Consider the following 57,671-nt stretch of genomic DNA (forward strand, 5'->3'; position numbering starts at 1 on the left):
AAGTGGTCGCCGTTCTCGCGCCTGAGGCCGCCGTTCTCCTCGAACCAGCCGACGCTCTCGGCGTCGAGCACCTCGCTCCAGATGTAGGAGTAGTAGCCGGCGCTGTAGCCGCCCACCCCGCTGGAGAAGATGTGCGCGAAGTAGGAGGTCCGGTAGCGGGAGCGGACCAGGTCGAAGGCGATCCCGGCGCGCTCCAGGGCGGCGGTCTCGAACGCCTCGGCGTCCTCGACGGTCTCGCCCGCGGCCAGCTTGTGCCAGGCCCAGTCGAGCAGCGTGGCCGCGAGGTACTCCACCGTGGCGAAGCCCTGGTTGAACTTCTCGGCCGCCCGCATCTTCTCCAGCAGCTCCGCGGGCACCGGTTCGCCGGTCTCGTGGTGCCGGGCGAAGTTGGCCAGGATCGACGGCCAGGTGGCCCACATCTCGTTGACCTGCGAGGGGTACTCCACGAAGTCGCGCGGCACCTCGGTACCGGAGACCCGGGGGAAGCGCACGTCCGAGAACAGGCCGTGCAGGGCGTGGCCGAACTCGTGGAAGGCGGTGTTGACCTCGTCGAAGGTCAGCAGGGTGGGGCCCTCGGCCGGCTTGGTGATGTTGAGGTTGTTGATCACCACGGGCAGCTCGTCGAACAGGTGCGACTGGTTCACCAGGCTGTTCATCCAGGCGCCGCCGCGCTTGGAGGGCCGGGCGTACGGGTCGAGCAGGAACAGGCCCATCGGCGAGCCGTCGGCGTCGAACACCTCGTGGACCCGCACGTCCGGGTGGTAGCCGGCCAGGTCCTCGCGGAGGGTGAAGGTGATGCCGTACAGCTCACCGGCCGCGTGGAAGATCCCGTCGCGCAGCACCCGGTCCAGCTCGAAGTAGGGCCGCAGGTCGCCGCCGTCGAAGTCGTACCTGGCCTTGCGCACCCGCTCGGCGTAGAAGGACCAGTCCCACGGCTCCAGCGGGAGACCGGCCTCCCGGCCCAGCTCCTCGGCCTCCCTGCGGGCGTTGGCCACCGCCGGGCCCACCAGCCTGCCGAGCATCTCCTCGACGGCGCCGGTGGTCTTGGCCGTCTGGTCGGCGACCGTGTAGGCGGCGTGGCTGGGATAGCCCAGCAGGGCGGCCCGCTCGGCGCGCAGCTCGGCCATCCTGGCCGCCAGGGGCAGGTTCTCCGGGGCCCGGCCGACCGACAGCTCGTACAGCCTCCTGCGGGTCTCCCGGTCGGTCAGCTCGGCCAGCGCGGGCTGGTTGGTGTGGTTGAACAGCGGCAGCACGTAGCGGCCGTCCTTCTCCAGGGCCTTGATCGTGCTCTCCGGGAGCCCGTCCAGCAGCGCGGGGTCCCGGACGACCAGCGCGGAGGCGGTGGAGGCCGCCAGCAGGTTCTGGGTGAAGGAGGTGGAGAGCCGGGTCAGCTCCTCGTTCAGCCGCCTGAGCCGCTCCTGCTCGGGCTCGGACAGGTCGGCCCCGGCCCTGACGAAGTCGACGCGGTACTTCTCCAGCAGCCACGCCTCCTCGGGGTCGTCGGTGGTGACCCGCCTGATCCGGTCGTACAGGGTGCGGTTCAGCCTGATGGCGTCACCGTGCCGGGTCAGCCTGGGCAGGATCTCGGTCTCGATCCGCCGGATGCCGTCGGTGGTGTCGGAGGCGGCGATCGTCATGAAGACGATCGAGGTACGCCGCAGGATCCGCCCGGAACGCTCCAGCGCCTCGATCGTGTTGGCGAACGTCGGCGGCTCCGGGTCGTCCGTGATCTCACGCACCTCGCGCAGCTGGTCGGCCATGCCGCGCTCGAAGGCCGGGAGGTAGTGCTCCTCCCTCACCTGGGCGAACGGCGGGAGCCTGTACGGCAGCTCACTGAGGGCGAAGAACGGGTTCTCGACCAAGACGGAAACTCCTCACGGGTGGACGGATCTCTCCAGCAGCGTCGCACAGCCGGCCTTCGCGGCGGCAGCCCGGTGATACCGCGATCCGGCCGCGGGTAATCGTTTTGGTCTTGACCCCCAACCTGGGCTATTCTTTCGGAGTCGCCAGCGAGCCCCGCAAGGGGTCCGGTGCGGTGGGGTATGGTGTAATTGGCAACACGGCTGATTCTGGTTCAGTTGTTCTAGGTTCGAGTCCTGGTACCCCAGCTGTATCTTCTTTTTTTGAAGATGCCGCAGATTCGGTCCCCTCCGAATCTGATGACAGTGTGTAGGGTCCCGTCGTCTAGTGGCCCAGGACGCCGCCCTCTCAAGGCGGTAGCGCCGGTTCGAATCCGGTCGGGACTACCACTGTCTCTCGCATGGCTCCGTCGTCTAGTGGCCTAGGACGCCGCCCTCTCAAGGCGGTAGCGCCGGTTCGAATCCGGTCGGGGCTACATCGCGAACCCCCGGAAGCAATGGCTTCCGGGGGTTTTTCGTGTTCCCGGCGTGCGCGTTTCCTCTTCTGAGCCGGGCGTGAGCGCAGGGCGGTTCCTTCACGATCATGGTCGCGTCGCGCTCCCGTGACCCTCGGTGTCCGTCACCGTCCTTTTCCGCGACCCCTCTTGCTTGGATAGCATTACTGTCCAATAATTGGAGAGCGCCGCTATCCAATGGGGGAAGAAATGATCACTTTGCTGGCGGACGGACGCGAGGAGCGGATCGCCGGGCCGATCGTCCCGCACGGGGAGCCCGTCCTCGGCTGGGAGCGCAAGCCGCACGGCTGGTGCCGGGGCGACGCGTGCGTCCCCGCCTTCCGCGCCGCCGCGGCCGAGACCGGCGAGGGCGTCGACCTCGTCGCCTTCGCCGGGCTGCTCGGCAGGCAGGCGGTCGCCGACCCGGACGAGGGGCTGATCGCCGTCGGCGAGCCCGCCGACCTCCCGCCGGGCAGGGCACCGGAGTTCGAGGCGCTGACCGCGCTGCGCGGCACCAGGGTCGCCGTGGTCTTCTGGGCCTCGTGGTGCGGCTGCCGCTACGACCTGCCCGCCTGGGAGGCCCTGCACCGGGAGCTGGGCGGCCACGGCTTCAGCGTGCTCAGCGTCTCCCTCGACCGCGACCCCGAGGCCGCCCGCGAGTGGCTCGCCGAGGTCACCCACCCGGCGGTGATCGACACCGACGGCCGCATCGCCGAGCTCTACAACGTGATCAATGTGCCGACCGTGGTCTGGGTCGACGCCGAGGGCCGGATCGCCCGTCCCCAGGACACCATGACCGCCACCGACACCTTCCGCTCGATGAACGGCCTGTCCTGTGAGCGGGCCGCCGCGGCCCTGCGCCGATGGGTGATCGACGGCGACGCCGGGACGACCTCCCGCGAGCTACGCGCCCCCACCGGCGAGGAGCGGCGGGCCCGGCTGCACGCGCGCCTGGCCACCTGGCTGTTCCGCGCCGGGCGCACGGCCGCCGCCGAGCGTCACCTCGCGCGGGCCGCCGCCCTCGCCCCGCACGACCTCGCCATCCGCCGGGGGCTCATGCCGCTCAACGGCGTCGACCCGTTCGGCGAGCGCTACTTCGCGCTCCGCGAGGAGCTGGAGGCCGCGGGGATCGCGATCTACCGGCCGCTTCCCGACTGGCAGGGCGACGAGGAGCCCGCCGCCGGGGCCACGGCACCCTCCTGAAGCGCCGGGCCCCGGGAGCCGTACAAGCGAGGGGACCGGCCCCCGTCCGGAGCCGGTCCTTCGCGTCCGGGGCTAGTTCTGGCCGGACCGGGCCTTGAACAGGGCCCGCTTGGCGGCCTTGCCCACCTGCTTGTCGGGGTGGGCCTTGCCGATCGCCTCCAGGAGCTCCTCCAGGTGCGGGTGCGGCACCTTCCAGATCACGTCCAGCAGGTTGACCAGGTTCGGCACGTTGCCGATGTCGTCCAGGCTGCTGACGAACTCCGGGCGGCCCAGGCCGGCGGAGATGGTCAGCATGTCGAGGATCAGCCAGTGGGTGTCGGCCTGGGTGGGCGGGGGAGCGTCCTCGACGCCGAGCTGGGCCAGGTGGGTGGCGGCGTACGGGCGCAGGGAGGGCTCGTCCAGGGCCTCCCGCCACGCGGGCGCGGCCACCTCGCCGAGCGAGCCGACCATGCTGGCCGCCTGCACCCGGATCAGCGCGTCCGCGTCGTCCTCGGCCGCGGCCTCCAGCAGGTCCCTGGCGGCCTGCTCGGGGGCGCGCAGCTCCATCCAGGCGGCGAACTCGGCGTCGGCCTCCTCCTCGGGCAGCTCGGCGCCGAAGGAGAGCAGGTCCAGGGCGGTCATCGCGTCGATGGCGGGCCGGGCGTCCAGCTCGATGTCGGCCTCGTCGGCCAGGTGGACCACGCCCTCCATGCCGAGCGGCGTCAGCCGGACCTGGTCGTGCTCGACCTCGACCATGCCGTAGCCGGTCAGCCAGTCGAGCACCGGGTTGAGCGGGTCGCCGTAGCGCTCGCCGGCCGTGGCCCAGGCCTCGGCGCCCAGGTCGTCGTACTCGGCGGCGGCCTCGGCAAGCTCGGCGCGGAGCTCGGCCAGCGGCTTGGAGCCGGTCGCCAGCAGCACCCGGATGAGCAGCGCCCTGGTCAGCCCGGACAGGGCGATCGTGGCCTCCTCGTCGTCCAGCTCGGGGTCGCCGTAGTCGATGGAGTGCAGGCCGGCCATCCACGCGTCGAGGGCGTCGTCGTCCTCCTCGAAGGGCCACTCGGCGGTGTCGGGGTCGACGCTGACGGTGTCCTCCCCCTCGGGCTGGAGGAAGTCCAGGTCGATCGCGAGGTTCCAGACGTTCCACAGGGCCGGGACGGAGTCGGCCAGCGTGGCGCCGCCCGTCTGCGGGACCGGGAAGCCGAGGACCCCCAGGGCCTCGGTGATCTCGTCGTCGCTCAGCAGGCTGGTCTCGCCGACCCTGCGCTCGGTCCCGACCCAGACCGCGAGGTCGCGGGCCTTGGCGATCAGGACCGTCGCGCGGGTGGCGGCGGCCAGCTCGGAGTCGGGGCGCAGCCTGATCGTCGGCAGCTCGGCGAGCTCGTCGGCGAACGGCTCGAAGTCGCCGAGCCCCTCGGCCTCCTCCTCGTCGTAGTCCTCCTCCTCGTCCTCCTCGACGACGAGCTCCTCCATGGCGTCGACGAAGTCGTCCTCGAGGGCGTCGAGCTCGGTGAGCAGGTCCTCCAGGGAGGAGGAGCCCCTGGTCAGGTGGCCGGAGTCGGCCAGGAAGGTCAGGTAGGCGCGGACCGCGGGCACCAGGCCGTCGGCCGCCGCGTCGGGATCCTCGACGACCTGGGGCATCCGGTCGAGCAGGACCGTGCGCAGATCGGACCGCTTCCACCGGCCCACGTCGTCGGAGGCGATCAGCCGGTGCCACAGCGCGACAGAGCCCACCAGGCCGGAGTCGCTGCCGGGCGCGTTCTCACGCGCCCAGAGGATGAAGTTCTGGAGCAGGGGACGCAGTTCAGCCGCGGCTGCCTCGATGCGATCTGTCACCTTCCCAGCCTAGGGGGCGGCAGGGGTGCTCGCCTCCTCATATCGCCCCCTGGAGGGGCCGTATCGGCGTCGGTTCGGCGTCAGTTCGCCCGGCGCATCGACTCGGTGATCCTTTCGGCGGCGGTGACCACCGGGGCGGCGTGCAGGCGGCCCGGGGTCCGGGTCAGGCGCTCGATCGGGCCGGAGACCGAGACCGCGGCCACGACCTTGCCCCCGGCTCCCCTGATCGGTGCCGAGACGCTGGCCACGCCCTGCTCGCGCTCGCCGACGCTGTGCGCCCAGCCCCTGCGCCGCACGCTCGCCAGGGTGGCGGCGGTGAACTTGGCCCCGCGCAGGCCCCGGTGCAGGCGGTCCGGCTCCTCCCAGGCGAGCAGGATCTGCGCCGCGGACCCGGCGAGCATCGGCAGTGCCGAGCCGACCGGCACGGTGTCGCGCAGCCCGCTGGCCCGCTCCGCGGCGGCCACGCAGACCCGCTCGTCCCCCTGGCGCCGGTACAGCTGGGCGCTCTCCCCGGTCAGGTCCCGCAGCTGGGTCAGGACGGGGGAGGCGACGGCCAGCAGGCGGTCCTCGCCGGCGGCCGTGGACAGCTCCGACAGGCGCGGTCCCAGCACGAACCGGCCCTGTGTGTCGCGGGAGACGATGCGGTGGTGCTCCAGCGCCACGGCCAGGCGGTGGGCGGTGGGCCGGGCCAGGCCGGTGGCCTGGACGAGCTGTGCGAGGGAGGCAGGTCCCGCTTCGAGGGCGTTGAGCACGAGGACGGCCTTGTCGAGTACGCCGACTCCGCTAGAGTTGTCCATACACCGATACTGCCGTCTCGACATATGAGAAAGCAAGTGGGTGTGGGACAGCCGATCGCAAGGAGGCGACATGGGCCGCACGCTCGCGGAGAAGGTCTGGGAGCAGCACGTCGTTCGACGTGCGGAAGGAGAACCCGACCTGCTCTACATCGACCTGCACCTCGTCCACGAGGTGACCAGCCCGCAGGCGTTCGACGGCCTGCGGATGGCCGGCCGGCCCGTCAGGCGGCCCGACCTCACGATCGCCACCGAGGACCACAACGTCCCGACCGTACGCGGTCCCATCAGCGACCCGGTCTCCCGGGTGCAGGTGGAGACGTTGCGCAAGAACTGCGCCGAGTTCGGCGTCCGGCTGCACCCCATGGGCGACGCCGGCCAGGGCGTGGTGCACATCATCGGCCCGCAGTTCGGCCTGACCCAGCCCGGCATGACGATCGTGTGTGGCGATTCTCACACCTCCACCCACGGCGCCTTCGGCGGCATCGCGTTCGGCATCGGCACCTCCGAGGTGGAGCACGTGCTGGCCACCCAGACGCTGCCGGCCTACCGGCCCAAGACGATGGCCATCGAGGTCTCCGGCCGGCTGCCCCCCGGCGTCACCGCCAAGGACCTCATCCTGGCGATCATCGCCAAGATCGGCACCGGCGGCGGCCAGGGCTACATCGTGGAGTACCGCGGCGAGGCCGTCCGCGCGCTCTCCATGGAGGGCCGGATGACCGTCTGCAACATGTCCATCGAGGCCGGTGCCCGCGCGGGCCTGATCGCCCCGGACGAGACCACCTTCGCCTACCTCGAGGGACGCCCGCACGCGCCCACGGGCGCCGACTGGGACGCCGCGGTCGAGTACTGGCGGTCGCTGGTCACCGACGAGGACGCCGTCTTCGACACCGTCGTGGAGATCGACGCCACCACGCTGACCCCGTTCGTCACCTGGGGCACCAACCCCGGCCAGGGGGCGCCCCTGGGGGCGGCCGTGCCGAGGCCCGAGGACACCGACGACCCGGCCGCGGCCGCGCGGGCCCTGGAGTACATGGGCCTGACCGCGGGCACCCCGCTCCGCGACGTCGCGGTGGACACGGTCTTCGTGGGCTCGTGCACCAACGGCCGGCTGGAGGACCTGCGGGCCGTGGCCGACGTGCTGCGCGGGCGGCAGGTCGTGACCCGCACGCTGATCGTGCCCGGCTCGATGCTGGTCAAGCTCCAGGCCGAGCAGGAGGGGCTGCACGAGGTCTTCACGGCCGCCGGTGCCGAGTGGCGCGAGGCGGGCTGCTCCATGTGCCTGGGCATGAACCCCGACACCCTCGCCCCCGGCGAGCGCAGCGCCTCGACCTCCAACCGCAACTTCGAGGGCCGCCAGGGCAAGGGCGGCCGTACCCACCTCGTGTCCCCGCAGGTCGCCGCGGCGACCGCCGTCACCGGCCGGCTCACCGCCCCCGCCGACCTGTAAGGAGCCCTCCGATGCAAGCGTTCGTCACCCACACCGGCCGGGCCGTGCCGCTGCGCCGCAGCAACGTGGACACCGACCAGATCATCCCCGCCGTCTGGCTCAAGCAGGTCAGCCGGACCGGGTTCGAGAAGGGCCTGTTCTCCGCCTGGCGCGAGGACCCGGACTTCGTCCTGAACGACCCCGCCCACCAGGGCGCCACGATCCTGCTCGCCGGGCCCGACTTCGGCACCGGCTCCTCCCGCGAGCACGCGGTCTGGGCCCTGCAGCAGTACGGTTTCCGCGTCGTGATCGCGGCCAGGTTCGGGGACATCTTCCGTAATAACTCCACCAAGATGGGCCTGCTCCCGGTCGTCCTCCCGGGGCCGGTCGTCGAGGACCTGCAGTCCGCGGTGGAGGCCGACCCCACCCTGGAGATCACCGTCGACCTGGCGGAACGCCAGGTCCGGTGGGGCGCCCAGACGGTCGCGTTCGAGATCGACGACTACACGCGCTGGCGGCTGACGGAGGGCCTGGACGACATCGGGCTGACCCTGCGCAACGCCGACGCCATAGGCGCATACGAGAATGGTCGGCAGCCATGGCTGCCGACGACCGTCTGACGGGTCCAGAGGACGAGCTGGCGTGGCGGTTGCGCGAGGCGCACCGCCACGTCAGGTCCCTGCCCGTCCCCGCGAAGGAGCGCGAACGCCTCGCGCGACGCCTGCTGACCATCTGCGACCTGTCCAAGCGGGACGTCGAACACGCCGCAGCGCGTCTTGATTTGTTCCTTCTCAGTATTGATGTCCGGGTTTCAGATACGCCAAGCACTGGAAACATTGCGGAAGGTGATTGAGTCATACGGCTCCGTCCCCTAATTTCAAGCGGGCAGGGGGTTTCTCATCGTGATCGTCGATGAGAGATCTGTGATGAGACCCCTCGCCGTGACAAATCGGGTGAGACGGGTTTTCTGCCTCATGACCCACTCCCGGACATCGGTAAGCAGGGGGAGCAACCTTATGAACAAGAAGGAACTCGTCGACGCCATAGCGGATCGGGTGGGCGACAAGAGAACGGCCACCGAGGCCGTGAACGCGGTGCTCGACGCCATCCAGACCGCCGTCGCCAGTGGCGACAAGGTATCGATCACGGGGTTCGGCGCGTTCGAAATGGTGCACAAGCCGGCCCGTACCGCCCGTAACCCTTCGACGGGTGCCGAGATCAGGGTCGCCGAGAGCTGGGGGCCCAAATTCCGGCCGGGTTCGGACTTCAAGGAGCTCGTCAACAGCGGGGGCAAGAAGGCCTCGAAGAAGAAGTAGAGCTCCGTCCGGACGCCCGGTCTCCCGAGGTGGGGGCCGGGCTTCCGGCTTTTCCGCGGGCGCGCGACCGGCCGGTGCCCGGCGCTTTCCCGGGCCGCCCGCGGGAGCTTTCCAGGCCGCCGGGGCTTTCCCGGGCCGCCGGAGTTTTCCCGGACCGTCCGTCCGGGCTTTCCCGCACCGTCCGGGCTCTCCCGGGCGGGAACGGCTATTCGGGCACTCCCGGGACCCCGGGAACGGGGAAGGTCGACAGGGTGATGAAGGAGACGGCCTCGCCGTCCATGACGATGTTCACCCGCTGGCCGGACCGCAGCAGCCGCAGCGGCCCGGCGTCGAACGCCGCCGCCCCGAACGTGACCTCGCTGCCGTCGTCGAGGAAGACCGACCCCGACCGGGTCTCCGGATCGAACGCGCGCACCGTCGCCTGCACGTGCCCAGCCTAACCCTCCGCACCCCCGGTCGCCGAGATCCTCCCGGCCACGGCCAGCGTGCGGGGGCCGACGCCCAGGACGAGCGCCCGGCGCAGGTCGTCCGGGGTGTCCACGTCGTGGCGGACCGACTCCACACCCTCCACCGAGAGCTCGGCCGCACCGCGCCGCAGGTGACGGGCCCGCGACTCGCCCCCGAACCCCGGCGTGAACGGCACGCCCGCGCGCACGCCGTAGAAGGTCGTGCCGACCTCGGCGCCGTCGGGCAGGAACGCCTGGTCGAACGCGGACGCGGCGGCCAGCACGCGGGCCAGCTCGGCCGGGCGCAGGGCGGGCAGGTCGGCCTGGAGGGCACCCACGGCACCGCCCGGCTCCAGCCGCACCGCCTCGGCCGCGCCGTGCCGCAGGGCGGCGTTCAGGCCCGCCCCCGGGTCGCCGACCACGTGGGCGCCGACCCCGGCGAGCGCCTCGGCCGGCACCGGGTCCGCGGTCACCACGACCACCCGCGCGACGAGCGCGCAGCGCAGCGCGGCCTCCACGGTGTCGCAGGCGATCGCCACGGCCAGCGCGGCCCGGTGCGGGCCCGCCGCGGCCGCCAGGCGGGTCTTGGCGGCGATCAGCGTCTTGACCGGGACGACGAGCGTCCAGGCGGGGTTCTCCGGAGCAGGCATGACGCCAAGCATCCCGCCTCGGCCTCACCGATGATGAACGGGGAGGGTTACCATGCCACGGGACGCCCGCCCCGTCGCCGTGGAGGTGCCCATGAGACGCCCCGGATGGCCCTCCCCGTTCTGGGTCGCCTTCGCCGTGGTGATCGTCAAGCCGATCTCGTGGCTCCTGATCCGCAAGGACTGGCGCCGCGGCGACCGGCTGCCCCGCGAGGGCGGCATCATCATGGTCACCAACCACCTGTCCTGGCTGGACCCCATCCTGATCGCGCACTTCCTCTACAACCACGGCCGCTGGCCGGTGATCCTCGCCAAGTCCGGGCTGTTCTCGGTACCGGTGATCGGCCACCTGGTCAGGGCGATGCAGGCCATCCCGGTCTACCGGGGCAGCGTGGACGCGGCCCGCTCCCTGGAGGAGTCGCGGCGGCGGCTCGCCGCGGGGGCGTGCGTGATGTTCTACCCCGAGGGCACCTGCACCCGGGACCCGGACTTCTGGCCCATGGAGGGCAAGACCGGAGCCGCCCGGCTGGCGCTGGCCACCGGCGCCACCGTGATCCCCGTCGCCCACTGGGGCGTCCAGGAGATCCTGCCGTACGGCGCCAGAAGACCCCGGCTGCTGCCCCGCAGGACCTTCAGCGTGCAGACGGGACCGCCGGTGGACCTGTCGAGGTACGCGGGAGAGCCGCCCGGCGCGGAGGTGCTGCGCGCGGCGACCGCCGACATCATGGCGGCCATCACGGCCCAGCTGGCCGAACTCCGGGGCGAGAAGCCCCCTCCCGCGCCGATGGCGCGTCCTGCGGGCCACTGACTTCGGCGTACGGTGATGAAATGACCAAGGCGGCTGTATTCGGCACGGGCTCGTGGGGAACCACCTTCGGGATGATCCTCGCCCAGGCGGGCACCCGGACGACGATCTGGGGCCGCAGGGCGGAGGTCGTCGAGGCGATCGACCTGCGTCACGAGAACCCCGACTACCTGCCGGGCTCGGTGCTGCCCGAGACGCTGCGCGCCACCACCGACCCCGCCGAGGCCCTCGACGGCGCCGACTTCGTGGTGCTCGCCGTGCCCTCCCAGACGCTGCGGGGGAACCTGCTCGGCTGGAAGCCGCACCTGCCGCCGGAGGCGGTGCTGGTCAGCCTGATGAAGGGCATCGAGCTGGGCACCACCAAGCGGATGAGCGAGGTGATCTGCGAGGTCGCCGAGGTGCCCAGGGAACGGGTCGCCGTGGTCTCCGGGCCCAACCTGGCAAGGGAGATCGTCCGGGGGCAGCCGGCCGCGACCGTGGTCGCCTGCACCGACGAGCGGGCGATGGAACGGCTCCAGGAGGCGTGCCACGTGCCGCCCTGGTTCCGTCCCTACACCAACGCGGACGTCGTGGGGGTCGAGCTCGGCGGCGCCGTGAAGAACGTGATCGCCCTGGCGGTCGGCGTCTCGGTGGGGATGGGGCTCGGTGACAACGTCGGGGCGATGCTGATGACCCGCGGGCTGGCCGAGATCTCCCGGCTGGGCGCGGCGCTCGGCGCCGACCCGCACACGTTCGCGGGCCTGGCGGGCATGGGCGACCTGGTCGCCACCTGCATGTCCCCGCTGTCGCGCAACCGCACCTTCGGCGAGAACCTCGGGCGGGGCATGACCCTGACCGAGGTCGTCGCCGCCACCCGGCAGACCGCCGAGGGGGTGAAGTCCTGCGAGTCCGTGCTCGAACTGGCCAGGAAGCACGACGTGGAGATGCCGATCACCGAGGTGGTGGTGGCCGTGGTCCACGACGCGATGCCCCCGAGCGAGGCCGCGGTGCTCCTGATGTCGCGCACGCCCAAGCCCGAACGCTACGGGGTGTGATCGGGACGGCGGAACGGGTAGGTCTGGTTTCGTCACGGACGGGGTTCCGCGCGGGACCGCGGGCCCTTTCCCCGGGGATCCGCCCGCGGGACGGCGAACCTCCCCGCCGGGCGGGGGTCCCTTTTCGGGACGCGTGTTCCCCGATGTGCCCAAGGCCGCCGAGGAGCCCGGCGTGGACACGGCCAAGAGGGCGGGCTCCCTACCCGCATCGAGTAGATAGGCGCGTCTAACAGCTGGATTGCCCCCTAACAGGGGGTACATTCGGTCATCATGAGCGAGCAGCACGAACCCCTGCCGAGGGTGGCCGTCCTCTTCGGCGGTCGCAATTCCGAGCACGCCGTCTCCATCATGGGAGCGGGAAGCGTGCTGGAGGTCATCGACCGGTCCAGGTACGAGGTCGTCCCCATCGGGATCGCGCGGGACGGCCGGTGGGTGCTCGCCTCGGGGGAGCAGCGCTACGCGATCGAGGGCGGCGAGCTGCCCGTGGTGGACGCGCAGAGCGCGACGCTGGCCCTGACCTCGGGCGGCGGCTCGCTGGTGGCCTACGACCCCGGCAGCATCCCCGTCGAGCTCGGTCACGTCGACGTCGTCTTCCCCGTGATGCACGGGCCCTTCGCCGAGGACGGCACGATCCAGGGACTGCTGGAGATGGCCGGGGTCCGCTACGTCGGCTCCGGGGTGCTGGCCAGCTCGGTCGGCATGGACAAGGCGTACATGAAGACGATCCTCGCCGCCGCGGGGCTGCCCGTGGGGCCGTACGTGGCGATCCGCGACCGCGACTGGCGGACCGAGCGCGAGCGGGTGCTCAAGGAGGTCCAGGAGCTCGGCTGGCCGGTCTTCGTCAAGCCCGCCCGCGCCGGGTCCAGCCAGGGCATCTCCAAGGCGGCCGACCTGGAGGAGCTGGAGCGGGCCATCGAGTTCGCCCGCGAGCACGACCCCAAGGTGCTGGTGGAGGCGGCCGTCGTCGGCCGCGAGATCGAGTGCGCGGTGCTGGAGTCACCGGGCGACGAGGCCCCCCGGGCCAGCCTGCCCGGTGAGGTGCTGGTCCACGGCGACCACGAGTTCTTCGACTTCGAGGCCAAGTACATCGGGAACGACATGTCGCTCTCGGTGCCCGCGGACGTCCCGCAGGAGACGGCCGAGGAGCTGCGGGCGATGGCCGTGCGCGCCTTCGAGGCACTGGGCTGCGAGGGCCTGTCGCGGGTCGACTTCTTCTACACCCCCGACGGACGGCTGATCGTCAACGAGATCAACACCATGCCGGGCTTCACCGCGATGTCGGTCGCGCCGCAGCTGTGGGCCGCCACCGGGGTGCCGTACGCCGAGCTGGTCGACCGGCTGATCCGGCTCGCGCTGGCCCGCCCGGCCGGACTGCGCTAGACGGGCTCCTGGACGGGCTCACGGAGGTCGGGCGGGCCCTGTGAGCCGCGCGGCGCGGGAGGACGCCGGCGGCGTCAGGGCAGGGCCGCCTTGATCGGTGCGGCGAGGTCGATGAGCACGTTCTGCGGGGTGTGCTCCCGCGCGATCGTCACCTCGACGTAGGCCTGCCTGCCGATCGCGGTGAAGAGCGTCGGCCTGGCCGGGTCGGCGTACCAGGCCACCCCGTCGAGCTCGGGCACCTGGTCGGTGGCCGACATCGTCACCGGGCGCGGCACCCCGCAGCGCAGCGCGATGCGGCCCTGCCCCCACACCGCGACGTAGGGCGAGACGGGGTCGGACTCCGCCCGTTCCTCCCCGTCGAGCGCGCGCGGGAGCCGCTCGGCCAGCGACCGGCACCCCGCGACGGCGGGACCCTCGGGAACGGGCGGTTCGATCCGGACGGCACCGCCGCACCCGGCCAGCATCAGCAGGGCGCAGACGTACCCGGCCCGGCGGGCGAACCGGCGTGCCACCTCGGACCTCTCAGATCAGATGTGGACGATCGGGCACGTGAGGGTACGCGTGATGCCCTCGACGCCCTGGATCTGCGCCACCACGAGCTTGCCCAGCTCGTCGACGTTGTTCGCCTCCGCCCGCACGATCACGTCGTACGGACCGGTGACGTCCTCGGCCTGGGTGACCCCGGAGATCACGGAGATCTCCCGAGCCACGTTCGCGGCCTTGCCGACCTCGGTCTGAATAAGGATGTAGGCCTGCACCATCACGACCTCCCGGGCGATTGGATCAGTGCCGAAGGGCCACCGTACCCTGTGATGAACGGGAGGTGTGTCATCACAGTAGGAGATCTCGGCGAATTCGGGGTTGTTGCACGTATTGCCGGACGCCTGTCCCAGGGCGGGACGGTACTTCTGGGCCCCGGGGACGACGCCGCGGTGGTGAGAGCCCCCGACGGGCGGGTCGTCGTCACGACGGACCTCCTGCTCGAGGGTAGGCACTTCCGCCTCGATTGGTCCAGTGGCTACGACATCGGCCGCAAGGCCGCGGCGCAGAACCTGTCCGACGTGGTGGCCATGGGGGCCGACCCCACCGGCATCGTGGTCGGCCTGGGGCTGCCCGCCGACGCGGCCGTCGGCTGGCTGGACGACCTCACCGACGGCTTCCGCGACGAGTGCGACCTGGTCGGCGCCAGCGTGGCGGGGGGCGACATCACCCGCTCCGAGCTCGTCGTCATCTCCGTCACCGCCCTGGGGGACCTGGGCGGGCGGGCACCGGTCACCCGCTCGGGGGCCCGGCCGGGGGACGTGGTCGCGATCACGGGCCGCCTCGGGTACGCCGCGGCCGGGCTGGCCCTGCTCGGCGCGGGACCGGCCGGGTCGTCCGGACCGATCGAGCCGTCCGAGCCGTCCGAGCTGGTCGGGCTGGCCGAGTTGGTCGATGCCCACCGCCGCCCGGAACCGCCCTACGCGCGCGGCCCGCAGGCCGCGGTGCTCGGCGCCACCGCCATGCTCGACGTCAGCGACGGGCTGCTCCAGGACCTCGGTCACGTGGCCACCGCGTCCGGGATCGCGCTGCTGCTCGACCCCGGGGCGTTCACCGTCCCCGCGGTGATGCGCGAGGCCGCCCGGCTGACCGGTACCGACCCGCTGGAGTGGGTGCTCTCCGGCGGGGACGACCACGCGCTCGCCGCGACCTTCCCGGCCGGGGTGCGCCTGCCCGAGGGGTGGACCGTGGTGGGCCGGGCCGCCGAGGGGACGGGAGTGCAGGTCAGCGGCATGACCCCGGCCCGTGGCGGGTGGGACCACTTCCGGGAGTGACGTTCCTCACCTGGTGTGATGTTTGTGAAAATTGCGACAAACGGTTACCGAACTGGTATGAAGATGGGCGGTTGTGATTCCTCCGAGAAAGGGGCTGTATGGGCCGCCACGGTGCAAACGGGGAAGAGACATCCCCGGACCGGGGTAACCGCGGGCCGGAGTCCCCTCCGGAGCAGGACCGGTGGGACGAGCCGGTCGGGCGCAGGCTCCGTCCCGAGGAGTCCGTGGTCACCGAGCCCCGGACGGGTTTCCTGGGATCGGGCTGGACCTCCGAGTCCGAGCCGTCCGGCTCTGCCGACCCCTGGCCCGAGGACGAGAAGAGGTCCGGCGGACGGGTCGGCAAGACGCTGCTCGCCGTCGCCGCGGTGGCCGTGCTGCTCGGCGGGACCGTGGCCGGGGTCCGCGGGCTGACCGGTTCGGAGAGGCCCGCCGACTGCCCGGCCACCGGATGCGTCACGGCGGCGTCGAACCGGCCCGTCCCGGCCGAGGAGACCACCGATCCCGGTGAGCCCGGCGACGACACCGGTGACATCGGCGACACCGCGCCGTCCGAGGAGCCCTCGGAGGCGGGCGACGAGGCCACCGCCGCCCCGACCCCGGCCGTCACCCGCAGGGGTGGCGGGGTCACCGCGGCCCCCCGGCCCACCGCGACGCGCAGGGCCACCCGCGCTCCCCGGAACGACGAGGACGGGTCGCGCACCCGCAGGCCGTCGTCCACCGATGAGCCCGACCCCAGGGTCACCACCGCCGAACCACTGGTCAACGAGGCCCCCAGCCAGGAGCCCACCGGGGTGCCCACGCAGGTGCCGAGCACCACCGCGCCCGCCCCGGACCCCGTTTCCAGCACCGGCGGGGTCGCGGAGCGCCCCGCGCCGCTCGCGGGGGGCGCCGCGATCACGGTCGGCGCCGACCTGATGGACGAGGAGGCCCGTACCTACACCGTCCAGCTCGTGGTGGCCGCCGACGCGAACGTCGGCGACCTCACGGTGAGCGTGCCGGTCAGCGGCCGGGTGTCCGTGCTGGAAGGCGCCGGGTGGCGGCAGGTCGGCGACGACCTGGTGATCGAGTCCCCGGCCGGCCTGGAGGCCGGAGAGCCGCTCGTGGTCACCTTCACCGCGCACGGGGACGCGAAGATCCCGCGGACCTGCCGGAGCGACCAGGGGGAGTGCTCCGTCGACTGAGCCGGTGCCCTCGGAACCGAACTGGTTGGATGGGGACATGACCGATTCGACCCCCCCTCGCGTCCTGACCGTCGCCGGTTCCGACTCCGGAGGCGGCGCGGGCATCCAGGCCGACCTGAAGACCATGCTGGCCCTCGGGGTGCACGGCATGAGCGTGATCGCCGCCGTGACCGCCCAGAACTCGCTGGGGGTCCAGGGTTACTGGGAGCTGCCCGCCGAGGCGGTCCGCGCTCAGCTCGACTCGGTGCTCGGCGACATCGGCGCCCAGGCGGTCAAGACCGGCATGCTCGCCTCGCCCGTGCTGGTGGAGACGGTCGCCGGGCTGCTGGCGGGGCTGGACGTGCCCGTGGTGGTCGACCCGGTCGGCGTCTCCAAGCACGGCGACTCCCTGCTGGCCCCCGAGGCGGTGGAGACGATGAGGTCACGGCTGCTGCCCGTCGCCACCGTGGTCACCCCCAACCTGTGGGAGGTGCTCCAGCTCACCGGCGTGAAGGTCGAGGACGAGTCCGACCTGCGCCGTGCCGCCGACGCGGTGCTGGAGCTCGGCCCGGCGTGGGCGCTGGTCAAGGGCGGCCACCTGCCGGGAGCCCCGGTGGACCTGCTGACCGACGGGAGGCGGGAGTTCCGCTTCACCGCCGAACGCCACGACAACCGGCACACCCACGGCACCGGCTGCACCCTGGCCTCGGCGATCGCCTCCCACCTGGCGCTGGGCGAGGACGTGCCCGGCGCGGTGGAGAAGGCCAAGGCGTACGTCACCGGCGCGATCGCGCACGGCTTCGCCCTGGGGTCGGGCATCGGCCCGGTGGACCACGCCTGGCGGCTGCGTCCCGCCTGACGTCCCCGCGGCCCGGAGCCCGGGTGAAGGGCTCCGCGGGCCGGGTGAAGGGCTCCGGGCCCCGGACGTCACGGCCGGCCCGCGGCCCGGTCCCGCCGCCGTCCCGTGGTCCGGTCTCACCGGCCCGCGGAGCACAGGGAACGACGAAGCCCGCCGTCCCGGTGCGGGACGGCGGGCTTCGTGAAGGTCCGGCTAGCGGGTGACCTTGCCCGCCTTGATGCAGGAGGTGCAAACGTTCAGCCGCTTCGGCGTGCCGTTCACCACTGCGCGCACGGGCTGGATGTTCGGGTTCCAGCGGCGGCGGGTGCGGCGGTGCGAGTGGGAGACGTTGTTGCCGAAAGTCGGCTTCTTAGCGCAAACGTCGCAAACGGAAGCCACGGTTCGCTCCTTAGATCAGTCGAGAGGCTCGATCCGCCGCACTGCCGGGCGGTCATCGGGCATGCCGGGACGACCGGCTGGCCATACGAGAATATCCGATGTCCGGTCGTGCACGCGAACGCGAGCCGCCGTGAACGGCCGAACGGGGATAATCTCCGGAGGCAACCGTAGCGCATCGCGGGCCGCACCCGGACGGCATCGTCAGGCACCCGACAGGCATCGGCCGGTATCGGTCGGCATCGACCGGCACCTGCCGGCGCCTGTCGGCACCGGCAGGGACGATCACGGGCTCGGGCGGTCCGCGTCCGGCCGGTGATCCGGTCCGTGCCCGGGCCCGTGCCCGGGGCGGGTCCGGTCCGTGCCCCCCGCGGCCCGTACCGGCTCGTACGGCCGTGTCGCACGGGCGCGGCCGGGCCGCCACGGTGGCGCCACAGGGCGGCGGTGCGGTCGCGGCCGGGATCAGGAGGTCAGGAGTGCTGCAGGTTCTCGACCCGCCCGCGGTCCGCAGGTGGTCGCGGCTGGCCGCGGAGACGCTGGGCAGGGGACGCGAGGAGATCGACGCCCTCAACGTCTTCCCGGTGCCCGACGGCGACACCGGCACCAACCTGCACCTGACCATGCTCTCGGCGGCGGAGGCGCTCGACGGGCTGCCCGGCGACGCGGACGCGGCCCTCACCTGGCAGACGCTCGCGCAGGGGGCGCTGCTCGGTGCCCGGGGCAACTCCGGGGTGATCGTCAGCCAGGCGCTGCGCGGCCTCGCCGAGGTGCTCGGAAAGGCCCCGGGGGACGGCCTCGATCTCGGACGCGGCCTGGTGAGGGCCGCCGAGCTGGCCCGCGCCGCGGTGTCCAGGCCGGTCGAGGGCACGATCCTGAGCGTCCTGACGGCCGTGGCCTCGGCGGTACGCGGCGCTCCCGCGGACACCGGGCGCCCCTGCCCCGACCTGGCCTCGGTCGCGCGGAGCGCGGCACGGGAGGCGCGCTCCGCGCTGCGCCGTACCCCGGAGCAGCTGGAGGTCCTGGCCCGCAGCGGGGTGGTCGACGCCGGGGCCGCCGGGCTGACGGTCATCCTGGAGAGCCTCGCCGCCGTCGTCACCGACTCCTACACCGGGCGGGTGGACATCCCCGCCCCGGCCCGGCGTCCCGCCCCGGCCCCGCAGGGGGAGCGGAGCGCCGGGGGGACGGGCGAGGGACCCGGCCGGGCCGGGGGTCCCGGTGATGCCGGCCACTTCGGATACGAGGTGATGTACCTGCTGGACGCCGGGGAGGCCGAGGTCGCGGCGCTGCGCGCGGAGCTCGACGCGCTCGGCGACTCGGTCGTGGTCGTGGGCGGTGACGGGCTGTGGAACGTGCACGTCCACGTCGACGACGCGGGCGCCGCGATCGAGGCGGCCCTGCGGCTGGGACGGCCCCACCGGATCACGGTGACGTACCTGTCCGGCCACGGCAGGACCCATCCGGTCACCGGGGGGCGGGGCGTGGTGGCGGTGGCCGCCGGGCCCGGGCTGGCCGCGGTGTTCGAGGAGGCGGGGGCCGTGGTCGTACGCCGGGAGCCCGGTTCGACCCCGTCGCTGGCGGCGGTGCTGGCCGCGATCAGGAAGGCCGGGTCGCAGGTCGTGGTCCTGCCCAACGACAGCGGGGTCCGCGAGGTCGCGATGGCCGCCGCGGAGATCGCCAGGGAGGAGGGCCTGACGGTCGGGGTGATCCCGACCAGGGCCTCGGTGCAGGGACTGTCGGCGCTGGCCGTGCACGACCCGCTGCGCCGGTTCGACGACGACGTGGTGGCCATGACCGAGGCCGCCGCGCACACCCGCCACGGGCACGTCTGGGCGGCCGACCGCGAGGTGATGACCAGCGCGGGCCTGGTCGTCCCCGGCGACGTCCTGGGGGTGGTCGACGGGGAGGCCGCGGTGATCGGCGCGGACCTGACCGGCACCGCCCTGGAGGTGGCCCGCCGGCTGGTGTCCTCGGGCAGCGAGCTGGTCACCCTCCTGGAGGGCGTCGGTGCCTGCGGGGAGCCGGCCCGCGCGGTGGAGGAGTACCTGGCCACCGTCAGGCCGGACGTCGAGGTGGTGCGCTACGAGGGCGGGCAGGGCGGCTATCCGCTGCTCATCGGGGTGGAGTGAGCCGGGCGAGGTGAATTCTGTCGCCGCGGCACGGTAGAAAACTCGGGTGACGAGCTTCGACGAGCCGCTGGCGAAGGCGCTGGACCCCAGGACGGCCAAGCTGCTGGAGAGCGTTCTCGATCTGCGCACCGTCGGCGACCTGCTGCGGCACTACCCGCGCCGCTACGCCGAGCGGGGCGAGCTGACCGACCTCGTCGACCTGCAGGTCGACGAGCACGTCACCGTGGTCGGCGAGGTCACCAGGGCCATGCGCAGGCCGATGCGGAACAAGGGCGGCACCTGGCTGGAGGTCGAGGTGGCCGACGCCCGCGGCAGCAAGATCTACCTGTCGTTCTTCGGCAAGACCTCGCACATCGCCGAGACGCGGCTGCGGCCGGGCAGGCGGGGCATGTTCGCCGGCAAGGTCGGCGCCTTCGGCCAGGGCGAGAAGCGCAAGTGGCAGCTGTCCCACCCCGAGTTCGAGATGATCGAGGAGAACGAGACCGGGGCCGAGGAGTTCGCCGCCGCGCTCGTGCCGATCTACCCGGCGGGCAAGGACGTGACGCCCTGGGCGATCCGCAGGGCGCTGGGCGTCGTCCTCGACACCCTGGGCGAGCTGGACGACCCGCTCCCGGCCGCCCTGCGGGCCCGGCACCGGCTGCCCGGCCTGTCGGACGCGCTGCTGGCGATCCACCGGCCCCGCGACCACGCCGACGTGGGCAGGGCCCGCAAGCGGCTCAGGTTCGACGAGGCGTTCGTGCTCCAGGCGGTGCTGCTGCAGCGCAAGATGGCGGCGGCCGCCTGGCCCGCCACGCCCCGGCCCGCGATCGAGGGCGGGCTGCTCGCCGAGTTCGACGGGCGGCTGCCGTTCGAGCTCACCGAGGGCCAGCGCGAGGTGGGCGAGGAGATCGCCGCCGACCTGGCCCTGCCGCACCCCATGCACCGGCTGCTCCAGGGCGAGGTGGGCGCGGGCAAGACCGTCGTGGCGCTGCGGGCGATGCTCCAGGTGGTCGACGCCGGGGGGCAGGCCGTGCTGCTGGCCCCCACCGAGGTGCTCGCCCAGCAGCACCACCGGTCGATCTCGGCCATGCTCGGCGACCTGGCGGGGGGCGGCATGTTCGGCGGCACCGCGGTCGCCCTGCTGACCGGCTCGCTGGGCGCCGCGGCCCGCCGCTCGGCCATGCTCGACGCCGCCTCGGGCACGGCCGGCATCGTCGTCGGCACCCACGCCGTCCTGCAGGAGCGCGTCCAGTTCGCCGACCTCGGCCTGGTCGTGGTGGACGAGCAGCACCGGTTCGGCGTGGAGCAGCGCGACGCCCTGCGGGAGAAGGCCGGGGGCGGGCGGCCGCACGTGCTGGTCATGACGGCCACGCCCATCCCGCGCACGGTCGCGATGACGGTCTTCGGCGACCTCACCGTCTCCACGCTCTCCCAGCTGCCCTCGGGGCGTGCCCCGATCACCACGCACGTGGTCCCCGCGGCGGAGAAGCCGCACTTCCTCGACCGGGCCTGGACGCGGCTGCGCGAGGAGATCGGGCTGGGCCGCCAGGCGTACGTGGTCTGCCCGCGCATCGGCGACCTGGAGGGCGACGAGGGCGACATGTCCAAGGCCGACGACGAGCGCAGGCCGCCGCTGGCGGTGCTGGAGGTGGCCGAGACCCTGTCGGCGGGCCCGCTGGAGGGGCTGCGCGTCGAGGCGCTGCACGGCAAGCTCCCGCCGGAGGACAAGGACGCGGTGATGAGGGCCTTCACCCGGGGGGAGATCGACGTCCTGGTGGCGACCACGGTCATCGAGGTCGGCGTCGACGTCCCGAACTCCTCGGTCATGGTCATCATGGACGCCGACCGGTTCGGCGTGTCCCAGCTCCACCAGCTCCGCGGCCGGGTCGGGCGGGGCGGGCTGCCCGGCCTGTGCCTGCTGGTGACCGACGCGCCGGGCGGCACCCCCGCCCGTGCGCGGCTGGACGCGGTGGCCTCCACCCTGGACGGCTTCGAGCTGTCCCGTGTGGACCTGGAACAGCGCAGGGAGGGTGATGTGCTCGGGGTGGCCCAGTCGGGGCGCAGATCGTCGCTGAAGATGCTGGAGCTGCTGCGCGACGAGGACGTCATCCACGCCGCGCGCCTGGACGCCGAGGCCATGCTGGAGGCGGATCCGGAGCTGGCGGGCCATCCGGTGCTCCGCGCCGAGATCGACAGGCTCCTCGCGGACGAGCGCGCCGAGTACCTGGAGAAGGCGTGAGGCCCGTCCCGGGCGTCCCGGGCGTTCTTGGTGTTCCGGGCGCCTCGGATGCCTCGGGTGCCATGGGTGTCCGGGACGTCTCGCGGGTGCCGCGCCGTCCCGCGCGTTCGCGGCGTCTCGTGTGCCCGGGGAGTCTCGCGCCTTCGCGGGGCCTCGCGTGTCCTCGCCGCCTCGCGGTCCGGGGCGTCTCGTGCCTGCGGGGGTCTCGTGCCCGCTCCGGGCCGAAGGGCCCAACTGCGGGGACGGCCTCCCCCCGAATGCCGTCCCCGCCTGGGCCCACTCCCGGGTCAGGTGCCGAGAGCACCGGCGTGCGGAAGGGCTCACGATCACGCCGGTCGGCCTCCCCCTGGGTCACTTGGAGGCCGCAGGAAACATCATGCAAGGGACGGGCACCGGACGGAACGACCCTTGCGCTTTCGTCGCCACTCCTTGCCCACTCTTGACCTAGATCACCTGCCAGGACCCTTTTGACCTGCGGTTATGTGATGCGTCGCGACACGCCGGGCTGCGTACGCGCCGCCTGGGGCACCGGTCGCGGGCCGGGTGGACGGCGTCCGGGGCCCGGATCGGCGGGGGCGGGGCGCGCGGCGCGCTGAGAGGATGACGGGGTGAGCCGAGTCATCGCGGGAAGCGCAGGGGGGCGGCGGCTGGCCGTCCCGCCGGGGCGGGGGACCCGCCCCACGAGCGACCGGGCCAGGGAGGGGATCTTCTCCACGGTGGGGTCGCTGATCGGGCCGCTGGAGGGCTGCGCGGTGCTCGACCTGTACGCGGGCTCGGGCGCGCTCGGGCTGGAGGCGCTCTCCCGGGGGGCCGATCACGTGCTGCTCGTGGAGTCCGAAGCCCGGGCGGTGCGCACGATCAGGCAGAACGTCGCGTCGCTGGGCCTGGACGGGGCCCGGGTCGCCGCCGACCGCGTGGAGCGCCTGCTGGCCAGGGGTCCCGGGGCGGGGCAGAGTCCCGGCGCACCGGGGCACGCACCGGGGCACGCGCTGAGGAGCGTGCCGGGGGAGGCGCGGGGTGACGCCGGGGGCGGCCCGGGGGGCGCCGTGCGCGCGTACGACCTCGTCCTCGCCGATCCCCCGTACGCGCTGGGGGAGCAGGAGGTGCGGACGGTGCTGGAGCTGCTGCGCGACCGGGGCTGGCTGGCGCCGGACGCGCTGGTCGCGGTGGAGCGGGAGAGCCGGGGCGGCGACCTCGTCTGGCCGGACGGGTACGAACAGGAGAGGGTCCGTCGTTATGGCGAAGCGTCCGTTTGGTACGGTCGCGCCTCCGGGAATCCTTAGAGCAGGGGGTCCACCTTGCGTCGCGTTGTCTGTCCGGGATCGTTCGATCCCGTCACGAACGGTCATCTGGACATCATCGGCCGGGCCTCCCGGCAGTACGACGAAGTCGTCGTGGCGGTGCTGATCAACATCGAGAAGAAGAGCCTCTTCACGGTGGAGGAGCGCATCCAGACGCTCCAGACGGTCACCAAGGAGTACGGGAACGTCCGTGTGGACAAGTTCCACGGCCTGCTGGTCGACTACTGCAGGCAGCAGGAGATCCCCGCCATCGTCAAGGGCCTGCGCGCGGTCAGCGACTTCGACTACGAGCTCCAGATGGCCCAGCTCAACTACCGGATGTCGGGGGTGGAGACCCTGTTCATGGCCACCGGTCCCGAGGTCTCCTTCCTGTCCTCCAGCCGCATCAAGGAGATCGTCAAGTACGGCGGCAGCGTGGCCGGGCTCGTCCCGGACCTCGTGCAGGAACTCCTGGTCGAACGGCTCAGGGGCTAGGCACTGGTATTCTCTTGTTTCGGCCTTGCACGACGGCGGTGATGCGCCATGCCTAATGAGAGTGAAATGAACCAGCGCAACCTTGACCCCCGAGCCCCATGGGTGATCTCGACCCATGACCTGGGGCGACGGCCAGGGTCGATGCGCCGGATGAGTCTCGTTCTCCCGGCACCGGCGGACATCGGCGTCGACATGATCGGCGTCCCCAAGGACGCCGACGTCGAGCTGGAGATCCGGCTTGAGGCGGTCATGGAGGGTGTGCTCGTCACGGGCACTGCGCAATCCCCGCTGCGGGGGGAGTGCGCACGCTGCCTGGAACCGGTCACCTCGCACACCGAGGTGGAGTTCCAGGAGCTGTTCTTCTACTCGGCAGAGGATGCTGCCGAGGGTGACTCGCTTCTCGTCGGTGAACTTCTCGATCTCGAACCCGCGTTTCGCGACGCGGTCGTGCTCACGCTTCCGCTGAGCCCGGTCTGCAGTGAGGACTGCGCCGGGCTCTGTGTGGAGTGCGGGGTCAGGCTGGCGGACGCCGAGCCCGACCACGGCCACGAAGTCATCGACGCCCGCTGGGCCAAGCTGCAGGGCCTGGTTCCGGAACATAACAACGATCAGGAGAGCTGACGTGGCTGTCCCAAAGCGCAAGATGTCGCGGAGCAACACTCGCTCCCGCAGGTCGCAGTGGAAGGCCGCCGCGGTTTCGCTCGTGAGCTGCCCCCAGTGCCGCTCGCCGAAGCGTCCGCACGTGGCATGCCCGACCTGCGGCACGTACAACCGCCGTCAGGTGATCGAGCCCTCCGCCTGATCGCACTCTGACCGACGGCCGCCGGCCGGGCCCTCACGGGGTCCCGGCCGGTGTCACCGTCCTCACCCCTGCGATGGCGGTCCGCCCGCGGCTGTGGTGGACGCCGGGGTTCGCGGTAGAACGCGTACCCACTTTCCCGGCGCCCACCACGTCTTCGGGGTCTTCGGGCACTTTCTCCTTCATTGCTTCGCCATCGCGCATTCGATGACAGAACGTGCGAGGAGAAGTCATGGCCACGAGTGTGAAACCGGTTGCCGTCGAGTCCGTCAAGGACGAGCTGGAGCGCCTTCTGGCGGTCCACCTGGACGTCGCCATCCTGGAGCGGGCGCTGACGCACCGCTCCTACGCGTACGAGAACGGTGGCCTGCCCACCAACGAGCGCCTGGAGTTCCTGGGCGACTCGGTGCTGGGCCTGGTCGTCACCGACACCCTCTACCGCAACCACCCCGACCTGCCCGAGGGGCAGCTGGCCAAGCTCAGGGCCGCGGTGGTCAACATGCGTGCCCTGGCCGACGTGGCCCGCTCGCTGGGCCTGGGCCGTTTCCTGCGCCTGGGCCGGGGCGAGGAGGGCACCGGGGGCCGCGACAAGTCCTCGATCCTGGCCGACACCCTCGAGGCGCTGATCGGCGCGATCTACGTGAACAGGGGCCTGGAGGAGGCGTTCCGCGTCGTCCACCTGCTGTTCGACCCGCTCATCACCCGTTCGGCCTCGCTCGGTGCCGGGCTCGACTGGAAGACCTCGCTGCAGGAGCTCACCGCCTCGGAGTCGCTCGGCGTGCCCGAGTACCACGTCGAGGAGAGCGGGCCCGACCACGCCAAGTCCTTCACCGCGGTCGTGCGGGTGGGCGGGGAGGCATACGGCGCGGGGTCGGGGCGTTCGAAGAAGGAGGCGGAGCAGCAGGCCGCCGAAGCGGCCTGGAATCGGATCCGCCAGGACCGGGAACGACGCGACGTCGGCTGATCCGCCGCCGGAGGAGGGGCACATGCCTGAGCTGCCCGAGGTCGAGGTGGTCCGCCGGGGCCTGGAGCGATGGGTCTCCGGGCGGGTGGTCGCCCACGCCGAAGTGCTCCACCCCAGGGCGATCAGGCGCCATCTTCCCGGCGCCGAGGAGTTCTCCTTCCGGCTCAAGGGCCGTACCGTCGGGGTCGCCGAACGCCGGGGCAAGTACCTGTGGCTGCCCCTGGACGGGACCGACGCGATCCTGGCGCACCTGGGGATGAGCGGCCAGCTCCTGGTCACCGAGCCCGGTTCGCCGTCGGAGAGGCACCTGCGGGTCCGGATCTCCTTCACCGACGGCGGCCCCGAGCTGCGCTTCGTCGACCAGCGGACCTTCGGTCACGTGCTGGTGACCCCGATGGCGCACTCGGGAGGCCGGACGGTGCCCGAGCCGATCGCGCACATCGCGGCCGACCCGTTCGAGGAGCACTTCGACGACGAGGGGTTCGCCCGGCGGCTCCGGCTGCGGCAGACCGAGATCAAGCGGGCGCTGCTGGACCAGTCGCTGATCAGCGGGGTCGGCAACATCTACGCCGACGAGGCCCTGTGGCGGGCCAGGCTGCACGGTGCCCGCCCCACCGGGACGCTGACCAGGCCGAAGATCGCCGAACTGCTGGCGGCGGCCCGGCAGGTGATGACCGCCGCGCTCGCCGAGGGCGGCACCTCCTTCGACAGCCTGTACGTGAACGTCAACGGTGAGAGCGGCTACTTCGACCGGTCCCTGGCCGTCTACGGCAGGCGTGACCTGCCCTGTTCCCGGTGCGGCGCGCCGATCGTCCGCGAGGCGTTCATGAACCGCTCCTCCTACAGCTGCCCCCGCTGCCAGCCCCGGCCCAGAAGGGTCCCGCGGTGACGGGTACCGGAGCCGCCCGGGAGGCCGCCGTGACCCGGGCGTCCGAGGCCGGTATGCCCGGTATCAACGCTCATGAGGGCGACACGCCCGAAACCGGCGTCCCTGAAACCGATGCCCCCGATGGCGACACGCCCGGGGCCGGCCCGGAGGGCGCCCGGCGGGTGCGGCTCACGGCCTGGGTCCGGGGGCGCGTGCAGGGGGTGGGTTTCCGCTGGTGGACGCGGTCCCGCGCGCTGGAGCTCGGCCTGACCGGCTGGGCACGCAACACCGCGGACGGCCGGGTCGAGGTGGTCGCCCAGGGGACGCGCCGAGCGTGCGAGGACCTGCTGGGACTCCTGCGGGGCGGCGACACGCCCGGGCGGGTGGACGTGGTGGTCGAGCGGTGGAGTGAGCCCAAAGGTAGTCCAGAGGGTTTCGTCGAGCGCTGACCACTTCCCTAAACCACCCAAAATAAGGTATATTTGACCGTCGAGAGTGCCCATCGGTGCATCCATCCGGAGCGTTCAACTTGACCGTCTCCCTCACCGGTGCGACTCTTGATAAAGAACCACGCGCACCCCTCCCGCGGCAAAGAAGTGCGCGAACCAGTCTGGTCACTCAGCGTGGAGGACCCTTTACTATGGCGAAGGCTCTACTCGGCCACGTCGGCGGTCCCGACCCTCGGATGGTCTCGGAAATGCGTCGTCTTCAGCAGCGCATCCGTGATCTGGAGGGAGAGCTCACCCGGCTCCAGGCCCAGAACGACGAACTCGCGGCAGGCAGTCGCGACGAGGAGTTCAACCGTCTGCAGGATCGCGAGCCGGCTCTCACCTAACGGGGGCCGGGGCGGAACACACAGTCCAGGGACGCCTCGATGGGGCGTCCCTTGTCATATGACGGCACATAAGCCTTATTTAGGTCATGTGCGTGCTATATGCCGTGCCAGGAAGGTCAGCTGCTCGGGTAACACCCGGCGGCGGTAGGCCGTGTCCTGGCACCCGTCGGCGATCCCGCCCTCGGCCGTGGCGCCCAGCGCCTTGAGGGCCTTGAGCATGGTCTGGGTCTGCCGGGCCCACGGGTCGCGCTCGCCGCACCCCAGCCAGACCGGGATGTCCACCAGCTCGCGCAGCGGGGCCTGAGCCGCGCTCACCGCGGGCGACGCCGCCACGACCGCCCCCACCTGCTCGGGACCGAGCTCGGCGGCCAGTCTCAGCGCCCCGGCCCCTCCCGAGGACCACCCCATCAGGCCGATCTTCGCGGTGTCCATCCCGTTCGAGGCCAGGTACGGCAGCAGCGACCCCGGGATGTCGGCGGAGGGCCAGTCGTCGATCGAGGCGACCGCGAACCGGCCGCCGCCCGCGGCCAGGTAGCGGTGGACGGCGTAGACGCCGAACGGCGTGCGCGCGTTGCCCGCGGCCCCGTGCAGCATGACCACGACGGGGAGCCCGTCCTGCGCCCCCGGAGGCAACCCCACGATCACCCGCCGCCGGTCCACGCGGCTGCGCTGGATCGTTCCAGGCGACGTCACCGGAGGCCGGGGCAGCGCCCCGCAGACGATCTGGGCGTACGCGCTCCGGATGCCGTCCGGACCGGCCGCCAGCGCGGCGGCGCCCAGGGCGAGCACGGTCAGCCCGCCCCCGGCCAGGAAGGCGCGCCGTCCCGGCCCTCGTGTCCCGTCCGCGGGTGACGGGTCGCCGGACTCGCGGGGCCGGGAGCCCGCCGGTCCGTCCCCGGACGGCCCCGGCCTCGACTGCCCCGGTCTCGGCGGGCACGGCCTCGACGGGTGCGACCTCGCAGGGTGTGACCTCGACGGGTGTGACGGAGCCTCGCTCTCACCGCGTTCCGCGTCCATGCAGGGCACCATAGGCGGTGCGCGGGCGGGCGGGGGTGAAGAACGGTAGTCTTCCCCGCGTGAACGGAGCCGCGGGCTGACGGGAAAGGACGCGCCCGTCGTCACCGGAGGGCGGCCGGGGGCAGGGCGTGCCGCGCCGGGCGGCGCGGCCGGACCGGGGAGGGGATGCCGGGGTGTATCTGAAGACCCTCACCCTGCGCGGGTTCAAGTCCTTCGCCTCGGCCACCACGCTCCGGTTCGAACCGGGCATCACCGCGGTCGTCGGCCCCAACGGGTCGGGCAAGTCCAACGTGGTCGACGCCCTGGCCTGGGTGATGGGCGAGCACAGCGCCAAGTCGCTGCGCGGCGGCAAGATGGAGGACGTCATCTTCGCCGGCACCTCCTCGCGGGCGCCGCTGGGACGGGCCGAGGTGACCCTGACCATCGACAACACCGACGGCATGCTCCCGATCGACTACACCGAGGTGACGATCAGCAGGCTGATGTTCCGGGCCGGCCAGAGCGAGTACGCGATCAACGGGGACACCTGCCGGCTGCTCGACATCCAGGAGCTGCTCTCCGACTCCGGCATCGGCCGTGAGATGCACGTCATCGTCGGCCAGGGCCAGCTCGACCAGGTGCTGCACGCCGGTCCCGAGGAGCGCAGGGCGTTCATCGAGGAGGCCGCGGGCGTCCTGAAGCACCGCAAGCGCAAGGAGAAGGCGCTGCGGAAGCTGGACGCGATGCAGGCCAACATGACCCGGGTGCAGGACCTCACCACCGAGCTGCGCCGCCAGCTCAAGCCGCTGGGACGCCAGGCCGAGATCGCCAGGAGGGCCGCGGTCATCCAGGCCGACCTGCGCGACGCCAGGCTCCGGCTGCTCGCCGACGACGTGCTCACCCTGCGCACCGCGCTGGAGCGGGAGATGGCCGACGAGGCCGCCGTGCTGGCCCGGCGCGCCGCGGTGGAGAGCGAGCTCGAACAGGGCCAGGTCGCCGAGGCCGAGCTGGAGGCCGCCGAGGCCCAGGCCCAGCCGCGCCTGGCCGCCGCACAGGAGACGTTCTTCCGGCTGTCCTCCCTGCGCGAGCGCCTGCGGGGCCTGTCCACCCTCGCCGCCGAACGGCACCGCCACGCCTCCGACACCGCGGTGGAGCGGCGCGGGCGCGACCCGGAGGATCTGGAGCGCGAGGCCGAGGAGGTCCGCGAGCAGGAGCGCGTCCTGGCCGAGCTGCTCGCCCAGGAGCAGGAGTCGCTCGCCGAGGCCGTGGCCGGGCGGGCCGAGACCGAGGCGGCGCTCGCCGCAGAGGAGCGGCGGCTCGCCGCCGAGGCCAGGGCCATCGCCGACCGCCGCGAGGGCCTGGCCAGGCTCAGGGGGCAGGCCGGGGCCGCGCGCAGCCGGGCCGCGGCGGCCGAGGAGGAGATCGGCAGGCTGCGCCGCGCGCTGGAGGAGGCCGAGCAGCGGGCCGAGGCGGCCCAGGCCGAGCACGACGGACAGGAGAGCTCCGAGCCGGCCGCCGACCCCGCCCTCGCCGAGGAGCTGGAGATCGCCCTGGAGACGGTCGAGCAGGCCAGGGAGTCGGTCGAGGCGGCCAGGGCCGGGGTCGAGACGGCCCGGGCGGCGGTCGCGGGCCCGGACGCCGCGCTCGGCGCCGCCAGGGCCGCGCTGACCGCCGCCCGCGAGGCCGACCAGCGGGCACAGCGCCAGGTGGCCGCGCTGGAGGCCCGGTTCGAGGCGCTGGAGATGGGCCTGGCCCAGGGCGCCGACGGTGCCGCCGCGCTGCTCGCCGCCGACCTGGCCGGGATGCTCGGCCCGGTGGCCGCCAGGCTCTCGGTGCGGCCCGGTGCCGAGGTGGCCGTCGCCGCCGTGCTGGGGGCCGCGGCCGAGGCCGTCGCGGTCGAGTCGCTGCAGAGCGCCGCCGACGCGCTGGAGTTCCTCAGGAGCCGCGAGGCAGGCCGGGCCACGCTGGTCATCGCCTCGGGCGAGGCGGCGCCCCCGCGGGGCCCCGTGCCGCTCGACGGCGCCGAATGGGCCGCCGACCTGGTCACCGTCCCCGCCGAGCTGCGGGCCGCCACCGCCGCCCTGCTGGCCGGCGTGCTCGTGGTGGACGATCTCACGACCGCCCGGAAGGCGGTGGAGCAGTTCCCCGGCCTGCGCGCCGTCACCCGGTCGGGCGACCTGCTGGGCGCCCACGCCGCCAGGGGAGGCTCGCCGGGCGGCACCTCCGCCCTGCAGATGCGGGCCGCGCTGGACGAGGCCGCCGCCGACCTGTCCGGGGCCCGGACCGCGGCCGGGCTCGCCGCGGCGGAGCTGGAGGAGGCCGCCGAGGTCGAGGCCGAGGCCCAGGCCGCGGTCGAGGCGGCCAGGGGGCGGGTCGCCGAGGCCCAGACCGGCGTGCAGAACGCCCAGGGCGGCCTGGACGCGGCGCAGGCCGCGCTGGACCGGGTGCGGGCCAGGCAGCGCGAGGCCGACCAGCAGGTCGCCGCGGTGGCCAGGAGTCTCGCCCGGCTCGGTGCCGCCGCCAAGGCCGCCCGTGACGAGTGCGAGCGGCTGGCCGGGGGCGTACGGGCTGCGGAGGAGGCGCGCGACCGGGACGCCGCGGGCCTCGCCGAGCTGGAGGAGCGGCTCGCCGCCGCCCTCGGGGCCGAGGAGCCCGAGACCGAACCCGCCACCGACCTGCGTGACGAGCTCGCCGGGATCTGCGCGACGGCCAGGCAGGAGGAGATGGAGGCCCGCCTCGCCGTAAGGACCGCGGAGGAGCGGGTCCGGAGCATCGAGGGCAGGGCCGAGGAGCTGACGCGTGCCGCCGAGCGCGAGCGCGAGGAGCGGGCCAGGGCGGCCGAGCGCCGGACGCGCCGCCGCGAGCAGGCCCGCACCGCCCAGGCGGTCGTCCGGGGGGCCGAGCTGACGTTGCGTGCCCTGGAGTCCTCGCTGGTGGCCGCGGCCGCCGAGCGCGACGAGGCGGAGCTGGCGCGCGGGCAGATCGACGCCTCGCTCAAGGCCGTCCGGGTGCGGGTGCGCGAGCTCTCCGGCGAGCTGGACAAGCTGGTCAACCGGGCACACGGCAGCGAGATGGCCCGCACCGAGCAGCGCCTGCGGCTGGAGCAGCTCCAGACGCGGTCGGTGGAGGAGTACGGGGTCGAGCCCGACACCCTCATCGCCGAGTACGGCCCGGCCGAGCCGGTCCCGGTGGACGACGGCGATCCCGTCCCCTACGACCGCGACGAGCAGCTCAAGCGGGCCAAGGCGGCCGATCGCCAGATGGCCCAGCTCGGCAAGGTCAACCCGCTCGCGCTGGAGGAGTTCGCGGCCCTGGAGGAGCGGCACTCCTTCCTCACCTCGCAGCTGGAGGACCTCAAGAAGACCCGCCGCGATCTGCTGACGGTGGTCAAGGAGGTCGACGAGCGGGTCGAGCAGGTCTTCGGGGCGGCCTTCGCCGACGTGGCCCGCGAGTTCGAGACGATCTTCACGCGGGTGTTCCCCGGCGGGGAGGGCAGGCTGCTGCTCACCGATCCGGAGGACATGCTGACCACCGGCGTCGAGGTCGAGGCCCGCCCGCCCGGCAAGAAGGTCAAGCGGCTCTCGCTGCTGTCGGGTGGTGAGCGGTCGCTGACCGCGGTGGCGTTCCTGGTGTCCATCTTCAAGGCGCGGCCCTCGCCGTTCTACGTGATGGACGAGGTGGAGGCCGCGCTGGACGACACCAACACCCAGCGCCTGCTGACGCTCTTCGAGGAGCTGCGGCAGACCTCGCAGATCATCATCATCACCCACCAGAAGCGCACGATGGAGATCGCCGACGCGCTGTACGGCGTGTCGATGCGCGGGGACGGCGTCACCCAGGTGATCAGCCAGCGCCTGCGGGAGCACGAGCCCGCCTGAACGCGCCGGGGCCGCCCGGACACCGGGCCGCACGCGCTCCGAACCGTCCGGGGACCGGCCCGCGCGCACCCAGGACGGACACGGGCCCGTTCGAACGCCCGTCCGGACGGGGGCCCGCTCGAACACCTGGGGAGCGAGCATCCCGGGGCGTCTGGAAAACTGTGGTCTTGTGGAAGCCTATCTCGGCATAATCGCGATCATCGCCGTCATCGCCCTGCTGACGGGCGGCGGCATGCTCCTGCTGTTCCGGTCGGGGCGCAGGACGCCGCCGCGGGTCGAACCGCCCGAGGCGCCGCCGGTCTCCGGGGTGCCACAGGCCCCCGGACGCGGCACGGCCGTGGACGAGGACGCGGCGACGACCACCGTGCCGCCACCGGCCAGGCCGATCGACCCCGCCGACGTCACCGTCCTGCCGCCGGTCGAGGTCCCGCCGCCGTCCGCCGGCCGGATGGTGCGGCTCCGCGCCCGGCTGGCCCGCTCGCAGAGCACCCTGGGCAAGGGGCTGCTGGAGCTGCTCTCGCGCGACCGCCTCGACGACGACGCCTGGGACGAGATCGAGGAGACCCTGATCACCGCCGACGTCGGCGTGGCGCCGACCCGGGCGATGGTCGAGGAGCTGCGCACCCGGGTCAAGGTGCTGGGCAGCCGGACGCCCGAGGAGGCGCGTGCCCTGCTGCGGGAGCAGCTGCTCGCCCAGATCGGCACCGACATGGACCGTACGCTGCACGTCGCCCCGCACGGCGAGCGCCCGGCGGTGGTCCTGGTGGTCGGCGTCAACGGCACCGGCAAGACCACCACGACCGGCAAGCTGGCGCGCGTCATCATCGGTGACGGCGGCAAGGTCGTGCTGGGGGCGGCCGACACGTTCCGCGCCGCCGCGGCCGACCAGCTCCAGACCTGGGGCGACCGGGTCGGGGCCGGGGTGGTGCGCGGTCCCGAGGGCGGCGACCCGGCCTCGGTGGCCTTCGACGCCGTCGCCGAGGGCATCCGGGAGAAGGCCGACGTGGTCATCGTCGACACCGCCGGACGGCTGCACACCAAGACCGGCCTGATGGACGAGCTCGGCAAGGTCAAGCGCGTCATCGAGAAGAAGGCCACGGTGGACGAGGTGCTGCTCGTCCTGGACGCCACCACCGGCCAGAACGGCATGCGCCAGGCCCGGGTGTTCGCCGAGGTGGTCAACATCACCGGCATCGCGCTGACCAAGCTCGACGGCACCGCCAAGGGCGGGATCATCATCTCCGTCCAGCGCGAGCTGGGGGTCCCGGTCAAGCTGGTCGGTCTCGGCGAGGGCCCGGACGACCTGGCCCCGTTCGACCCCGAGGTCTTCGTGGACGCGCTCCTCGGCGAGTGATCCACCCTCCCGCCCGCCTCGCCCGTACGGGCACGGAGGCCGGTGGGCCGCCCCCCGGTGCGGACATCCCGGGGGCGGTAGGGGGCGGGCAGGGGGTGACGGGCCCGGCCGGTCCGCGCCAGAGTCGCGGTGAAGGCGCCTGAGGGCGCCGTGCGCCGTGCGCGGGGGCTTGCGCCGGACGTGAACGGCCGTGCCCCCGGGTGGACGCGTGCCCCGGGCGGGGCCGTACGCCGTCGTTCTCCCGTGCGCCGCCGGTACGCCGCGCGCTGCCGGCCGAGGGGAGGAGCGACATGCGGCGATGGAGGAGAACGGCCCTCATGCTGGCCGTCGTCAGCGGGGTGGGCGGTGCCTGCCTGCTGCCGCAGGCGGCCGGTGCCGGGACGGGGAACGGGGCGGGGAACGAGGCTGGCCGGGCCGCCGGGCCGGGGCTCACGGTCGAGCCGGTCGCGGGCCTGACCAAGCCGGTGCAGATGGTGGTGGACCGCTGGGGCGTACCGCACATCTACGCGCGCAACACCGCGGACCTGTATCTCGCGCAGGGCTTCAACGCCGCCCGCGACCGCCTGTTCCAGATCGACCTGTGGCGCCGCCGCGGCCTGGGCCTGCTGTCGGAGGTCCTCGGCCCCGACCACCTCGCGCAGGACCGGGCGACCCGGCTGTTCCTGTACCGCGGGGACATGGACAGGGAGTGGGCCAGCTACGGCCCGGACGCGAAGATGGCGGCCACCCGTTTCACCGAGGGCGTCAACGCCTACATCGACCGGCTGCGGCGCTTCCCCGAGGAGACGCCGCCGGAGTTCCGCGAGCTCGGCTACGCCCCGGCCCGCTGGTCGCCCGAGGACGTGGTGCGGATCCGCAGCCACAGCCTGGTGGTGAACCTCGGCCCCGAGGTCGACCGGGCCCGCGCCGTCTGCGCGGGCGGCATCGGCGTTGATCCGCTCATGCGCAGGCTCCAGCCCGACTGGAGGACCTCGGTGCCCGAGGGGCTCGACCCGTGCGCGATCCCCGCGGACGTGCTGGGCGTCTACCAGCTCGCCACCCAGGGCGTCACCTTCAGGAACGGCCGGGTGCAGGCGGTGACCGAGCCGTCGGTCCCGGCCCCGGCCGAGGGCAGCAACGCCTGGGCCGTCGCCCCGTCGCGCAGCACCACGGGACGGGCGATCCTGGCCAGTGACCCGCACCGGGTGATGAAGGCCCCCTCCCTGCGGTACGTCACCCACCTGTCCGCGCCGGGCCTCGACGTCATCGGGGCCGGGGAGCCCGCGCTGCCGGGCGTCTCCATCGGGCACAACGGCACCGTGGCGTTCGGGCTGACCATCTTCGGCATCGACCAGGAGGACCTGTACGTCTACCGGCTCGACCCCGCCGACCCGGGCCGCTACCGCTACGGCCAGGGCTGGGAGCGCATGCGCACCGTCACCGAGAACGTGCCGGTCAAGGGGGAGGCGGCACGCCCCGCCGAGCTGGCCTTCACCCGCCACGGCCCGGTGATCAAGGTGGACCGGGAGCGGAACCTCGCCTACGCCCTGCGCACCACCTGGTCGCAGCCGGGCACGGCACCCTACTTCGGCAGCATGGCGTACATGGGCGCGCGGAACTGGAAGGAGTTCACCGCGGCCATGCGGACCTGGGGCGGCCCGCCGGAGAACCAGATCTACGCCGACACCGCGGGCAACATCGGCTGGGTCCCCGGGGGGCTAGCGCCACGACGGGTGGGCTACGACGGCCTGATGCCCGTCCCGGGGGACGGCCGCTACGAGTGGGACGGCTTCCACGACGGCGCGCTGCTGCCCCGTACCTACAACCCCCCGAAGGGGATCGTCGCCTCCGCCAACGAGTTCAACATGCCCGAGGACCATCCGGTGAAGGTCGGGTTCGACTCGTGGGCCTTCCCGTACCGGCACCAGCGCATCGTCGAGGTGCTCTCGGCGAAGCCGCGCACCTCGCCCGCGGACTCGCGGGCGCTGCAGAGCGACAAGCTCTCCATCCCCGCCCGCGAGCTGGTACGGCGGCTCGCCGGGATGAGCGCCACCGAACCGTCGGCGGTCAAGGCGCTGGAGCTGCTGCGCGGCTTCGACGCGGTGATCGACGCGGACTCGGCGCAGGCCGCCCTGTTCGAGACGTGGTTCACCGCCCACCTGGAACCGGCGTTCGCACGGGCGGTCCTGCCGGAGAACGTGGCAAGGATGATCTTCATTCACGATCCCGTCCTGCTGATGGAGGCCGTGCGGGAGCCCGAGCGCTGGTTCGGCGCCGACGGCGCGGCCGTGCGCGACCGCCTCCTGCTCACCTCGCTGGCCGCGGCCTACGACGCCCTGGTGGTGCGGCTCGGCCCCGACCCGGCCGCCTGGAAGTGGGGCGACATCCAGAAGATGACGTTCGATCACCCGCTGGGCGAGAACGTGGGCCCGTTCCCCCGGGGCGGGTCCTGGAACACCGTGGACGCGTCGAACTACCTGCCCGGCTCCTACACGCCCCTGTCGGGAGCGACGTTCAAGATGGTCCTCGACGTCGGCGAGTGGGACAGGTCGCGGGCGATCAACGCCCCCGGGCAGTCGGGTGACCCGGGCAGCCCGCACTACCGCGACCTGGCGCCCCTGTGGCAGAAGGGGGAGTACTTCCCGCTGCTCTACAGCCGCGCCGCCGTGGAGGCCAACGCCGAACGGCGCCTGCTGCTGACCCCGCTTCCCTGACGGACGGCCTCCCGGCCGTTCCCGCTTCCTCCCACCCTCGCCCGCTCCCTTCCGCCCCCTCCCGGTCCGTCGCGGGACTCGCCCTTCCGCGACGGACCTCGCCCGGCCCGCCACCGACCGGTGGCGGGCCGGCCTTCTTCGGCCGATCATCTCCCGCTCCCCGGAGAGTCCTCGCGGCCCGACAAAGGACCCGATGATGCGTCCTTGCAGGGCGAAGGGACGAAGAACCCGGTAGGACCCTCTCGAATGAACCGGTGGCACCGTCCACCCGTTCCTCAGAGGGGAGATTAAGTCCTCGAAGCACGGGAAGCGGGGAGACGTGAAGACGGGTGTCACAGCTTCTGCGGGCTCGAGGTCAGGTCCGGCGGACGGGAACGGCCGTTCGGTGGCGGGCCCCGGAGCCGTGCGTCCCGGCCTGTCACGGCACCCGAAAAGCGGGCCTACCAGCGGTTATGTGATGATGGACACATCTCCGACCAAATCCAGAGAACGATGTTACGCTATTGAGACTTATCCGGCTGTAGGGCGTGTCGCACCCGCCGTGGTCACAGTCGTCGATCATCCCCCTGACCTCTCAGAGCTTTTAACGGCCCCCTTACGGGGTGCCTGCGAGCATCGAGTACGCCGTCAGAAAGGGTGTGTCGCGACCGTGCCGGGCGGTAGTGGGGGGAAGAGTACGAGGGGGATCGAATGATCACGATGACGGAAGAGCAGCGCCAGGACTGGTTCGAGCGTGACGTCGTCCCGGTCACCAGCCAGCTGTACGCGTCCGCGATGCGTCTGACCCGCAACACCGCCGACGCCGAGGACCTGGTCCAGGAGACCGTCACCAAGGCGTTCACCTCGTACCACCAGTTCCGCGAGGGCACCAACCTCAAGGCGTGGCTGCACCGCATCCTGACCAACAACTTCATCAACGACTACCGCAAGAAGCAGCGTTCGCCCAAGCTCTCGGCCACCGAGGAGATCGAGGACTGGCAGCTCGCCGCCGCCGAGTCCCACACCTCCACCGGCCTGAAGTCCGCCGAGACCGAGGCGCTGGACCAGCTTCCCGACAGCGCCGTGATGAACGCCCTGCGTGCCCTGCCCGAGGACTTCCGGGTGGCCGTCTACCTGGCCGACGTCGAGGGCTTCGCCTACAAGGAGATCGCCGAGCGGATGGGCACCCCCATCGGCACGGTCATGTCGCGCCTGCACCGGGGCCGGCGCCAGCTGCGCACCATGCTGGAGGGCTACGTCCGCGAGGAGGGCGGCTTCCGGCTCTCCGCCGGCGTCCAGGCGGCCTGACCCCCGGGCACGTCCCCTTCCCGCCCGACCCGTGGCCCGCCCCCTGCCGGGGGGCGGGCCACGGGCCTTTTCGGGGTCACGGGCTTCTCCGGGGTCACGGGCTTTTCCGGGGACGTCGAAGGGATCGCCGGGTCAGGGACGGGTCAGCCGGACGCGATCAGCGCGACCGCCCCGAGGGTGAAGCCCACGCCCACGACCTGCACGGTGTTGAGCCGTTCCCCGAGCACCTGGCGGGCCAGCAGCAGGGTGCTCGCCGGGTACAGCGAGACCAGGACGCCGACGAGGCTCAGCATCCCGCGCTGCTGGGCGAGCATGAACAACACGTTCGCCACCATGTCGAGGATCCCGGCGCCCAGGATGAAGGTCAGCGCCCCGGGTGCCGGGCGCAGGGTGCGGCCGGCGGCCAGGGCCAGCAGCCCGATGGCCGCGACCGAGGCCACGCGGGCACCGATCAGCGGCCAGATGCCGCCCCCCTCGGGAACCTGGGCGAGCAGGATGAAGAAGCCGCCGAAGCCCGCTCCCGCGGCCACCGAGGCCAGGACCGAGCGGTACCCTCCGCTCGACGTCTCCTCGGAGGAACTGCGGCTGACCAGCAGCACCGCCAGCAGCGCCAGGACCACCCCGCCGAGTGCGACCGGCGACGGGCGCTCCCCGACGGCGAGCCCGAACAGCACCGGCAGCACCGCCGAGACGGTCGCGGTGATCGGCGCCACCACCGACATCACGCCGGTGGCCAGCGCCCGGTAGAACAGCAGGACCGCCAACGCGCCGGAGATCCCCGAGGCCGCACCCCAGGTCAGCGTCGCCAGGGTGGGCGTCCCGGGCAGGACCGGCAGCAGGGCCAGGGCCAGCACCAGCCCGGCGGCCTGGGAGAGGACCACCACCGCGAACACCTGTGCCCGGCGGGTCGCCAGCCCGCCGAGGAAGTCGGCGGTGCCGTACACCGCCGCGCAGGCCGTCGCGAGTATCACTGCCGTCATGTCGAGCCCCCTAGTTCAATACAGTGAACTTTCAGGACAATATAGGAGGTGCAATGAAGTGCCAAACGGGTTCACCAAGCACCTCGGCGTGGATGCCCCGTCCTTCAGGGCGGGGAGGAAACGCGGATCGGCCAGGCATGGTGGTCCCCGGGTTTTGTCGGTGGGTTTCGGTAGGTTGATCGACATGTCCCGCTTCCGGCTTCAGCCTTCGCCTGCCCAAGAGGCGGCGTTGCTGGAGCACTGCGGGCATGCGCGTTTCGTGTGGAACCTCGCGGTGGAGCAGCACGCCCACTGGAAGCGCGGACGGAAGTCCGCACCCGGGTTCGCCGAGCAGTGCCGTCAGCTCACCGAAGCGCGAGCCGCTTTCGAGTGGCTGCGCGCTGGGTCGGTGACGGTTCAGCAGCAGGCGCTCAAGGACTTCCATCAGGCGATGGCGAACTTCTTCGGCAAGAGTCACCGCAAGCCGACGTGGCGTAGGCGCGGGCAGGGCGAGGGGTTCCGCATCGTCGCGGTCAAACCTGGAGACGTTCGCCGTATCTCCCGTAACGTCGGCGAGGTCAAGATCCCTAAGGTGGGGTGGGTGCGGTTCCGCTGGTCGCGCCCCGTTGCTGAGGCGAAGTCCTACCGGATGACCCGCGATGCGGCGGGCCGCTGGCATGTCGCATTCGCTGCGGTTCCTGAACCGATCCCCGCGCCGGGTACGGGTGAGGTCGTCGGTGCGGACCGGGGCGTCGCCGTGTCGGCCGCTCTGTCCACGGGTGAACTGCTGAACGCGCCCGGTCTGCGGGACACGGAGAAAAAGCGGCTGTTGAGGTTGCAGCGGAAACTCGCCAAGGCTAAGCGCGGGTCGAACCGGCGCGGCAAGGTCAAAGCCGCTATCGCCCGGCTGAAGGCCCGAGAGACCGATCGGCGCAAAGACTGGGTGGAGAAGACCAGCACCGACCTCGCCCGCCTGTTCGACGTCATCGCCGTCGAGGACCTGAAGATCAGCAACATGACCCGGTCGGCGCGCGGCACCGTCGAAGCGCCTGGGAAGAACGTCCGTCAGAAAGCGGGCCTGAACCGGGGCATCCTCGCCAACGGATGGGGCCAACTCGTGACCCGGCTGGAGCAGAAGGCTCCGGGCCGGGCACAGAAGATCAACCCGCGTTTCACGTCGCAGACCTGCAACGCCTGCGGGCACCGCGCAGCCGAGTCGAGAGAGAACCAATCTCGATTCGGCTGCGTTGCCTGCGGGCACCAGGCGCACGCCGACGTCAACGCGGCTAAGAACATTCGTGATACGGCGGCAGGGCATGCCGTCGCTGCGCGGGGAGGCTCAGCGTTGGCTAAGCCGGTGAACCGTGAACCTCAACGCGACCTCCTCCTCATGGGGTAAGTGCTGTTGGAATCCCCCGCCTTCAGGCAGGGGAGGATGTCAATACACTGAACCCATGGACCCGGAGACGATCACCGCGGCGGTCGCCAACAACGTGCGGGCCCAGCGGGCGCACCGCCAGATGACCCTCGACGAGCTCGCCGCCCGCTCGGGGGTGAGCCGGGGCATGCTGGTCCAGGTCGAGCAGGCCAGGACCAACCCGAGCATCAGCACGCTGACCCGCATCGCCGACGCGCTCGGGGTGACGGTCGCGCGGATGGTGGAGGTCTCCGACACCCCCGTGGTCCGGGTGGTGAGCCGGGCCGACGTCATCACGTTCCCGCACGGAAGGTCCAGCACGGCACGGCTGCTGGTCGGCACCGACGCCCCCGCCATCCTGGAGCTGTGGGACTGGAGCCTGGCCCCCGGCGACCACCACGACGGGGACGCCCACCCGCCGGGCACCCGCGAGATGCTGACCGTGCTGGAGGGGACGCTCATCCTGTCGGTGTACGGCAGGAGCCACCCGGTGCAGACCGGCGACGCGGTCGTGTTCAGCGCCGACCGCCCGCACCGGTACGCCAACGAGGGGGACGTCCCGCTGCGGTTCATGATGGTGGTCACCGAGCCCCGGGAGACGCCCGACCGCTGAGGTCGTGCGTCCTCTCCGGTCACCGACCGTCCAGGGCCCCGGTCGCCGGGCCTCCGGGGTCTCCGGTCACCGGCCCTCCAGGACCCCTGGACGCAGGCCGTCCGGGGGCCCGGGCCGCAGGCCCTCCGGGGCCCCGGGCGCGGGCCGGGGGCGGGAGCGGGTCACCTGTGGACGTGGCGTCGCGGTGGCGCGTCGGAACGGTGAAACGGCGGCCGATGTCCCATCCTGGTGGAGTGCCCGGCCATGATCGCGCGGGGGGACCCGGCCGGGATCGATCATCACCTCCGCGTCGCTTTCGGGGGGAAGCATGCGGGTCTGGACGGTGCCCATGGTGGCGCTGATCGCGGTCGCGGGGAACGCCTCCCCGATCACCCTGGTGGGATCGGTGGAACCGGCGGTGTCCGTGCCGCCCTCACCCAGGGTGTCCGTGCCGCCTTCACCCGGGGTGCCCACGGACCCGCCCTCACCCGCGGTGTCCGTCGGGCCGCCCGGGTCCGCGCCGGACGTCGGGCCCCTGCCGGACGCCGGATCCCTGCCGGACGCCGGAACCCCGCCGGGCACGGGACCCGTCCGGGCCCCGGCCCCCTGGGACGTCGCGGGCCGGGGAACGGCCGGGGCGAGGACGTCCCGGCACGAGGCCCGGTCGCCCGTCCCGCCCCCGGCCCGCCGCGTCGACTGCGAGCGGGTCAGGTGTGTGGCGCTCACCTTCGACGACGGCCCGGGACCCTACACCGGGTGGCTGCTCGACATCCTCGCCGAGCGCCGGGTCAGGGCGAGCTTCTTCGTCGTCGGGCGGATGGTCTCTGAGGAGGACGAGGCCGTCCTGCGCAGGATGGTGGCCGAGGGGCACGAGCTGGGCAACCACACCTGGAACCACCCGCAGCTGACCCGGCTGGGCCCCGGGGAGGTCAGGGAGGAGCTCGGCCGTACCCAGTGGCTGGTCAAACGGGTGACCGGGGTCACGATGGACCTGATGCGCCCGCCGTACGGGCTGACCGGCCCGTGGGTGGCCGCGGAGAGCCGCCATCTGGGGCTCGCCCAGATCCTGTGGAACGTCGACACGCGCGACTGGCACGACCGGGACGTCTCGATCGTCGCCCACCGCGCCGCCGGGGCCGGGCCGGGCTCCATCGTGCTGCTGCACGACATCCACCCCTCCACGGTGCGGGCCGTCCCGCGCCTGCTGGACGACCTGGCCGGTAAGGGCTACCGGTTCGTGACGCTGTCGGAGCTGTACGGGCGGCGTCCCGTACCGGGGAGAAGGTACTACCACAACCCCTGACGTGGACGTCCGCGGCGATCGCCCCGGGACGCCCACGGTGGAGCGGGGTCCCGGGGAGCGGGGCGTCCTCAGCAGAGCTGGCGGGTGGCCAGCCGGGCGAAGAGCCCGTCCGGTACGGCCAGCAGCTCCTCGTAGGTGCCCTGCTGGACGATCCGTCCCTCGTCCATCACCACGATGCGGTCGGCGTCCACCACGGTGGAGAGGCGGTGGGCGATCACCACCCGGGTGGCGTTGAGCCGGTGGGTGCTCTCGGCGACCACGCTCTGCGTGGGGTTGTCCAGCGCGCTGGTGGCCTCGTCGAAGAACACGATCCGGGGCCGGGCGATCAGCGCGCGGGCGATCATGATGCGCTGGCGCTGGCCGCCGGAGAACGTGGTGGTGCCCTCCGACAGCACGGTGTGCATGCCCATCGGCATGGCCTTGATGTCGGCGGCGAGCCCCGCCATCTCGGCCGCCGCCCACGCGTCGTCGATGGTGTAGGTGCTGCTGCCGATGATGTTGGCCTGGATGCTGCCCGCCTGCAGCGCGCCGTTCTGCAGCACCACCCCGCACTGGCGGCGGACGGCGGAGACGTCGAGCTCGGCGAGGTCCTGGCCGTCGTACAGGACGGTGCCGGACAGCGGGGTCTCGAAGCCCAGCAGCAGGCGCAGCACCGTGGACTTGCCGCTGCCCGAGGGGCCGACCAGGGCCACGAACTCGCCGGGCTCGATCGACAGGGCGACGCCGTCCAGGGTCAGCGGGCCGTCGGTGCCGTAGCGGAACGACACCCGGCTGAGCGCGAGCCGTCCCGACAGGTCGCCGGGGTCGGCCTTGGTGCCGTCGGTCTCCGGCCGGGCCTCCAGGATGGGCTTGATGTTCTCCATCATCGGCACCACGCCCATGGCGGTGACGGCCGCGGCGGTGAACTGCAGGCTGGAGGCCAGCAGCAGGCTGAACGCGGTGAAGAACGGCAGGAACGCGGCGATCGGGACCTCGCCCTTCAGCGGGCCCGCCACCACCGCGAAGACGATCGCCGTGCACACCAGCGGGAAGCCCGCGTTGAACGTGGTCACCACGTTCTGCACGCGGCGGGCCGAGGCGATCAGCGTGCGTCCCCTGGTGACCTCGCGCGTCCACTCGGCGAACGCCCGCTCCTCGGCGGCGGCGGCCCGCAGCTTCGGCATCGCGGTGAGCATCTGGAAGACCCGCGCCGACAGGGTCTGCTCGTGCCGGTACGCCTCCCGCTGCCAGCGCAGCTGCGCCCGGCCGGCGCCGAGGGCGAACCCGACCCCGCACAGGGTGAGCGCCATGGCGATCAGGGCCAGCCGCACGTCGTAGAAGAACACCAGGACCAGGTTGGCCGACCCGGTGAGCAGGCCCAGCGTGGCCGTGGTCAGCATGCCCGACAGCATCTCCTGCGCCGAGCTGATGCCCAGCACGGTGGTGCCCAGCTCACCGGTGGAGTAGCGGGTGAAGAACCCGGCGGGCAGGGAGAGCAGCCGGGTCCACAGGCCCGACTGCATGGCGGAGGTGGAGCGGCTCTCGATCCGGAGCACGGCGATGTTCTGCACCACCGACAGCGCGGCGATCACCACCCCGGAGGCGATCACCACCAGGGAGCCGTGCACGATGAGGTCGACCTCGGCGCGGACCGTGAACACGCCGAGCACCTGGCCCGTCATGATCGGGACGATCAGCCCGAGCAGGGCGACCAGCACCCCCATGGCCGCGAACCGCAGCAGGTCACCGCGGTTGCCGCTGAACAGGCCCAGGCGCAGCAGCGCGCCGACCGACCTGACCGAGGCGGGCAGCGGACGGTACAGCACGTGGGCCCGCTCGGTCACGTTGCGGGCGACGACCGCGGTGACCGGGGTGACCACGCCGTCGTCCACCATGACGTAACCGTGGCTCAGCGGGAGCAGCGCCACGTGGCGGCCCGTGGAGTGGGTGCCGACCATCGGCCCCAGGTCCTTGGTCCACCACTTGCCCTCCAGCCGCACGACGCGGGTCCGCACACCGGAGGCCAGCGCTATCGCCTGCAGGTCGTCCACGGTACGGCCCTGGCCGCCGTGCCGTACCGGAGGCCGGACGTCGAACCCCAGGTGTGCCCCGACCAGCCGGGCCGAGGCCAGCGAGGGCGGGTCGGCGGCCACGTCGGCCACCCGCACCGGGGAGTCGGTGTCCCGCAGCACGGCGTCGAAGCTCCGCACGGCCTGCGTCAGCACGGTGCCGTCGCGTTCGCTCAGCGCGGCGAGGGCGGCGCGCTCCTCGTCGCGCTGCCGGTCGATGCGCGCGTCGATGCGGGTCAGCAGGCGGACGGCGTGGGCGGTCAGCAGCTCGCCGAGCGCCCCGTCGCCCTCGCCGGAGACGGAACGCAGCGTGCGGGCCCGCAGCCGGGTGCCGGTGCGGGCGACCAGCCACTCTCCCTCGGTCAGGCAGACGTCGTCGCCCGCGCCGAGCAGCACGCCGTCGCTGTCGCCGATCTCCAGCTCGCCCGCCTCGACGCGCACGCACAGGACGCCGTCGACCGACCGCACGGTGGCGTCCGCGTCCAGCTCCGCCGTCCCGTCGGCGGGCAGCGGCACGAACTGGCGGGGCGGCAGGGTGCCGGGCAGCGCGCCGGCCAGCAGCTCGACGCCGTGACCGAGCCCCTTCATCAGCCAGTCGATCGCGTCGGCGGGCAGTCCGCCCAGCTGGGTGACCAGGACGTCGGAGAGCACGGCGCCGGGCACCGGCCGGGCCACGATCACGTGCCGCGGCCCCGAGCGCACCCCCCAGGCCAGTACCGTGCCGCTCTCGGCCCGGCCCAGGAAGTTCCAGCGTCCCTCCAGCTCGCCGCCCGCCGTCCGCACCGCGAACAGGTCGACCGCGCCGGCCTCGACCAGCAGCAGGAGCCGGGGGTCGTCGAGGATCATGAATCGTTCGGTGCCGAGGTCCACCCGGGTGGTGACCGGCAGGAGCTCCGCGGGGATCACGCGCCGCCCCCGGTCTCGAAGAGCCGCGCGTAGGGGCCGTCGGCGGCGAGCAGCGCCTCGTGGGTGCCGCGCTCGGCGATCCGGCCGCGGTCCAGGACGATGATCTCGTCCGCGTCGCGGACGGTGGACAGCCGGTGGGCCATCAGCAGGCAGGCGCAGCCGCGGCGGCGCAGGTTGTCCATGATGACACGTTCCGTCTCTGGGTCCAGGGCGCTGGTGGCCTCGTCGAGGATCAGCAGGGTCGGTTCGGCGGCCAGGGCACGGGCCAGTTCCAGCCGCTGCCGCTGGCCGCCGCTGAAGTTGCGGCCGTCCTCGCGGACGAACGAGTTGATCCCGCCGGCGCGGGCCTGGACGGTGTCGAAGACGGCGGCGTCGCGCAGCGCGGCGAACACCACCTCGTCGGGGACGGCGTCGTTCCACAGCGTCAGGTTGTCGCGCACGGTCCCGGAGAACAGGGCGATCTCCTGGTCGACGTAGGCCATCGAGGCCGCCAGCACTGTGCGCGGGATCTCCTCCACCGGACGCCCGTCCAGCAGGATCCGGCCGGAGCGCGGCTCGTACAGGCCGGTCAGCAGGCGGCCCAGGGTGGACTTGCCGCTGCCGGAGCCGCCCACGATCGCGATCCTGCTGCCCGGCATCACGGTCAGCGAGAGGTTGTGGATCATGGGTGGGGACAGCGGGCCGTACCCGAAGGTGATGTCCTCCAGGTCCAGGCGTCCCTCCAGGCGGGTGCCGGGTGCGACGCCGTCCTCGACGCCGTCCGCGCGCTCGAAGCAGCGGGCGATCGGGTAGCGCTCCACGTCCTGGATGCGCTTGATGTCGATGGTGAGGTCCTGCAGGCGGCTGCCGAGGTTGGTGAGCTGGGTGACCGGCCTGCTGAGCGCGGCCAGCAGGGTCTGGAAGGACACCAGGATGCCGATGCTGAGCACGCCCTCCACCACCCGCAGCCCGCCGACCAGCAGCATCAGCCCGGTGTTCACCGTGGCCAGCAGGGGGGGAACGACGATCAGCAGCGCGGTGGGCACGCCGAGCCGCTGCTGCGCGGTCACGGCCTTGGCCAGGAAGCCCGCCCAGCGGGTGAAGGCGTCGGGCTCGCCGCCGGTGGCCTTGACCGTCTCGATCATGCTGAGCGTGGCGAAGGTGGTGCCGGTGAGGTTGCCCCGGTCGTTGCGGAGCGTGGAGACCGCGTCCTTGCGCACCCGGGAGACCCAGCGCAGCACCACCATGTTCAGCGCGGCCATGCCGACGCCGATGACGCCGAGCAGCACGTCGTAGCGGACCAGCAGGGCGGCGTAGAAGACCACCAGCACCAAGTTGATGACCGTCAGCGTGAGGTCGCGGGAGAGGACCTCGGCCACGGTGTCGTTGGTGGAGACCCGCCGCGACACCTCGGCCGGGCGGCGCTGCAGGAAGAACTCGATGGGCAGCCGGAGCAGGTGGCGGAAGAAGCGGGCGGAACCGGCCAGCCCGATCCTGATCTCCAGCCGTAACAGGTAGAACTGCTGCACGGACGTCAGTACGAAGATCGCCACCGCGGTGAGCGCCATGGCCACCAGCAGCGCCGGCAGGTAGTCCGGCGCGCGGCCGCTGAGCACCTGGTCGATGAAGACCCGGGAGTAGGCGGGCCCGGCGATGCCGGGGACCACCAGCAGCGCGCTGGCCAGCAGCACCAGCGGCAGCGCCCGCCCGCTCGGCAGCCGCCACCGCATCAGCGCCTTGCCCAGCCTGCTGCGCTCGCCGCCGCGGGTGAAGTCCGGGCCGCGCTCGAACGTCAGCATGATCCCGGTGAAGCCGGAGTCGAAGTCCGACCACTCCATCAGCCGCGGTCCCCCGGAGGGGTCGTTGACCGCGACCATGGTGCGGCCGAACCTGGTCGTCACCCCCTCGACGACCAGGAAGTGGTTGAACGCCCAGAAGATGATCACCGGCCCGGTCTGCTTGCGCACGTGCTCGGCCTCGACCTGGAAGCCCCGGGCGACCAGCCCGTAGGAGCGTGCCGCCGCCATCACCGAGGACGCCTTGGAGCCGTCCCTGGACACCCCGCACCGGCCGCGCAGCTCCTCCAGCGGCACGTGCCTGCCGTAGTGGGCCAGGACCATCGCCAGCGCGGCCGCCCCGCACTCGACGGCCTCCATCTGCATCACGGTCGGCACCCGGTGGGGGCGCCTGCCGCGTGCGCGTGAGGGCCGCCGCCCCCGCCCCCGCTCGGGCGTGGACGCGGGGGTGGGTTGCGGCGGGGGCGGGGCGGGCAGGGTGGTGTTCGTCATCGGTGGCTCCTTCGTCAGCGCCCGAGCAGCAGGTCGAACGGCCTCTGCTCGCCCAGGTGGATGGAGGCCGTCACGCTCACCTGGGAGTCGAGCCGCACGGGCGGGCCCTGCGTGGTCGACCAGGCGTACCCCGAGCGCGTCTGCGGGTCGGGGATGAGGTCCACGATGATCATCAGGGGGGCGTGGCCGGCGCTGTACTTCCTGGCGGCCAGCTCGCCGCCCACCATTCCGGCCAGCGCCTCCTCGGTCAGCGGGTAGCGGCTGACCGAGGTGACCTTGCCGCGCAGCAGCCCGAAGACGGCGGCGGGCGCGGTGGCGACCGACAGGTCGACCAGCCGTCCGGGGGAGATCAGCGCCGTCCGGTCCGCGGGGACGAACAGCATGGCGACCAGGCGGTCACCGGTGACGTCGGTCCGCTCGACCGTGGCCACCGTGGTGCCGACCGGGACGACCTGGCCGTCGCTGACCGTGGTGTCGACCACCTGCCCGGCGAACGGGCTGGTCACCGTCCGCAGCTCGCCCTCGGCGTCCTGGAGCTCCACGATGTCCTGGCCGACGGTCACCGACTGGCCCGGCTTCACCAGGACGCGCTGGGCCATGCCGGTGTGCAGGCTCTGGATACGGGCCGTACCGCCGGGGTGGGTGAGCAGGCCGGGCGCGCTGACCGAGATGCGCAGCTCGTCGGCGAACGACCAGAACAACCCGCCCGCCATGGTGATCATCACCACGAACACCGCGATCCAGCCGCGGGGGGTCACCAGCAGCATGGGGGAGTCGAGCTCATCGGGTTCGCGGGCCCTCTGCAGGGCCTTGTATCGGAATTGCAACGCGGTTCACCCTTCCATGCGGGGACGGGAGCCGAGCACGAGCTCCCCGACGGTGCCCTCGAGGAGCGGGTCGCGCCCCGAGGCGGTGGCGAAGGCCGCGCTGTCGCCGCCGCCCAGGCCGCACACGGCCAGGTTCATCGCGGTGGCGACCAGGTAGAGGGTCTGGTAGAGCACGCCCACGTGCTTGAGCACCAGGGGGTAGGCGACGGTCTCGTACTTCCACATCACCCGGCCGAACCGGGCCGCGACCAGCAGCACGACCTGCGGGTCGGCCTCCAGCATGGCCGCGCCCCGCGCCTCGGAGACCAGCGCCGCGGTGGCCTTGCACGGCTCGGCGACGAGCTCCAGCTCATGCCGGTCGGTCGCGTAGTGCCACAGTCCCGCCGGCACCCCCTCGCACGCCGTCACCAGCGGGTAGACCTCCAGCTCGTGCACGGCGCCGCCGCTGGGGTAGGGCCGGTCGGCCAGCTCCTGCCCGTCGCTGCCCGTCATGGTGCCCCGCCTGCGCAGGGACCGGTAGAGCAGCTCGCCGAGCTGGTCGAGGGTGATCGGCGCCTCCGTGTCATGGGCGCGGATCGAACGGCGCCGCTCCAGCACCTCGGTGAGCGAGGGGTCGGCGGCGGCGATCCGCTCCAGGTCCGGTACGGGCAACGCGACCGTCCGGGTGCCCGCGGGCGGGGGGGAGACCGGCTCCGGCGGGAAGCGGTCGCCCAGGGGGTGGGTGCCGCCGTAGCCGGGAGCCGAGGCGGGGGTGCGGGTACGGGCGTGGAAGGCCAGGTCGCCGGGGTGCCACTGGGCGTGGGAGCGCTCGGTGGTCTCGACGTCGTCCTCGGGGCCGCCCGGGGCCAGCAGGCCGGCCGTGGCCAGCAGCCGCAGCACCGGGGCGGGGACGCCGGTGCTCCAGTTCGCCAGCTCGCCGAGCAGGCCGGCGGCCCGTGGCGCCAGCTCGACGGCCAGGTGACGGCCCGGGGCCTGCAGGGTCAGCGTGCCGTCCACCACCCGTGCCTCGGCGAAGCGCGACAGCCGCGCGGGACCGGCCGGGGCCGGGGCGAGCAGCGTCGTCCCCCTGCCGACCAGGCGCAGCCTGGCGGTGATCCCGGTGATCTCGCCGGCCTCACCGGCCCTGCCGGCCTCACCGGCCCTGCCGGTCTCGTCGGCCTCGCCGGTCACGCGCACGGCGTGCTCGATCAGCCCGGAGACGTTCAGCCCGCGGAAGAGCATGTGCCAGCGCAGCAGCCCGGTCTCGCCGTCCAGGGCGGTTACCGCGGCGGCCAGTTCGGTGTCGTCGCGGTCGCCGTCGGACAGGAGCTTCAGGGCCGCGCCCTGCCCCGGCGTCAGCGCCTTGAGCTGGACGACCGTGCCGGACAGGTCGAGGTGCTCGCCGGTGAACGACGCGCCGCGGCGGAACCGGGAGACGATGGTGGGATTCATGTGGCCTGCCGCCCGTCTCAGAAGAACACGTTCCAGGAGTTGATCTCCTCCTGCGGCGTGGGACGGTCGACCCAGCCGAGCTTCACCGGGGTGTCGTAGATGCGGCCGGGGCCGAGCCGGCGCCAGAAGTGCCGCAGGCCGGGCGCCATCACCTTGACGACGTTCAGCTCCAGGTCGGGACGGGTCTGGTCGACGACGATCACCTCGGAGCCGGCCTCGGCGATCGTGTCCACGCATCCCTGCACGACGGCCGCCAGCTCGTTGGGGGCGGGCGCGCCGACGGTGGCCGGTGCGAGGTCGGGGTGGGGCAGCAGCCAGGGCTCGGAGGCGATCTTGGCCTTCTTGCACCACTCCAGCAGCCCCGGGTCGTCGGCCCGGTACCTCGTGTTGCCCTGCTCGTCGCGTCCCTCGATCGTCGGCAGGAACTGGTTGAGCTCGGTGAGCGCGCGGAACGCCGCGATGCGCGAGTCGGGGTGGGCGCCGAAGCCCACCATGATGTCCTCCACCTCGTGGCGGCGGCGCGACAGGGCGGCGTACACCGGCATGCCGAGGTCGGTGGTGAGGTCGAGCATCCACAGGTCGCGGTCCATGCCGTCGTAGAAGGCCCGCAGCTCGCCCACGTAGGGGTCGTTCAGGGAGTCGAGGTCGAAGCCGCGGACGCGCGCCCGGTTGTACCACCACAGCGCCACGGAGTCGCGCTCGACCAGCTCGCACAACCCCTGCAGGATCGCCTCCTCCAGCGTGTTGCCGGCCGCGCTTCCGTTGGAGTCGCCGATGCAGAAGAAGTGCTCGTTGAGGTCGGGGTGGCCGTACCAGGCGTAGGCGGCCGGGACCAGCCGCTCCTCGTCACGGGTCAGCGACCAGGCCCGCGACCAGTCGAACGGCACGGTCTCCTCGAAGGGGTCGGGCACGAGCTGCAGCCGGTGCGCCGGGTCGGCGTTCCACTCCGCGCGCCCGGCCCGCTGCTCGTCGGAGAAGAGCAGCAGCCGGTCCGGGTGCACGGCCGTCACCGGGTCCAGGTCGGCGTAGGCGGCCCGGACGACCGGCTCGTCGCCCCGCCACACCCCCGAGTAGCGCTCGATCGCCTCGCAGACCGCGCTGACCTTGGCCTGGATCTCCGAGCGTCCCTTGCCGCCGCTCTGCCCGCGCAGGTTGCGGCGGAGCAGGTCCATGCTGTCGTTGACCATGGCGAAGTTGTGGCCGGCGGCGTAGCTGTAGGTCAGGCCGTTGGCCTCGTCGCCGATCGGCATCAGCTTGGTGATCGCGCCCAGCAGGGGGCTGATGTGCTTCTGCAGCCGGTCCAGGGTCTGCTGCGGCCTGTCGACGCGGTAGCCGCCGTCGGTGGTGTGGCTCGCCTGCCGGGGAGCGAGCACGATCTTGGGGTTGCGCTCGACCGGCACGCCGCACGAGGGGCACTGCGGCTGGCGGACGAGGAAGTGCCTGGCGGTCTCCAGGGTGCTCATGTCGAGGGTGACCAGGGTGCCGCAGACCGCCCCGGGCTCGCCGGTCGCCACGATGCGGGCGATCTCGGACGCGAGCATCCCGGACAGCGCCGTCGGGCCCGCCGCGGTCCGCGCGCGTGCCGGGTTGAACGGCACCCGCTCGCCGCGCTTGGAGGCCAGGTAGCGCTCGAGCTGGCGGTTGCCGGAGAGCCGCTGCTCCAGGCACGACCAGCAGCCGGTGTGGTCGGGGTCGAAGAACGGGCCGAGCCAGGTGGTGACGCCGCCCGGCTTGGCCAGCAGCCAGGGCCGCCCGGCCGCGAGCTGCAGCGTGTTGCGGTGCTCCAGGGCACGGTCGAGGTAGTCGTCGACGAGCACCACCGACACCCCCTCGGCGGGGACCTCGTCGATCGGGCCGGAGCGCACCGTCAGCCCCAGCGCGGCCAGGGCGTCCATGACGGGGGCGGGGTCGACCCCCTCGGCGGAGGAGACGGTGACCGGCGCGCCCGCGGTGACGGCGGTGGGGTCGACGTTCAGCGCGTCCCAGTAGGCCAGCACCTCCTGGGGCAGGTCGGGCCTGCCCTCGGCGAGGTGGCCGGCCGCCTCGTAGCGGCGCAGCGTGGCCAGCACCGTGGTGAACGGCAGGGTCCCGGCCAGCTCCTGGACGATCTCGCTGACCGTCCTGCGGCCGTCGAGGTAGGGCAGCACCGCCACGGCGGCCTTTCCCGGGACCAGGAAGTCCTTGCCCTCGGCGAACAGGAAGACCCGCTCACCGTCCACGACGTCCACATGGAAATGAGCTTTCAATCGCGGGCTCTCCATCGGCATTCCCCTTTTTCAACGCTTCCGGACAACCGGCTTCACGCGAATTTAAACACGGCGGCAGGGGGTGGGAGAATGCGTAAAAAGTCATACGCATACCCGTGCCGATACTTAGGTATCGCCGATTCGGCCTCAGTATCGGCATGATCGTCAAGGATCCGTGCCGCTCCGGAGCGGCCCCGCCGTGCCCCCTCGCGCCCGTGCGCGCGCCGGGTTCCGCCTGGAATCCTCTGCCCGCACGGACGCGGTCACCCGGCGGCGGCGTTCGAGGTTGTCGCTGGTGGCGCCGGGCTTCGGGGCGGTGGACGCCACCCGGCCCGGGTCCTGCGGCGACGGCGCGGGCCCGGCGCCGGGGAAAATCGGCCCTCGCCTGGGGGAGGACCCGGCCGGCCCCGCTCGCGGGCCCCGGAGCACGGCCGGGTCCCGCGACAGAGTTCTGTCAATAAAGCGTACGCTTTCCTGTCATTAACAAAAAGTCCATTGAGATCCGGATCGCGATAATGGACGATGGGGACATGGCCCCCCTTCTCCACAGGGACAGAGAACTGGCTGTATTTCGCGAGGCTATCGACGAGCTCCGTATCGGCCGGCCGACCGTCGCGACGATCCTGGGGGAGAACGGAATCGGCAAGAGCGCCCTGCTCAGTGCCGTGACCGACCTGCTGCCCTCTCGCAGCCTGGTGCTGCGGGCTCGTTGCCATCCCAGCGAGAGCCGTTTCGCCTACGGGATGGTCCGCCAGCTCTTCGACCCGGTGCTGTCGGCCGGCGGGCGTCCCCGCCGGCAGTTCGACCGCGCGGCCACCGACGACGGCGCAGCCACCTACGATCTGCTGACGGACCTGTTCCACATCACCCGCGACCTGGTCGCCGAGCAGCCCGTGGTCATCGCGATCGACGACCTGTCCTTCGCCGACCTGCCGTCGCTGCGCTGGTTCTCCCACATCGCCCGCCGCCTCGACGACCTGCCGGTCATGATGATCGCCACGCTGCGCGACGGCGCCCCGTCCGGGCCGCTCGCCGAACTGACCAGGCTGCCGTACGCGCGCTTCCTGCAGCTCCGGCCGATCTGCGCCACCTGCACGGCCGACTTCGTGGGGCAGGCGCTGGGCGCGCCGCCCGACGAGGAGCTGTCCGCGTTCTGCCACACGATCTCCCAGGGCAACCCGAGGGTGCTGCGCGAGCTCACCACCCGGATGCGGCACGCCAGGGTCATCCCGGGCCTGCCCGACCTCGACCGGGTGCTGGAGATCGGCGCGGCGGCCCTGTCCGACACCGTGCTCGAATGGCTGCACGACGACGACGCGGTGGCCTCCGACCTGCTCACCCAGCTCGCCGTCATGGGCCCCGACACCGACGTCGACGTGGCGGCGATGCTCTCCGGCCAGGGAGAGCTGGAGCTCCAGCAGGCCCGCCGGACGCTCGTCCAGGCGGGCCTCATCACCTCGGAGCGGCCCGTACGGTTCCGCAGCACCCTGGTCCGGACGGCGGCCCTGTCGCGCATCGACACCCGCACCAGGCTCGACCTGCACGAACGGGTGGCCGCGCTGCTGGTCAGGACGGGGGCGCCGGCGGCCCAGACCGCCGAGCACCTGATGCTCACCACCTCGGCCTGGGGGGTCCCGGTGCTGCGCGCGGCGGCCGTGGAGGCGGTCACGGCCCGCAGGTACGACGACGCGGCCCGCTACCTGCGCCGCGCGCTGTCCTGCTCCGACGACCCCGTCGTCGTGCACGAGCTGACCCTGCAACTGGCCAGGACCGAACTCCACCACGACCTGGACTCCTGTGCCCGGCACGCCGAGGCGCTGGTCACCGGGGCCCCCGACACCGTCCAGCCGGCCAGGTCGCTGCTGTACCTGGCCAGCCCCGCGCTGGCCGCCAGCACGGTGGGAGCCCGGCCGTTCGTCACCGTGGTGCAGGAGCTGGCGGCCACGCCGGACCCGCCGCGGGAGTCGCTGCTGCGGCTGGGCACGCAGGTCCTGCTGGCGGGACATCGCGCCGGGTTGCGCAGGGGCGCGCGGACGGCCGTGACGGGCCCGCAGGACGCCGCCTCCAGGGAGTTCTCCGGCGCGCTGGCGGCGGTGGTCGCGGCCGGCGGGGGGCGTCCGGGCACCGCCAGGCGGCTGGCGACGCGGGCCACGCTGCCCGGCTCCCCCCTGGGACGCTCCGACGGGGGCGGGCTGGTGGGCGCCGCACTGGCGTTCGCCTGGACCGGCCACCTGGAGGAGGCGCTGGCGGTGTGCTCCAGGATCCTGGAGCACTCCCGCGCCTGGCGCCAGCCGGAGCTGCGCGTGCTCGCGCTGCTGGTCCGCTCGGACGTCGCCTACCGGTGCGGCGACTCGGCCGACAGCCTGCGGGACGCGATCGACGCGCGGGAGGGGGCCGAGCGGATCGGCGCGAGCGCGCTGACCTCGGCGGCCCGCGCCTGCGGAGCGCGCGCCCTGGTCCAGATGGGCGAGGTGCAGGACGCCACCGCGCTGGTACGCGAGATGACGATGCCGGCGGACGCCCACCCCCTGATCAAGAGCCTGGTCCGGGAGGCCCAGGGGATGGTCGCCGCGGCGGCGGACGATCACGTCGCGGCGCTGAGCCTGTTCCTCGACTGCGGGCAACGGCTCTCGGCCCGCGGCATCACCAACCCCACCTGCCTGCCCTGGCGCGCGCACGCGGCCAAGGCGTACACCGCGCTGGGCGAGCACGCCGCGGCCCGGACGATCGCCGCCGAGCCGTCGGCGATCGCCGACCACGCTCCGGAGTCCTCGCAGGCGCAAGCCCAGATGCGGGGGCAGACGCCCGGGCATCCGCACGGGCAGGCGCAGGGCCAGGCACAGGGTCAGACGCAGGGTCAGACGCAGGGTCAGACGCAGGGCCAGGTCCTGCTCACACCCGCCGAGCAGCGCGTCGTCGAGCTGGTACGCCAGGGCATGAGCAGCATGGAGGTCGCCGAGCGGCTCTGCCTGAGCAAGCGCACCATCGACACCCACCTGGGTCGCATCTACCGCAAGCTCGGCATCCGCGGACGTCACCAACTGGCCGCCGCCCTCGGCATCTGACCGGACGTCCGCCCGGACGACCGGGCACCGGACCGGACCGGACCGGACCGACGGGCATCGGGCCGGACGGACGACCAGGGCGAACGACCGGGCCGGACGAACGACCAGGGCGGACAATCAAGGCGGCCGGACGGGCACCAGGTCGGGCGAACGGACGAGGACCGCGCCGTTCGGCGCGGTCCTCGTCCGTTCAGGTGTCCGGTCGGCTCCCGGGTCAGCGGGGCGTCGCCGGTTCGGTGGCGCGCCCGATGCCCAGCCGGGGCTCGGTGACCAGGTACAGATCGGGGGCCGCCGGATCGTAGCGGGCGCCGAGGTCCAGCGCGGCCGTCCCCGGGGCCACGGGTTTCCGCGCGGTCAGCTCGGTGGCCAGCATCATCGCGTCCAGCGGGGCCGCGCCGCCGGAGCGGGTGGCGTCGTCCAGGTCGGTCAGGCCCGAGGTGATCGAGGCGAAGGCACTGTCCGGGGCCGCCGCGACGCCCCTCTTGTGCATCAGCTGCGGGTACTGGCCCCTGGCCAGGCGCTGCGCCAGCCAGAAGTACTCGGCCTTGCCCCGGTACTGCTCGTAGAACCCGGCGACCATGGAGAACATCCGGCCGTAGGCGTTGCGGTACAGGGACTCGTAGAACCCCAGAGCCTCGGCCTCGCTGACCTCCCCGGCGTGCGCGGACAGGATGGACGCCGCGGCCAGCGTGCCGCTGTACATGGCCAGGTGCACGCCGGTGGACAGCAGGGGGTCCAGGAAGCAGGCGGAGTCGCCCGCCAGGTAGTAGCCGGGGCCGCAGAAGCTGGCGGCCGAGTAGGAGAAGTCCTGCTCGACGCGGACCTTTCCCTGGAACGCGCCGCCGGAGACCAGTTCCGCGACCGTCTCCGACTCCGCGACCAGGGCCAGGAACATCTCGGTCGTGGAGGAGAACTCCGGCTTGCGGGCCAGGAAGTTGTCCTGGTGGGTGACGAAGCCCACGCTGTAGACGTCGTCCTTGAGCGGGATGACCCAGTACCAGCCGTGCGGGGAGGAGATCACGTTGATGCCGCCGCGCGGGGTCCTGGGCAGCAGGTCGCCGCCCTGGTAGTACCCCCAGATGGCGACGTTGCGGAAGACGTCGAGCTGGGTCCGGTCGCGGAAGTGCTGGGCGGAGAGCACCCCGGCGCGGCCGGAGGCGTCCACCACGTAGTCGGCCGCGCTGTGGTGGGCCTGCCCGTCGAGCACCCAGTCCACGCCCACCGCGCGGCCCTCGTCGAAACGGACCTTCTTCACGTGGGCCCCGTGGACCACCTCGACGCCCTGCTCGGCGGCGTGCTTGAGGAGGACGTCGTCGAAGTCCGCCCGGTCCACCTGCCAGGAGCGCACCTGGTCGCCGAAGAGGTCCGGCCAGTTGATGGTCCAGTCCTGCTCGGCGCCCCAGCGCAGCAGCAGGCCCTCCTTGACGGTGTAGCCGCGGGCCTCGATTTTCTCCCGTACGCCGACGAGGTCGATGATGGCGCGGCAGGAGGAGGCGATGGACTCCCCGACGTGGTATCGCGGGAACGAGTCCCTTTCCAGCAGGCGGACCCGGGCACCGGCCCGTGCCAGCAGGGCCGAGGATATCGATCCGGCGGGACCTCCGCCTATCACCACTACGTCAGGCGCCATGAAGTTCCTTCCCACACGTAATTACTACGGCGAATTCTCGCAGGGAGGAACAAAGTTAGTTAATACGCATTTATACGCATTTTGATGCTCATTTTTCCGTCAGCCGCTGATGGGGGCCGTGACGGAGGCCGCAGCGGGATCGATGACAGAGTTGATAGCGGGATCGGTGGTGCGGCCGGTGGCGGGGGAGGGGGCCACGGAGAGGCCGAATACCGCTCCCAGCGGGTCGGCGAACAGGCCGGCTCCCAGGGGGCGTGCCCCGGCCGCCCGGGCCGCCCGCACGACCCGGTCCATCCCGTCCATCCGGTCCGCCGCGTCCGTCGCGTGCGTCTCGCCGGACGAGCCCGCCGAGCCCCCCGGGTCCGTCCCGCCGGCCGAGTCGGCCGAGTCGGCCGAGTCCGCGACACCGAAGACCGGGTCCGCGACACCGAAGAAGGGCACCCAGGCGCCCCGGGGGGAGGAGCGGATCACCTGCTCCCTCCCTCCGTACAGGTTCCGGTAGAACTCCGCCGCCGCCTCCGGGGCGGGGGTGTGCAGCTCGGCGGCGCACAGGGCGCCGGGCTCGTCGACCAGGACCACGCCCTCGTCGCTGCCGCCCTCCCAGAAGCCGACCGCCGCGCCGACGGGGTCGACGGCCAGGCAGAGGCGGCCGTTGCCGCCCGCGGGAACCGGGCCCATCACCACGCGCCCGCCCAGGCGCCCGACCTCGTCCCGGGTGCGGGCGAGATCCTGGGAGGCCAGGTAGACGTTCCAGGACGAGCCGAAGGCCGGGCCCATCGGGCTGGGGCCGAGCCCGCCGATGATCTCTCCCCGCAGGGTGATCAGGTGGTAGCCCCGGCCGTTCTCCTTGACGAACTCCCAGCCGAAGAGGTCACCGTAGAACCGTTTCGCGCCGGTCGGGTCGACGGTGATGTGATCGACCCAGCAGGGTGTTCCAGGGCCGTACGAGAGCCGCCGGGGCATGAGAACTCCTTCAGGAGCCGGTCGTCGATGAGCGCGGCGGCGGCCTCGGCGCCGCCGGACTCGGGCATGAGCAGCCGGTAGCGGGGCGCGCCGGCCAGTTCCGTGGCGGCCGGGGGCCAGACGTGCGCCTGGAAGTCCGACGGCTCCAGCCTGCAGCGGTCGCTGTCTCCCTGGCAGAGCCTGATGAGCGTGGGCGGGGCGAGCCTGGCGGTGATCGGCACCGGCGTGCCCAGCCGCTCCGGGCGGACCAGCACGGACGGCCCCGCCAGCGTCGGCCGGGCCGGGCGCCAGACGCCGGACGCGGCCTCCATGCCGATCAGGCCGCTCGCCCTGGCCGCGTCCAGGGCGTCGCCGCGCAGGTCCAGCGGGACGTGGAAGGGAAGCGTGTGCCCGGTGGCCCGGTCGACCACGAGGAGCTGTCCCGAGACCGGCCGCCAGGACTGCGCGGCCAGCGAGACCGCCACCTCGGCGCAGGGCGAGCAGGCGCTGCCGATCAGCGCGACCGTCGCGTCACCCTTGGCCATGACGACGGCGCGCATCACCAGGAAGTGGTCCTCCAGCACGCTGAACGGGGGGAGGGGCGGTGGCATGGTGCCCCACCCCCGGAACGCGCGGCGCTGCAGCAGCATCCCGTCCTCCCGGTGGACCAGCAGTTCCCCGCCGGACGCCTCGTTGCTGAGGAGCTTCACGGTCAGCTGCGGTTTGCCGGCCTTCACCAGATGGGGGCCGAAAAGAAAGGCCAGCTCGGACGTTTCGACGTGTGTCACGGCGAGTACGGTCAGGCCGAAGAACTCCAA

46 protein-coding genes and 3 tRNA genes (1 of these 49 only partly in view) are annotated in these 57,671 nt (G+C 72.6%); 32 read left to right on the forward strand and 17 right to left on the reverse strand.

Going from position 1 to position 57,671, the window contains the following annotated elements; all coding sequences use genetic code 11:
• A protein-coding gene (locus tag ABD832_RS14230) for a M3 family metallopeptidase (RefSeq protein ID WP_344894187.1) crosses the window boundary here: on the reverse strand, positions 1 to 1,862 show its 5' portion. Its footprint begins 118 nt before the window's first position; 1,862 of the gene's 1,980 nt are visible here — the first part of the coding sequence; its start codon is at positions 1,860 to 1,862; its stop codon lies beyond the left edge, outside the window.
• Between the two features lie 174 nt (positions 1,863 to 2,036).
• Between ABD832_RS14230 and ABD832_RS14235 the strand changes: the two genes are divergently transcribed.
• The 4 genes from ABD832_RS14235 (at position 2,037) to ABD832_RS14250 (ending at position 3,556) form a co-directional block, all read left to right on the forward strand.
• Positions 2,037 to 2,108 (forward strand) — tRNA-Gln (locus tag ABD832_RS14235).
• A gap of 65 nt (positions 2,109 to 2,173) precedes the next feature.
• A tRNA-Glu gene (locus ABD832_RS14240) sits at positions 2,174 to 2,249 on the forward strand.
• A 13-nt stretch (positions 2,250 to 2,262) separates the two neighbouring features.
• A tRNA-Glu gene (locus ABD832_RS14245) sits at positions 2,263 to 2,335 on the forward strand.
• A 228-nt stretch (positions 2,336 to 2,563) separates the two neighbouring features.
• Positions 2,564 to 3,556: a redoxin domain-containing protein gene (locus ABD832_RS14250; protein ID WP_344894190.1), complete on the forward strand. Its 993-nt coding sequence runs from the start codon at positions 2,564 to 2,566 to the stop codon at positions 3,554 to 3,556.
• 72 nt (positions 3,557 to 3,628) lie between these two features.
• On the opposite strand, the gene ABD832_RS14255 is transcribed toward ABD832_RS14250, so the two are convergent.
• Entirely contained in the window at positions 3,629 to 5,368 is a 1,740-nt protein-coding gene (locus ABD832_RS14255) for a hypothetical protein (protein ID WP_344894193.1), read from the reverse strand.
• 80 nt (positions 5,369 to 5,448) lie between these two features.
• The gene (locus ABD832_RS14260) at positions 5,449 to 6,165 is read right to left on the reverse strand and encodes an IclR family transcriptional regulator (protein ID WP_329085241.1); all 717 of its coding nucleotides are present in this window, start codon (positions 6,163 to 6,165) and stop codon (positions 5,449 to 5,451) included.
• A 70-nt stretch (positions 6,166 to 6,235) separates the two neighbouring features.
• On the opposite strand from ABD832_RS14260, the gene leuC reads away from it, so the two are divergent.
• The 4 genes from leuC (at position 6,236) to ABD832_RS14280 (ending at position 8,907) form a co-directional block, all read left to right on the forward strand.
• Complete coding sequence (leuC, locus tag ABD832_RS14265) at positions 6,236 to 7,612, forward strand: 3-isopropylmalate dehydratase large subunit (RefSeq protein ID WP_344894197.1); 1,377 nt, start codon at positions 6,236 to 6,238, stop codon at positions 7,610 to 7,612.
• An 11-nt stretch (positions 7,613 to 7,623) separates the two neighbouring features.
• Positions 7,624 to 8,211: a 3-isopropylmalate dehydratase small subunit gene (gene leuD / locus ABD832_RS14270; protein WP_344894200.1), complete on the forward strand. Its 588-nt coding sequence runs from the start codon at positions 7,624 to 7,626 to the stop codon at positions 8,209 to 8,211.
• Complete coding sequence (locus ABD832_RS14275) at positions 8,190 to 8,444, forward strand: SCO5555 family protein (RefSeq protein ID WP_344894202.1); 255 nt, start codon at positions 8,190 to 8,192, stop codon at positions 8,442 to 8,444. Before leuD ends, ABD832_RS14275 begins: the two co-directional genes overlap by 22 nt.
• A gap of 163 nt (positions 8,445 to 8,607) precedes the next feature.
• A complete protein-coding gene (locus tag ABD832_RS14280) occupies positions 8,608 to 8,907 on the forward strand; it encodes an HU family DNA-binding protein (RefSeq protein WP_344894205.1) in 300 nt (99 codons plus the stop codon).
• Between the two features lie 205 nt (positions 8,908 to 9,112).
• On the opposite strand, the gene ABD832_RS14285 is transcribed toward ABD832_RS14280, so the two are convergent.
• Both ABD832_RS14285 and cofC read right to left on the reverse strand, forming a co-directional pair.
• A complete protein-coding gene (locus ABD832_RS14285) occupies positions 9,113 to 9,334 on the reverse strand; it encodes a hypothetical protein (protein WP_344894207.1) in 222 nt (73 codons plus the stop codon).
• A gap of 9 nt (positions 9,335 to 9,343) precedes the next feature.
• Positions 9,344 to 10,003, reverse strand: coding sequence for a 2-phospho-L-lactate guanylyltransferase (cofC, locus tag ABD832_RS14290; RefSeq protein ID WP_344894210.1), 660 nt, complete (start codon positions 10,001 to 10,003; stop codon positions 9,344 to 9,346).
• A 91-nt stretch (positions 10,004 to 10,094) separates the two neighbouring features.
• Here cofC and ABD832_RS14295 point away from each other — a divergent pair, with 91 nt between their 5' ends.
• From ABD832_RS14295 to ABD832_RS14305, 3 genes are all read left to right on the forward strand, one after another.
• Positions 10,095 to 10,808 carry a lysophospholipid acyltransferase family protein gene (locus ABD832_RS14295; protein ID WP_344894213.1) on the forward strand — a complete coding sequence of 238 codons (714 nt, stop codon included), beginning with the start codon at positions 10,095 to 10,097 and terminating at the stop codon, positions 10,806 to 10,808.
• A gap of 20 nt (positions 10,809 to 10,828) precedes the next feature.
• A complete protein-coding gene (locus ABD832_RS14300) occupies positions 10,829 to 11,839 on the forward strand; it encodes an NAD(P)H-dependent glycerol-3-phosphate dehydrogenase (protein WP_344894216.1) in 1,011 nt (336 codons plus the stop codon).
• Positions 11,840 to 12,109: 270 nt separating this feature from the next.
• Complete coding sequence (locus tag ABD832_RS14305; RefSeq protein ID WP_344894219.1) at positions 12,110 to 13,219, forward strand: D-alanine--D-alanine ligase family protein; 1,110 nt, start codon at positions 12,110 to 12,112, stop codon at positions 13,217 to 13,219.
• A 74-nt stretch (positions 13,220 to 13,293) separates the two neighbouring features.
• On the opposite strand, the gene ABD832_RS14310 is transcribed toward ABD832_RS14305, so the two are convergent.
• Both ABD832_RS14310 and ABD832_RS14315 read right to left on the reverse strand, forming a co-directional pair.
• Positions 13,294 to 13,731, reverse strand: a complete 438-nt coding sequence (locus ABD832_RS14310; RefSeq protein WP_344894222.1) for a DUF3515 family protein — start codon at positions 13,729 to 13,731, stop codon at positions 13,294 to 13,296.
• Between the two features lie 15 nt (positions 13,732 to 13,746).
• Entirely contained in the window at positions 13,747 to 13,980 is a 234-nt protein-coding gene (locus ABD832_RS14315) for an Lrp/AsnC ligand binding domain-containing protein (protein ID WP_344894224.1), read from the reverse strand.
• Between the two features lie 51 nt (positions 13,981 to 14,031).
• Between ABD832_RS14315 and ABD832_RS14320 the strand changes: the two genes are divergently transcribed.
• The 3 genes from ABD832_RS14320 to thiD all read left to right on the forward strand — a co-directional run bounded on the left by ABD832_RS14320 (position 14,032) and on the right by thiD (position 17,052).
• Positions 14,032 to 15,033: a thiamine-phosphate kinase gene (locus ABD832_RS14320; protein ID WP_344894227.1), complete on the forward strand. Its 1,002-nt coding sequence runs from the start codon at positions 14,032 to 14,034 to the stop codon at positions 15,031 to 15,033.
• 224 nt (positions 15,034 to 15,257) lie between these two features.
• Positions 15,258 to 16,214 (forward strand): hypothetical protein, encoded by a 957-nt coding sequence (locus tag ABD832_RS14325; protein ID WP_344894230.1) that lies wholly within the window; start codon positions 15,258 to 15,260, stop codon positions 16,212 to 16,214.
• A 37-nt stretch (positions 16,215 to 16,251) separates the two neighbouring features.
• Positions 16,252 to 17,052: a bifunctional hydroxymethylpyrimidine kinase/phosphomethylpyrimidine kinase gene (gene thiD / locus ABD832_RS14330; RefSeq protein WP_344894233.1), complete on the forward strand. Its 801-nt coding sequence runs from the start codon at positions 16,252 to 16,254 to the stop codon at positions 17,050 to 17,052.
• 192 nt (positions 17,053 to 17,244) lie between these two features.
• Here the strand turns inward: thiD and rpmB are convergent, their stop codons facing one another.
• Positions 17,245 to 17,430, reverse strand: a complete 186-nt coding sequence (gene rpmB / locus ABD832_RS14335) for a 50S ribosomal protein L28 (protein ID WP_012894387.1) — start codon at positions 17,428 to 17,430, stop codon at positions 17,245 to 17,247.
• A gap of 473 nt (positions 17,431 to 17,903) precedes the next feature.
• Between rpmB and ABD832_RS14340 the strand changes: the two genes are divergently transcribed.
• From ABD832_RS14340 to ABD832_RS14385, 10 genes are all read left to right on the forward strand, one after another.
• Entirely contained in the window at positions 17,904 to 19,553 is a 1,650-nt protein-coding gene (locus tag ABD832_RS14340) for a DAK2 domain-containing protein (RefSeq protein ID WP_344894238.1), read from the forward strand.
• 46 nt (positions 19,554 to 19,599) lie between these two features.
• Positions 19,600 to 21,771 (forward strand): ATP-dependent DNA helicase RecG, encoded by a 2,172-nt coding sequence (gene recG / locus ABD832_RS14345; RefSeq protein ID WP_344894240.1) that lies wholly within the window; start codon positions 19,600 to 19,602, stop codon positions 21,769 to 21,771.
• Positions 21,772 to 22,379: 608 nt separating this feature from the next.
• The gene (locus ABD832_RS14350; RefSeq protein WP_344894243.1) at positions 22,380 to 23,054 is read left to right on the forward strand and encodes an RsmD family RNA methyltransferase; all 675 of its coding nucleotides are present in this window, start codon (positions 22,380 to 22,382) and stop codon (positions 23,052 to 23,054) included.
• A gap of 15 nt (positions 23,055 to 23,069) precedes the next feature.
• A complete protein-coding gene (gene coaD, locus ABD832_RS14355) occupies positions 23,070 to 23,546 on the forward strand; it encodes a pantetheine-phosphate adenylyltransferase (protein ID WP_344894246.1) in 477 nt (158 codons plus the stop codon).
• Positions 23,547 to 23,612: 66 nt separating this feature from the next.
• The gene (locus ABD832_RS14360) at positions 23,613 to 24,167 is read left to right on the forward strand and encodes a YceD family protein (protein ID WP_344894249.1); all 555 of its coding nucleotides are present in this window, start codon (positions 23,613 to 23,615) and stop codon (positions 24,165 to 24,167) included.
• A 1-nt stretch (position 24,168) separates the two neighbouring features.
• Positions 24,169 to 24,348 carry a 50S ribosomal protein L32 gene (gene rpmF / locus ABD832_RS14365; protein WP_012894381.1) on the forward strand — a complete coding sequence of 60 codons (180 nt, stop codon included), beginning with the start codon at positions 24,169 to 24,171 and terminating at the stop codon, positions 24,346 to 24,348.
• A 229-nt stretch (positions 24,349 to 24,577) separates the two neighbouring features.
• Positions 24,578 to 25,309 carry a ribonuclease III gene (rnc, locus tag ABD832_RS14370; protein WP_344894252.1) on the forward strand — a complete coding sequence of 244 codons (732 nt, stop codon included), beginning with the start codon at positions 24,578 to 24,580 and terminating at the stop codon, positions 25,307 to 25,309.
• Between the two features lie 22 nt (positions 25,310 to 25,331).
• Positions 25,332 to 26,198 carry a bifunctional DNA-formamidopyrimidine glycosylase/DNA-(apurinic or apyrimidinic site) lyase gene (gene mutM / locus ABD832_RS14375; protein WP_344894255.1) on the forward strand — a complete coding sequence of 289 codons (867 nt, stop codon included), beginning with the start codon at positions 25,332 to 25,334 and terminating at the stop codon, positions 26,196 to 26,198.
• Positions 26,199 to 26,359: 161 nt separating this feature from the next.
• Positions 26,360 to 26,626, forward strand: a complete 267-nt coding sequence (locus ABD832_RS14380; protein ID WP_344894258.1) for an acylphosphatase — start codon at positions 26,360 to 26,362, stop codon at positions 26,624 to 26,626.
• A 191-nt stretch (positions 26,627 to 26,817) separates the two neighbouring features.
• Entirely contained in the window at positions 26,818 to 27,012 is a 195-nt protein-coding gene (locus tag ABD832_RS14385; RefSeq protein ID WP_344894261.1) for a hypothetical protein, read from the forward strand.
• 84 nt (positions 27,013 to 27,096) lie between these two features.
• Here ABD832_RS14385 and ABD832_RS14390 read toward each other — a convergent pair whose 3' ends face one another.
• Positions 27,097 to 27,801 (reverse strand): alpha/beta hydrolase-fold protein, encoded by a 705-nt coding sequence (locus ABD832_RS14390; protein ID WP_344894264.1) that lies wholly within the window; start codon positions 27,799 to 27,801, stop codon positions 27,097 to 27,099.
• Positions 27,802 to 28,202: 401 nt separating this feature from the next.
• Here ABD832_RS14390 and smc point away from each other — a divergent pair, with 401 nt between their 5' ends.
• The 4 genes from smc to ABD832_RS14410 all read left to right on the forward strand — a co-directional run bounded on the left by smc (position 28,203) and on the right by ABD832_RS14410 (position 37,220).
• A complete protein-coding gene (smc, locus tag ABD832_RS14395; protein WP_344894267.1) occupies positions 28,203 to 31,886 on the forward strand; it encodes a chromosome segregation protein SMC in 3,684 nt (1,227 codons plus the stop codon).
• Positions 31,887 to 32,055: 169 nt separating this feature from the next.
• Entirely contained in the window at positions 32,056 to 33,240 is a 1,185-nt protein-coding gene (gene ftsY, locus ABD832_RS14400; RefSeq protein WP_344894270.1) for a signal recognition particle-docking protein FtsY, read from the forward strand.
• A gap of 290 nt (positions 33,241 to 33,530) precedes the next feature.
• A complete protein-coding gene (locus ABD832_RS14405) occupies positions 33,531 to 35,933 on the forward strand; it encodes a penicillin acylase family protein (protein ID WP_344894273.1) in 2,403 nt (800 codons plus the stop codon).
• Positions 35,934 to 36,623: 690 nt separating this feature from the next.
• A complete protein-coding gene (locus ABD832_RS14410) occupies positions 36,624 to 37,220 on the forward strand; it encodes a sigma-70 family RNA polymerase sigma factor (protein WP_344894276.1) in 597 nt (198 codons plus the stop codon).
• A 143-nt stretch (positions 37,221 to 37,363) separates the two neighbouring features.
• Here ABD832_RS14410 and ABD832_RS14415 read toward each other — a convergent pair whose 3' ends face one another.
• Positions 37,364 to 38,200, reverse strand: coding sequence for an EamA family transporter (locus ABD832_RS14415; protein ID WP_344894279.1), 837 nt, complete (start codon positions 38,198 to 38,200; stop codon positions 37,364 to 37,366).
• A gap of 184 nt (positions 38,201 to 38,384) precedes the next feature.
• On the opposite strand from ABD832_RS14415, the gene ABD832_RS14420 reads away from it, so the two are divergent.
• From ABD832_RS14420 to ABD832_RS14430, 3 genes are all read left to right on the forward strand, one after another.
• Positions 38,385 to 39,578, forward strand: a complete 1,194-nt coding sequence (locus ABD832_RS14420; RefSeq protein WP_344894281.1) for an RNA-guided endonuclease InsQ/TnpB family protein — start codon at positions 38,385 to 38,387, stop codon at positions 39,576 to 39,578.
• 55 nt (positions 39,579 to 39,633) lie between these two features.
• Positions 39,634 to 40,209 carry a helix-turn-helix domain-containing protein gene (locus ABD832_RS14425; protein ID WP_344894284.1) on the forward strand — a complete coding sequence of 192 codons (576 nt, stop codon included), beginning with the start codon at positions 39,634 to 39,636 and terminating at the stop codon, positions 40,207 to 40,209.
• 307 nt (positions 40,210 to 40,516) lie between these two features.
• Positions 40,517 to 41,491: a polysaccharide deacetylase family protein gene (locus ABD832_RS14430; protein ID WP_344894287.1), complete on the forward strand. Its 975-nt coding sequence runs from the start codon at positions 40,517 to 40,519 to the stop codon at positions 41,489 to 41,491.
• A 68-nt stretch (positions 41,492 to 41,559) separates the two neighbouring features.
• On the opposite strand, the gene ABD832_RS14435 is transcribed toward ABD832_RS14430, so the two are convergent.
• Genes ABD832_RS14435 through ABD832_RS14455 form a run of 5 tightly spaced genes read right to left on the reverse strand, consistent with a single transcriptional unit; the run spans position 41,560 to position 51,216 of the window.
• On the reverse strand, positions 41,560 to 44,445 hold the full coding sequence (locus ABD832_RS14435) for an NHLP bacteriocin export ABC transporter permease/ATPase subunit (RefSeq protein WP_344894290.1): 2,886 nt from the start codon (positions 44,443 to 44,445) through the stop codon (positions 41,560 to 41,562).
• Entirely contained in the window at positions 44,442 to 46,712 is a 2,271-nt protein-coding gene (locus ABD832_RS14440; RefSeq protein ID WP_344894294.1) for an NHLP family bacteriocin export ABC transporter peptidase/permease/ATPase subunit, read from the reverse strand. Before ABD832_RS14440 ends, ABD832_RS14435 begins: the two co-directional genes overlap by 4 nt.
• 14 nt (positions 46,713 to 46,726) lie before the next feature.
• Positions 46,727 to 47,539 (reverse strand): biotin/lipoyl-containing protein, encoded by an 813-nt coding sequence (locus ABD832_RS14445; protein WP_344894297.1) that lies wholly within the window; start codon positions 47,537 to 47,539, stop codon positions 46,727 to 46,729.
• A gap of 6 nt (positions 47,540 to 47,545) precedes the next feature.
• On the reverse strand, positions 47,546 to 48,970 hold the full coding sequence (locus ABD832_RS14450; RefSeq protein WP_344894300.1) for a SagB family peptide dehydrogenase: 1,425 nt from the start codon (positions 48,968 to 48,970) through the stop codon (positions 47,546 to 47,548).
• A gap of 17 nt (positions 48,971 to 48,987) precedes the next feature.
• Positions 48,988 to 51,216 (reverse strand): TOMM precursor leader peptide-binding protein, encoded by a 2,229-nt coding sequence (locus ABD832_RS14455; RefSeq protein WP_344894303.1) that lies wholly within the window; start codon positions 51,214 to 51,216, stop codon positions 48,988 to 48,990.
• A 530-nt stretch (positions 51,217 to 51,746) separates the two neighbouring features.
• Here ABD832_RS14455 and ABD832_RS14460 point away from each other — a divergent pair.
• Positions 51,747 to 54,281 (forward strand): AAA family ATPase, encoded by a 2,535-nt coding sequence (locus ABD832_RS14460; RefSeq protein WP_344894306.1) that lies wholly within the window; start codon positions 51,747 to 51,749, stop codon positions 54,279 to 54,281.
• 214 nt (positions 54,282 to 54,495) lie between these two features.
• Here ABD832_RS14460 and ABD832_RS14465 read toward each other — a convergent pair whose 3' ends face one another.
• Positions 54,496 to 55,911: an NAD(P)/FAD-dependent oxidoreductase gene (locus ABD832_RS14465; RefSeq protein WP_344894309.1), complete on the reverse strand. Its 1,416-nt coding sequence runs from the start codon at positions 55,909 to 55,911 to the stop codon at positions 54,496 to 54,498.
• Between the two features lie 99 nt (positions 55,912 to 56,010).
• Positions 56,011 to 56,874: a VOC family protein gene (locus tag ABD832_RS14470; RefSeq protein WP_425582590.1), complete on the reverse strand. Its 864-nt coding sequence runs from the start codon at positions 56,872 to 56,874 to the stop codon at positions 56,011 to 56,013.
• Positions 56,875 to 57,671 lie beyond the last annotated feature (797 nt).

Source organism: Streptosporangium longisporum, assembly GCF_039534895.1.
GTDB lineage: Bacteria > Actinomycetota > Actinomycetes > Streptosporangiales > Streptosporangiaceae > Streptosporangium > Streptosporangium longisporum.

Coding starts and splice junctions, on each gene's coding strand:
- ABD832_RS14250 (WP_344894190.1), top strand. CDS start 2,564: ATGATCACTTTGCTGGCGGACGGACGCGAGGAGCGGATCGCCGGGCCG.
- ABD832_RS14260 (WP_329085241.1), bottom strand. CDS start 6,165: ATGGACAACTCTAGCGGAGTCGGCGTACTCGACAAGGCCGTCCTCGTG.
- leuC (WP_344894197.1), top strand. CDS start 6,236: ATGGGCCGCACGCTCGCGGAGAAGGTCTGGGAGCAGCACGTCGTTCGA.
- leuD (WP_344894200.1), top strand. CDS start 7,624: ATGCAAGCGTTCGTCACCCACACCGGCCGGGCCGTGCCGCTGCGCCGC.
- ABD832_RS14275 (WP_344894202.1), top strand. CDS start 8,190: ATGGCTGCCGACGACCGTCTGACGGGTCCAGAGGACGAGCTGGCGTGG.
- ABD832_RS14280 (WP_344894205.1), top strand. CDS start 8,608: ATGAACAAGAAGGAACTCGTCGACGCCATAGCGGATCGGGTGGGCGAC.
- cofC (WP_344894210.1), bottom strand. CDS start 10,003: ATGCCTGCTCCGGAGAACCCCGCCTGGACGCTCGTCGTCCCGGTCAAG.
- ABD832_RS14295 (WP_344894213.1), top strand. CDS start 10,095: ATGAGACGCCCCGGATGGCCCTCCCCGTTCTGGGTCGCCTTCGCCGTG.
- ABD832_RS14300 (WP_344894216.1), top strand. CDS start 10,829: ATGACCAAGGCGGCTGTATTCGGCACGGGCTCGTGGGGAACCACCTTC.
- ABD832_RS14305 (WP_344894219.1), top strand. CDS start 12,110: ATGAGCGAGCAGCACGAACCCCTGCCGAGGGTGGCCGTCCTCTTCGGC.
- ABD832_RS14315 (WP_344894224.1), bottom strand. CDS start 13,980: ATGGTGCAGGCCTACATCCTTATTCAGACCGAGGTCGGCAAGGCCGCG.
- ABD832_RS14320 (WP_344894227.1), top strand. CDS start 14,032: ATGAACGGGAGGTGTGTCATCACAGTAGGAGATCTCGGCGAATTCGGG.
- thiD (WP_344894233.1), top strand. CDS start 16,252: ATGACCGATTCGACCCCCCCTCGCGTCCTGACCGTCGCCGGTTCCGAC.
- ABD832_RS14360 (WP_344894249.1), top strand. CDS start 23,613: ATGAACCAGCGCAACCTTGACCCCCGAGCCCCATGGGTGATCTCGACC.
- rnc (WP_344894252.1), top strand. CDS start 24,578: ATGGCCACGAGTGTGAAACCGGTTGCCGTCGAGTCCGTCAAGGACGAG.
- mutM (WP_344894255.1), top strand. CDS start 25,332: ATGCCTGAGCTGCCCGAGGTCGAGGTGGTCCGCCGGGGCCTGGAGCGA.
- ABD832_RS14385 (WP_344894261.1), top strand. CDS start 26,818: ATGGCGAAGGCTCTACTCGGCCACGTCGGCGGTCCCGACCCTCGGATG.
- ABD832_RS14405 (WP_344894273.1), top strand. CDS start 33,531: ATGCGGCGATGGAGGAGAACGGCCCTCATGCTGGCCGTCGTCAGCGGG.
- ABD832_RS14410 (WP_344894276.1), top strand. CDS start 36,624: ATGATCACGATGACGGAAGAGCAGCGCCAGGACTGGTTCGAGCGTGAC.
- ABD832_RS14415 (WP_344894279.1), bottom strand. CDS start 38,200: ATGACGGCAGTGATACTCGCGACGGCCTGCGCGGCGGTGTACGGCACC.
- ABD832_RS14420 (WP_344894281.1), top strand. CDS start 38,385: ATGTCCCGCTTCCGGCTTCAGCCTTCGCCTGCCCAAGAGGCGGCGTTG.
- ABD832_RS14425 (WP_344894284.1), top strand. CDS start 39,634: ATGGACCCGGAGACGATCACCGCGGCGGTCGCCAACAACGTGCGGGCC.
- ABD832_RS14430 (WP_344894287.1), top strand. CDS start 40,517: ATGCGGGTCTGGACGGTGCCCATGGTGGCGCTGATCGCGGTCGCGGGG.
- ABD832_RS14440 (WP_344894294.1), bottom strand. CDS start 46,712: ATGACGAACACCACCCTGCCCGCCCCGCCCCCGCCGCAACCCACCCCC.
- ABD832_RS14450 (WP_344894300.1), bottom strand. CDS start 48,970: ATGAATCCCACCATCGTCTCCCGGTTCCGCCGCGGCGCGTCGTTCACC.
- ABD832_RS14460 (WP_344894306.1), top strand. CDS start 51,747: ATGGCCCCCCTTCTCCACAGGGACAGAGAACTGGCTGTATTTCGCGAG.
- ABD832_RS14465 (WP_344894309.1), bottom strand. CDS start 55,911: ATGGCGCCTGACGTAGTGGTGATAGGCGGAGGTCCCGCCGGATCGATA.
- ABD832_RS14470 (WP_425582590.1), bottom strand. CDS start 56,874: ATGCCCCGGCGGCTCTCGTACGGCCCTGGAACACCCTGCTGGGTCGAT.